Annotated in this window: 66 protein-coding genes, 6 tRNA genes, 2 rRNA genes and 1 pseudogene (1 of these 75 running past the window's edge); 57 read left to right on the top strand and 18 right to left on the bottom strand. The window is 39.4% G+C overall.

The genetic code is table 11. The annotated features are described in order from the left end of the window. The 6 genes from topA to P256_RS09200 all read left to right on the top strand — a co-directional run. Positions 1–441, top strand: the 3' portion of a protein-coding gene (topA, locus tag P256_RS09225) for a type I DNA topoisomerase (protein ID WP_023273414.1). 2205 nt of this gene lie to the left of the window's left edge; only the last 441 of its 2646 coding nucleotides appear in the window; its start codon lies off the left edge, out of view; its stop codon occupies positions 439–441. A gap of 60 nt (positions 442–501) precedes the next feature. After that, positions 502–1257: a hypothetical protein gene (locus tag P256_RS09220; protein ID WP_023273413.1), complete on the top strand. Its 756-nt coding sequence runs from the start codon at positions 502–504 to the stop codon at positions 1255–1257. Positions 1258–1328: 71 nt separating this feature from the next. Further along, positions 1329–3299 carry an ATP-dependent helicase gene (locus P256_RS09215; RefSeq protein WP_023273412.1) on the top strand — a complete coding sequence of 657 codons (1971 nt, stop codon included), beginning with the start codon at positions 1329–1331 and terminating at the stop codon, positions 3297–3299. A 60-nt stretch (positions 3300–3359) separates the two neighbouring features. Then, positions 3360–3602 carry an RNA recognition motif domain-containing protein gene (locus tag P256_RS09210; RefSeq protein WP_023273411.1) on the top strand — a complete coding sequence of 81 codons (243 nt, stop codon included), beginning with the start codon at positions 3360–3362 and terminating at the stop codon, positions 3600–3602. A gap of 77 nt (positions 3603–3679) precedes the next feature. After that, positions 3680–4186, top strand: coding sequence for a DUF6586 family protein (locus tag P256_RS09205; protein WP_023273410.1), 507 nt, complete (start codon positions 3680–3682; stop codon positions 4184–4186). Between the two features lie 121 nt (positions 4187–4307). Further along, entirely contained in the window at positions 4308–4586 is a 279-nt protein-coding gene (locus P256_RS09200; protein WP_023273409.1) for a hypothetical protein, read from the top strand. Between the two features lie 52 nt (positions 4587–4638). On the opposite strand, the gene P256_RS09195 is transcribed toward P256_RS09200, so the two are convergent. The 3 genes from P256_RS09195 to rpmB form a co-directional block, all read right to left on the bottom strand. Next, entirely contained in the window at positions 4639–6345 is a 1707-nt protein-coding gene (locus P256_RS09195) for a cation:proton antiporter (protein ID WP_023273408.1), read from the bottom strand. A 109-nt stretch (positions 6346–6454) separates the two neighbouring features. Beyond that, on the bottom strand, positions 6455–6610 hold the full coding sequence (gene rpmG / locus P256_RS09190; RefSeq protein ID WP_001205031.1) for a 50S ribosomal protein L33: 156 nt from the start codon (positions 6608–6610) through the stop codon (positions 6455–6457). Positions 6611–6622: 12 nt separating this feature from the next. Further along, entirely contained in the window at positions 6623–6859 is a 237-nt protein-coding gene (gene rpmB, locus P256_RS09185; protein WP_000048256.1) for a 50S ribosomal protein L28, read from the bottom strand. Positions 6860–7447: 588 nt separating this feature from the next. On the opposite strand from rpmB, the gene P256_RS09180 reads away from it, so the two are divergent. Further along, positions 7448–8131 carry a TetR/AcrR family transcriptional regulator gene (locus P256_RS09180; protein WP_023273407.1) on the top strand — a complete coding sequence of 228 codons (684 nt, stop codon included), beginning with the start codon at positions 7448–7450 and terminating at the stop codon, positions 8129–8131. Between the two features lie 91 nt (positions 8132–8222). Then, entirely contained in the window at positions 8223–9086 is an 864-nt protein-coding gene (gene purU, locus P256_RS09175; RefSeq protein WP_023273406.1) for a formyltetrahydrofolate deformylase, read from the top strand. Between the two features lie 54 nt (positions 9087–9140). Here the strand turns inward: purU and yihA are convergent, their stop codons facing one another. After that, the gene (yihA, locus tag P256_RS09170) at positions 9141–9920 is read right to left on the bottom strand and encodes a ribosome biogenesis GTP-binding protein YihA/YsxC (protein ID WP_023273405.1); all 780 of its coding nucleotides are present in this window, start codon (positions 9918–9920) and stop codon (positions 9141–9143) included. A gap of 215 nt (positions 9921–10135) precedes the next feature. On the opposite strand from yihA, the gene P256_RS09165 reads away from it, so the two are divergent. The 30 genes and pseudogenes from P256_RS09165 (at position 10136) to P256_RS09020 (ending at position 25036) form a co-directional block, all read left to right on the top strand. Next, positions 10136–10864 carry a type 1 glutamine amidotransferase gene (locus P256_RS09165; protein ID WP_023273404.1) on the top strand — a complete coding sequence of 243 codons (729 nt, stop codon included), beginning with the start codon at positions 10136–10138 and terminating at the stop codon, positions 10862–10864. Between the two features lie 235 nt (positions 10865–11099). Then, positions 11100–11411 carry a 30S ribosomal protein S10 gene (gene rpsJ / locus P256_RS09160; protein WP_000070912.1) on the top strand — a complete coding sequence of 104 codons (312 nt, stop codon included), beginning with the start codon at positions 11100–11102 and terminating at the stop codon, positions 11409–11411. Between the two features lie 58 nt (positions 11412–11469). Next, the gene (rplC, locus tag P256_RS09155; protein ID WP_023273403.1) at positions 11470–12108 is read left to right on the top strand and encodes a 50S ribosomal protein L3; all 639 of its coding nucleotides are present in this window, start codon (positions 11470–11472) and stop codon (positions 12106–12108) included. Between the two features lie 11 nt (positions 12109–12119). Further along, positions 12120–12722: a 50S ribosomal protein L4 gene (gene rplD, locus P256_RS09150; protein WP_023273402.1), complete on the top strand. Its 603-nt coding sequence runs from the start codon at positions 12120–12122 to the stop codon at positions 12720–12722. Beyond that, a complete protein-coding gene (gene rplW, locus P256_RS09145) occupies positions 12719–13039 on the top strand; it encodes a 50S ribosomal protein L23 (RefSeq protein ID WP_023273401.1) in 321 nt (106 codons plus the stop codon). Before rplD ends, rplW begins: the two co-directional genes overlap by 4 nt. Positions 13040–13050: 11 nt before the next feature. After that, positions 13051–13875, top strand: a complete 825-nt coding sequence (gene rplB / locus P256_RS09140) for a 50S ribosomal protein L2 (protein ID WP_023273400.1) — start codon at positions 13051–13053, stop codon at positions 13873–13875. Positions 13876–13895: 20 nt separating this feature from the next. Next, the gene (gene rpsS / locus P256_RS09135) at positions 13896–14171 is read left to right on the top strand and encodes a 30S ribosomal protein S19 (RefSeq protein ID WP_004869548.1); all 276 of its coding nucleotides are present in this window, start codon (positions 13896–13898) and stop codon (positions 14169–14171) included. Positions 14172–14182: 11 nt separating this feature from the next. Next, positions 14183–14512, top strand: coding sequence for a 50S ribosomal protein L22 (rplV, locus tag P256_RS09130; RefSeq protein WP_023273399.1), 330 nt, complete (start codon positions 14183–14185; stop codon positions 14510–14512). Between the two features lies 1 nt (position 14513). Further along, a pseudogene (gene rpsC / locus P256_RS09125) lies at positions 14514–15327 on the top strand (30S ribosomal protein S3). Continuing rightward, entirely contained in the window at positions 15267–15680 is a 414-nt protein-coding gene (rplP, locus tag P256_RS09120; protein WP_023273397.1) for a 50S ribosomal protein L16, read from the top strand. The pseudogene rpsC and the gene rplP overlap by 61 nt, the downstream one beginning before the upstream one ends. Beyond that, positions 15680–15877, top strand: a complete 198-nt coding sequence (rpmC, locus tag P256_RS09115; RefSeq protein WP_023273396.1) for a 50S ribosomal protein L29 — start codon at positions 15680–15682, stop codon at positions 15875–15877. Before rplP ends, rpmC begins: the two co-directional genes overlap by 1 nt. Continuing rightward, on the top strand, positions 15874–16131 hold the full coding sequence (gene rpsQ, locus P256_RS09110; protein ID WP_023273395.1) for a 30S ribosomal protein S17: 258 nt from the start codon (positions 15874–15876) through the stop codon (positions 16129–16131). Before rpmC ends, rpsQ begins: the two co-directional genes overlap by 4 nt. An 89-nt stretch (positions 16132–16220) precedes the next feature. Continuing rightward, positions 16221–16589, top strand: coding sequence for a 50S ribosomal protein L14 (rplN, locus tag P256_RS09105; protein WP_023273394.1), 369 nt, complete (start codon positions 16221–16223; stop codon positions 16587–16589). Between the two features lie 9 nt (positions 16590–16598). Next, the gene (gene rplX / locus P256_RS09100; protein ID WP_023273393.1) at positions 16599–16919 is read left to right on the top strand and encodes a 50S ribosomal protein L24; all 321 of its coding nucleotides are present in this window, start codon (positions 16599–16601) and stop codon (positions 16917–16919) included. Between the two features lie 15 nt (positions 16920–16934). After that, positions 16935–17471, top strand: a complete 537-nt coding sequence (gene rplE / locus P256_RS09095; protein WP_023273392.1) for a 50S ribosomal protein L5 — start codon at positions 16935–16937, stop codon at positions 17469–17471. A gap of 9 nt (positions 17472–17480) precedes the next feature. After that, positions 17481–17786 (top strand): 30S ribosomal protein S14, encoded by a 306-nt coding sequence (gene rpsN / locus P256_RS09090; protein WP_023273391.1) that lies wholly within the window; start codon positions 17481–17483, stop codon positions 17784–17786. Between the two features lie 12 nt (positions 17787–17798). Beyond that, complete coding sequence (rpsH, locus tag P256_RS09085) at positions 17799–18194, top strand: 30S ribosomal protein S8 (protein ID WP_023273390.1); 396 nt, start codon at positions 17799–17801, stop codon at positions 18192–18194. Positions 18195–18207: 13 nt separating this feature from the next. After that, entirely contained in the window at positions 18208–18741 is a 534-nt protein-coding gene (gene rplF, locus P256_RS09080; protein WP_023273389.1) for a 50S ribosomal protein L6, read from the top strand. Positions 18742–18755: 14 nt separating this feature from the next. Next, positions 18756–19106, top strand: coding sequence for a 50S ribosomal protein L18 (gene rplR / locus P256_RS09075; RefSeq protein ID WP_023273388.1), 351 nt, complete (start codon positions 18756–18758; stop codon positions 19104–19106). A gap of 2 nt (positions 19107–19108) precedes the next feature. Beyond that, positions 19109–19606 carry a 30S ribosomal protein S5 gene (rpsE, locus tag P256_RS09070; RefSeq protein WP_023273387.1) on the top strand — a complete coding sequence of 166 codons (498 nt, stop codon included), beginning with the start codon at positions 19109–19111 and terminating at the stop codon, positions 19604–19606. Between the two features lie 6 nt (positions 19607–19612). Continuing rightward, complete coding sequence (gene rpmD, locus P256_RS09065) at positions 19613–19789, top strand: 50S ribosomal protein L30 (protein WP_023273386.1); 177 nt, start codon at positions 19613–19615, stop codon at positions 19787–19789. 3 nt (positions 19790–19792) lie between these two features. Continuing rightward, on the top strand, positions 19793–20233 hold the full coding sequence (gene rplO, locus P256_RS09060) for a 50S ribosomal protein L15 (protein WP_023273385.1): 441 nt from the start codon (positions 19793–19795) through the stop codon (positions 20231–20233). 45 nt (positions 20234–20278) lie between these two features. Then, positions 20279–21598 carry a preprotein translocase subunit SecY gene (gene secY / locus P256_RS09055; RefSeq protein WP_171068521.1) on the top strand — a complete coding sequence of 440 codons (1320 nt, stop codon included), beginning with the start codon at positions 20279–20281 and terminating at the stop codon, positions 21596–21598. Between the two features lie 21 nt (positions 21599–21619). Next, positions 21620–21736, top strand: a complete 117-nt coding sequence (rpmJ, locus tag P256_RS09050) for a 50S ribosomal protein L36 (RefSeq protein ID WP_000867907.1) — start codon at positions 21620–21622, stop codon at positions 21734–21736. Between the two features lie 108 nt (positions 21737–21844). Next, the gene (gene rpsM / locus P256_RS09045; RefSeq protein ID WP_023273383.1) at positions 21845–22201 is read left to right on the top strand and encodes a 30S ribosomal protein S13; all 357 of its coding nucleotides are present in this window, start codon (positions 21845–21847) and stop codon (positions 22199–22201) included. A gap of 19 nt (positions 22202–22220) precedes the next feature. Then, a complete protein-coding gene (gene rpsK, locus P256_RS09040) occupies positions 22221–22607 on the top strand; it encodes a 30S ribosomal protein S11 (RefSeq protein WP_023273382.1) in 387 nt (128 codons plus the stop codon). Positions 22608–22619: 12 nt separating this feature from the next. Continuing rightward, positions 22620–23243: a 30S ribosomal protein S4 gene (gene rpsD, locus P256_RS09035; protein WP_023273381.1), complete on the top strand. Its 624-nt coding sequence runs from the start codon at positions 22620–22622 to the stop codon at positions 23241–23243. 18 nt (positions 23244–23261) lie between these two features. Next, complete coding sequence (locus tag P256_RS09030; RefSeq protein ID WP_023273380.1) at positions 23262–24269, top strand: DNA-directed RNA polymerase subunit alpha; 1008 nt, start codon at positions 23262–23264, stop codon at positions 24267–24269. An 18-nt stretch (positions 24270–24287) separates the two neighbouring features. Next, the gene (gene rplQ / locus P256_RS09025; protein ID WP_023273379.1) at positions 24288–24665 is read left to right on the top strand and encodes a 50S ribosomal protein L17; all 378 of its coding nucleotides are present in this window, start codon (positions 24288–24290) and stop codon (positions 24663–24665) included. 113 nt (positions 24666–24778) lie between these two features. Beyond that, entirely contained in the window at positions 24779–25036 is a 258-nt protein-coding gene (locus tag P256_RS09020; RefSeq protein ID WP_023273378.1) for an FAD assembly factor SdhE, read from the top strand. A gap of 524 nt (positions 25037–25560) precedes the next feature. Here P256_RS09020 and P256_RS09010 read toward each other — a convergent pair. The 4 genes from P256_RS09010 to P256_RS08995 form a co-directional block, all read right to left on the bottom strand. Then, positions 25561–25827, bottom strand: a complete 267-nt coding sequence (locus P256_RS09010) for a hypothetical protein (protein ID WP_023273376.1) — start codon at positions 25825–25827, stop codon at positions 25561–25563. Between the two features lie 17 nt (positions 25828–25844). Continuing rightward, positions 25845–26051, bottom strand: coding sequence for a YheV family putative zinc ribbon protein (locus P256_RS09005; RefSeq protein WP_023273375.1), 207 nt, complete (start codon positions 26049–26051; stop codon positions 25845–25847). Between the two features lie 37 nt (positions 26052–26088). Beyond that, entirely contained in the window at positions 26089–28128 is a 2040-nt protein-coding gene (locus P256_RS09000; protein WP_040332081.1) for a M3 family metallopeptidase, read from the bottom strand. Between the two features lie 97 nt (positions 28129–28225). Further along, positions 28226–28762, bottom strand: coding sequence for an HPP family protein (locus tag P256_RS08995; protein WP_023273373.1), 537 nt, complete (start codon positions 28760–28762; stop codon positions 28226–28228). Between the two features lie 96 nt (positions 28763–28858). Between P256_RS08995 and P256_RS08990 the strand changes: the two genes are divergently transcribed. After that, positions 28859–29410, top strand: a complete 552-nt coding sequence (locus P256_RS08990; protein ID WP_023273372.1) for a TetR/AcrR family transcriptional regulator — start codon at positions 28859–28861, stop codon at positions 29408–29410. A 43-nt stretch (positions 29411–29453) separates the two neighbouring features. Here the strand turns inward: P256_RS08990 and rnr are convergent, their stop codons facing one another. Beyond that, positions 29454–31892, bottom strand: a complete 2439-nt coding sequence (rnr, locus tag P256_RS08985; RefSeq protein ID WP_023273371.1) for a ribonuclease R — start codon at positions 31890–31892, stop codon at positions 29454–29456. Between the two features lie 253 nt (positions 31893–32145). Between rnr and P256_RS08980 the strand changes: the two genes are divergently transcribed. The 6 genes from P256_RS08980 (at position 32146) to P256_RS08955 (ending at position 33993) form a co-directional block, all read left to right on the top strand. Then, a tRNA-Ser gene (locus P256_RS08980) sits at positions 32146–32235 on the top strand. Between the two features lie 12 nt (positions 32236–32247). Beyond that, positions 32248–32324 (top strand) — tRNA-Arg (locus tag P256_RS08975). 39 nt (positions 32325–32363) lie between these two features. Further along, positions 32364–32440, top strand: a tRNA-Arg gene (locus P256_RS08970). 163 nt (positions 32441–32603) lie between these two features. Further along, positions 32604–32680 (top strand) — tRNA-Arg (locus P256_RS08965). A gap of 123 nt (positions 32681–32803) precedes the next feature. After that, a complete protein-coding gene (locus P256_RS08960; RefSeq protein WP_023273370.1) occupies positions 32804–33307 on the top strand; it encodes a YcxB family protein in 504 nt (167 codons plus the stop codon). Between the two features lie 50 nt (positions 33308–33357). Then, positions 33358–33993: a fumarylacetoacetate hydrolase family protein gene (locus P256_RS08955; RefSeq protein WP_023273369.1), complete on the top strand. Its 636-nt coding sequence runs from the start codon at positions 33358–33360 to the stop codon at positions 33991–33993. Positions 33994–34037: 44 nt separating this feature from the next. On the opposite strand, the gene P256_RS08950 is transcribed toward P256_RS08955, so the two are convergent. Beyond that, positions 34038–35285, bottom strand: coding sequence for a YihY family inner membrane protein (locus P256_RS08950; protein WP_023273368.1), 1248 nt, complete (start codon positions 35283–35285; stop codon positions 34038–34040). Positions 35286–35396: 111 nt separating this feature from the next. On the opposite strand from P256_RS08950, the gene wrbA reads away from it, so the two are divergent. After that, positions 35397–35987 carry an NAD(P)H:quinone oxidoreductase gene (gene wrbA, locus P256_RS08945; RefSeq protein ID WP_040332128.1) on the top strand — a complete coding sequence of 197 codons (591 nt, stop codon included), beginning with the start codon at positions 35397–35399 and terminating at the stop codon, positions 35985–35987. A gap of 48 nt (positions 35988–36035) precedes the next feature. Here the strand turns inward: wrbA and P256_RS08940 are convergent, their stop codons facing one another. The 3 genes from P256_RS08940 to P256_RS08930 all read right to left on the bottom strand — a co-directional run bounded on the left by P256_RS08940 (position 36036) and on the right by P256_RS08930 (position 38128). Continuing rightward, a complete protein-coding gene (locus tag P256_RS08940; RefSeq protein ID WP_023273366.1) occupies positions 36036–36611 on the bottom strand; it encodes a xanthine phosphoribosyltransferase in 576 nt (191 codons plus the stop codon). A gap of 96 nt (positions 36612–36707) precedes the next feature. Continuing rightward, positions 36708–37400: a DUF3108 domain-containing protein gene (locus P256_RS08935; RefSeq protein ID WP_023273365.1), complete on the bottom strand. Its 693-nt coding sequence runs from the start codon at positions 37398–37400 to the stop codon at positions 36708–36710. Positions 37401–37495: 95 nt separating this feature from the next. Next, complete coding sequence (locus tag P256_RS08930) at positions 37496–38128, bottom strand: hypothetical protein (protein WP_023273364.1); 633 nt, start codon at positions 38126–38128, stop codon at positions 37496–37498. A 207-nt stretch (positions 38129–38335) separates the two neighbouring features. Between P256_RS08930 and P256_RS08925 the strand changes: the two genes are divergently transcribed. Then, entirely contained in the window at positions 38336–39202 is an 867-nt protein-coding gene (locus tag P256_RS08925) for an energy transducer TonB (RefSeq protein WP_040332078.1), read from the top strand. Between the two features lie 9 nt (positions 39203–39211). On the opposite strand, the gene ybeY is transcribed toward P256_RS08925, so the two are convergent. From ybeY to miaB, 3 genes are read right to left on the bottom strand one after another with little or no spacing between them, the layout of a single operon-like run. After that, entirely contained in the window at positions 39212–39697 is a 486-nt protein-coding gene (ybeY, locus tag P256_RS08920) for an rRNA maturation RNase YbeY (protein WP_023273362.1), read from the bottom strand. 9 nt (positions 39698–39706) lie between these two features. Next, positions 39707–40786 carry a PhoH family protein gene (locus P256_RS08915; RefSeq protein ID WP_023273361.1) on the bottom strand — a complete coding sequence of 360 codons (1080 nt, stop codon included), beginning with the start codon at positions 40784–40786 and terminating at the stop codon, positions 39707–39709. Positions 40787–40824: 38 nt separating this feature from the next. Continuing rightward, complete coding sequence (gene miaB / locus P256_RS08910; protein ID WP_023273360.1) at positions 40825–42279, bottom strand: tRNA (N6-isopentenyl adenosine(37)-C2)-methylthiotransferase MiaB; 1455 nt, start codon at positions 42277–42279, stop codon at positions 40825–40827. Between the two features lie 236 nt (positions 42280–42515). Between miaB and P256_RS08905 the strand changes: the two genes are divergently transcribed. The 3 genes from P256_RS08905 (at position 42516) to P256_RS08895 (ending at position 46364) form a co-directional block, all read left to right on the top strand. After that, entirely contained in the window at positions 42516–44486 is a 1971-nt protein-coding gene (locus tag P256_RS08905) for a lytic transglycosylase domain-containing protein (protein ID WP_023273359.1), read from the top strand. A gap of 56 nt (positions 44487–44542) precedes the next feature. Further along, a complete protein-coding gene (locus P256_RS08900; RefSeq protein ID WP_023273358.1) occupies positions 44543–45220 on the top strand; it encodes a ribonuclease T2 family protein in 678 nt (225 codons plus the stop codon). Between the two features lie 157 nt (positions 45221–45377). Further along, complete coding sequence (locus tag P256_RS08895) at positions 45378–46364, top strand: malate dehydrogenase (protein ID WP_023273357.1); 987 nt, start codon at positions 45378–45380, stop codon at positions 46362–46364. A 54-nt stretch (positions 46365–46418) separates the two neighbouring features. On the opposite strand, the gene P256_RS08890 is transcribed toward P256_RS08895, so the two are convergent. Continuing rightward, positions 46419–46940, bottom strand: a complete 522-nt coding sequence (locus P256_RS08890; protein WP_023273356.1) for a hypothetical protein — start codon at positions 46938–46940, stop codon at positions 46419–46421. A 61-nt stretch (positions 46941–47001) separates the two neighbouring features. Continuing rightward, entirely contained in the window at positions 47002–47601 is a 600-nt protein-coding gene (locus P256_RS08885; RefSeq protein ID WP_023273355.1) for a 2OG-Fe(II) oxygenase, read from the bottom strand. A gap of 111 nt (positions 47602–47712) precedes the next feature. Here P256_RS08885 and P256_RS08880 point away from each other — a divergent pair, with 111 nt between their 5' ends. From P256_RS08880 to P256_RS08850, 7 genes are all read left to right on the top strand, one after another. Continuing rightward, a complete protein-coding gene (locus P256_RS08880; protein ID WP_023273354.1) occupies positions 47713–48570 on the top strand; it encodes a 23S rRNA (adenine(2030)-N(6))-methyltransferase RlmJ in 858 nt (285 codons plus the stop codon). Between the two features lie 34 nt (positions 48571–48604). Continuing rightward, on the top strand, positions 48605–49429 hold the full coding sequence (gene pssA / locus P256_RS08875; RefSeq protein WP_023273353.1) for a CDP-diacylglycerol--serine O-phosphatidyltransferase: 825 nt from the start codon (positions 48605–48607) through the stop codon (positions 49427–49429). 20 nt (positions 49430–49449) lie between these two features. Next, the gene (locus P256_RS08870) at positions 49450–50523 is read left to right on the top strand and encodes a hypothetical protein (protein ID WP_023273352.1); all 1074 of its coding nucleotides are present in this window, start codon (positions 49450–49452) and stop codon (positions 50521–50523) included. Between the two features lie 450 nt (positions 50524–50973). Next, a 16S ribosomal RNA gene (locus tag P256_RS08865) occupies positions 50974–52510 on the top strand. 59 nt (positions 52511–52569) lie between these two features. Then, positions 52570–52646: transfer RNA gene (locus tag P256_RS08860), tRNA-Ile, on the top strand. Between the two features lie 41 nt (positions 52647–52687). Then, positions 52688–52763, top strand: a tRNA-Ala gene (locus P256_RS08855). Positions 52764–53134: 371 nt separating this feature from the next. Next, positions 53135–55979 (top strand): 23S ribosomal RNA (locus P256_RS08850); the annotation flags it as partial.

Here is a 55979-nt window from a genome sequence, read left to right as displayed (position 1 = left end):
GAAATGCAACTGAAAACGGGACGTTTTGGACCATACTTTGCGTGTACTTCATGTGAAAATACCCGTAAGGTCTTGAAGAATGGACAACCTGCGCCACCACGTGTCGATCCAATTAAAATGGAACATGTACGTTCAACCAAAAATGATGATTATTTTGTGTTGAGAGATGGTGCAGCAGGATTATTCTTGGCAGCCAGTAAATTTCCAAAAATTCGTGAAACACGTGCTCCAAAAGTTGCAGAACTTCGTACTGTGGCAGATCAGCTCGATGAGAAGTATCAATTCTTATTGAAAGCACCTGATCAAGATCCTGAAGGTAATGCAACGATTGTGCGTTTTAGCCGAAAAAATCAAAGCCAATACATCGGTTCTGAAAATGCGGAAGGCAAAACAACAAAATGGGGACTTGTCTATACAGATGGACAATGGACTGAACAGTAAATGATTTAAAGCCGATCTTAGATCGGCTTTTTTCTGTATTCATAGGTGTGAGCAAAATCTATGTGGAAAAAGGTCAGAGTATTTATTCTACTTTTGGTGCTAGGGTATGTTGCTATAAAAGCATGGAAAGATTTAAATCAAAATTGGGATCAAACCATTGTTGTGTTACTTCATCCCATCAATGCAGATGGCTCACACAATACTGAAAACTATATTCAGCAACTGAATGCACAGTCTTTTGCAGAGGCAAGTGAATACTTAACAGCAAGTGCAAAAAATTATCATAAAAATACAAGTTTTATATTTAAAATAGGGCGTGAAATAAAGACATTACCACCCGAACTACCTGAACATGGCAGTATTTTAAGTGCGATTCTGTGGAGTTTAAAATTCCGTTACTATGCATGGAAGGAAACACAGTCTACAGATGGCTATGCGACGGTCACATTGTATTTAAATTACTATGACTCAAATAAATATAAAGTACTGAAGCACTCTACGGCGTTAGAGCGCGGGCGTATAGGTGTGGTGAATTTATTTGCAGATATTAGACAAGACCAACAAAACCAAGTGGTAATGGCACATGAGTTATTACATGCATTTGGTGCCACTGATAAATATGATTTAAGCACAGGGCAACCGATTTACCCACAAGGATATGTAAATCCAAATCAGCAGCCAAGATTACCACAACATCAAGCAGAGCTCATGGCAGGTTATATTCCTATTACTGAAACAAAAAGTAAAATTCCACTGAATTTGCAGCAAACGGTAATTGGTAATTTAACAGCACATGAAATTGGTTGGAGTCAGTAAACGATTGGAGATTGTGGTGTGAAAGGTATAATCTATGCGGTGTAATACTAAAATTTTGGGGTAGGGCAACAATGAGTTTTGAGTCTTTTATGGCTGAGCTGAATGATCAGCAGCATAAGGCAGCCACCACAACAGCACAAAACTGTCTTGTATTGGCAGGTGCAGGTTGTGGAAAAACAAAGACCATTGTTGCAAGAGCGGCATATCTTATTTCGCAGGGAATACCTGCAAATCAAATTCAGATTTTGACTTTTACTCGCCGTGCCGCAAGCGAAATTGTAACACGTGTAGAGCAATGTCTAGGTGAATCTGCACAGGGGTTACGTGCCTCAACATTTCATACATTTTGTATGTATTTACTGCGCCGTAATCGTCAGGCATTTGGCTTAGAAAATTTTAGTATTATTGATCGTGATGACCAAGTCATGATGTTTCGTTTGATTCGAGGCAAGGGTAAAGACAATGTATTGCCTAAGGCTGCTGAACTTTGTGATATATATTCATTTGCAAGAAATACGCAGTGTAAGCTGTCTGTGGCTATAGAAAAAGTCTTGCCTGAAGCACTCGAATTCAAAACTGAAATTGCAGAAGTGATGAAGGCATATGAGCAGCGTAAGCAAGAACGATCATTTTTAGATTATGATGATATTTTGAGTATCGTTGCAGTTAACTTGCAATCTTCACCTGCACTTGTGCATTGGGTTAGCCAGTTTTGCACGGCATTTTTGGTCGATGAAATGCAAGATACCAATCCATTGCAATGGGCATTGCTGTCACCTCTGATTGGCAAAAGTCAATTATTCTGTGTGGGGGATGATGCACAATCTATTTATGGTTTTCGTGGTGCAGATTTTGAAAACATTCACCATTTTAAAGACAATGTACCCGATGCGACGGTATATACGCTTGAAAAGAACTATCGCTCTACCCAAGGGATTTTAGATTTATCAAATTGGTTATTGGATGTGAGCCCAATACAATACGATAAACATTTAATTGCTGCAAAATCTCAGTATAGTCAGCCAAAGTTTCATATTTTTCCGAATGAGTTTGAAGAAGCAAATTGGATTGCTCAAGATCTTATTGTTCGTGAAAAAGAAAATGATGTCACTTGGAGTGATCATATGGTGCTTGTTCGGTCTGCCTATGCAGCAAGGCATATCGAGCGTGCATTTATTAACATGTCAGTTCCTTATCGATTTATTGGTGGTACGAAACTGTTAGAATCGGCACATGTGAAAGATCTACTAAGTATGTTGCGTGTATTATCAAATACTCAAGATGATATTGCATGGATGCGGTTTCTTACGCTTTGGGATGGCATTGGCGATGTCGGTGCAAGTAAGCTCACGGTTGATTTAATTAAGTATGAAACATTAAATGAGTGTTGTGATCGTTTAGAACGTCATGGCAAAGTACCTCAACACGTATTGCTTATTTTAAAACAAATGTCTGTGTTACAGCATGAGGTTGTAGCATGTATTGAACTCGCTTTTGAGGCATTAAAAGAGCAACTTGCTGAAAAATATCAAAAGCAAGATTGGTCACGTCGGGAAAAAGATTTCAAACTGGTTAAACAGTTGGCACAAAAGCATGCGCAGGTTGGCGAGTTCTTAGAAGCCTATGTTTTAGAACCAATATCAACCTCAGAAGTTGAAAAAGCATCTGATGATGATATTGTTACCCTCATTACGATTCATTCTGCAAAAGGCACAGAAAGAAAAGTGTGTTATGTACCACACCTTACGGTAAATCAGTATCCACATGCGAGAGCACAAGGTGACTTTGATGCGGTAGAGGAAGAGCGTCGAGTTTTATATGTTGCTTTAACACGTGCACAAAATGAATTGATTCTTACAAAACAAGATTTAACCACATGGGCAATAGATCAGGTGGATGAACAAGGAAGAAATATGAGTAGTTACTTCTTTAATCAAGTGCCTTCCCATTTATTTGATGTGACTGTGCATAAAAGAGAAGAATTCTTCGAAAATAAGAAGAAACCCATAAAAAAGATCTCTTTTGGTATAGATTTAGATTAAACTCGGCAACCCTAGAAAAGAAGAGATACACTACTTCTTTACATGATATAAGGTAAATAGATGAAAATTTTAGTCCGTAATTTAGAAAGATCGATTGATGAGCAAGAGCTTAAAGAACTATTTGCGCCATATGGTGAAGTAGAAAGCTGCACAATCGTTTTAGATCAGACGACTGGAAAATCTAAAGGTTTTGGTTTTGTTGAAATGCCACATGGCCGTGAAGCTGTTAAAGCAATTAAAGGTTTAAATACGTTGAAAGTAAAAGGTCTTGGTATTCGTGTAAAAGCGGCTGAAGAAAAATAAAGTAGAATCTATCTAAATCTGACAACATACGCTAATCTGTAATTGGTATGGATTGTTTGTATAGGTAGGAAAAAATTATGTCTAGAGTTGCTCGTTATCACGCAGATCGAACAAATCAGAAATTATATTTTGCACGTTTAGCCTGTGGGCAAGCAGAGCAAGCTCCTGACAATATACAAATTATACAGTCACATAGAGAGTCGGCGGTCTTCCACTTACATAGTGCATTTCTTGCATTTTTACAAGAACTTGTCCGTTATTATCGTTTAAATGACATGCAGCCAACGTTGCATTCTATAGAAATGCATATGGCAGATAAAGGACAAGTTTCTCCTGAAATTGAAATTTTAAAGAAATTGTCGATCAATGGGTTTTTATGTGAATTACAACGTGCATTTCGTGCATGCCAATATACTCCTGAGCCAATTTTACCTGAGGCTGAGAACGAAACATCATCAAATCTAATTATAAAAGTAACACAAGGTACACAGTCATGGTTGCCAAATACTGAGATTCTAAGAGAGTGGTATCAAGAACTTTTAGAACTTATAGATGGCTTTCGTGCAGAGATGGTAGAGTTTTAATGCACAGTATGATGATTTATACATTTTGTAATGACTTGAAATTTTATATGTAGCACAGATATAACAAACAAGTCGAATATTTTTATTGGGTGCATCGTTTTGATGTGCAGATGGAGGTTCCATGTCTATACAGCAGTTAAAAGAGTTATTTGGTAATCAGGATGCTGTACTTGAATTGGTACAGCTTGAAAGTGGTGAACTTGCTCTTAGAAATGCGCAGTCTGAAGAGGAACCCTTGGTCACTATTCAGTTTAATGATGAAATTAAGCAGTTGCTTGGAGAGACCACGAATACCGTGGCTCAAAATATGATTCAAGCGGCACTTATGGGATTGGTTGAAAAACAGGTGAACCAACTTGATGCAGAAATTGTAGATGAACAACCAAAGTATCTAAGTTAGCAAATCTTATTTCTTTAAAGGCGAATATCATATTCGCCTTCTTTAATTAATCCTATTTGGTGTGTGCTTTATGAATCTCGTGAAGGATATGTTGACTCATATTAATAGCCATTTGTTCTTTTGCATAAAAAACATCGCCAATATCATCAATACGTATTAGTTCTGCTTCTTCTTTATTCTCAGCACAGATAAGAACTTGAATTTCTGAATTTAATTGCTTTGCAATATCTACAATACGATGAATATCGAGAATATCCATAGGTGAAATAACTAGAAGTCGTGCATGTTGAATATGTGCTTGAATGAGAACGCTTGGTTCAGTTGCTAAACCACTTACGGCTGCAATACCTTTTTCACGCAATCCTTCTACAATTTCTCTATTTTCTTCTGCAATAACAACTTTAATATTTTGTTGCATCAAGGTTTCAGTGATACGTTTACCCACCTCACCATGACCGACAATGACGACTTGATCTCGTAAATAAGATTGATCGACTTCATCAGGTAACATTGCTAAAGGATCACTGCTTCTTTCAAGTAAACGTGCAAGAGATGATCGGGCTCGAATCCACTTTTGAACAGGTTCTATTGCATAAAACATAAAAGAATTAAGGGTAATAGAGAAGAGTGCACCTGCTAAAATAAGATTTTGCGCTTCCGTTGTTAAAAGTCCTAAAGATATTCCTAAGGCTGCTAAAATAAAAGAAAACTCACCAATTTGTGCAAGGCTTGCGCCGACTGTCAGTGCAGTATTCAATGGATAGCGAAAGAATAAAACCAATGCCATTGCAGCGAGTGTTTTACCAAGGGTAATAATGGCAATTACACTTAAAATATGTAGAGGTTGTTCAAGAATAATTTTTGGATCAAACAGCATACCAACAGAAACAAAAAATAAAATGGCAAATACTTCGCGTAAAGGCAGTAGTTCCTCTTCAGCACGATGGCAAAAGTCAGACTCTTTAACGACCATTCCTGCAAAAAATGCACCGAGTGCCATAGATACGCCAAAAACTGCATATGCACCATATGCAATAGAAACAGCACAAGCAACAACTGTTAATGTAAATAATTCTCTTGAACCTAGACGGACAACAAAGCTCATAATCATAGGGACAAGGCGTTTTCCTATAATCAACATAAAGGCAATAAAGCCCGAAACTTTTAACAGTGTAAGTGTGATTGTCCATATAAGAGAGGAAGTTGTTTCTTGTCCTGCTAAAGATTTTCCGCCAAGTAGTACAGCTACAGCAGGTAAAAGTACCAAGACTAAAACCATGACAAGGTCTTCAACTAAAAGCCATCCTACTGCAATTTTTCCATTCACCGAATCAAGTAAACCACGATCACCAAGTGCTTTTAAAAGGACAACTGTGCTTGCACAAGAGAGAGTAAGTCCAAAAACAAGTGCAGAACCAAAAGACCATCCCCAAAAAGAAGCAACGCCAACACCAAGTAGGGTTGCTACTAAAATTTGTAAAATAGCACCGGGTAATGCAATACGTCTTACTTCGAGTAGGTCTTTTAATGAAAAATGCATACCTACACCAAACATAAGAAACATTACGCCTAACTCAGCAAGTTGATTTGCTAAAGCAATTTCACCTACAGGGCCAGATGTATTGGGACTGATTGCAATACCTGCAATAAGGTAACCGACTAAAGGGGGAAGTCTAAGACGTGCAGCAATATAACCAAAGAAAAGCGCGAGGCCAAAGCCAAGTGCCAACAATACAATGAGATCGACATGATGTGGCATAGGCACTTCCTCAAAAGATATAAAATATAGTTTTGAAGAATGTTAGTTATTTTGTAAATAAAAAGCAAAAAAAACGACTCCATTTGGAGCCGAATTTTCAAAACTAAAATTACTTGATTTTAGCTTCTTTAAAAATCACATGTTGACGGATTTTTGGATCAAATTTTTTGATTTCCATTTTTTCCGGCATTGTACGTTTGTTCTTCGTAGTAGTGTAGAAATAACCTGTACCAGCAGAAGAAACTAGGCGAATTTTGTCACGCATTGCAATGACTCCTTAGATCTTTTGGCCTTGAGCACGAAGATCAGCTACAACCTTTTCAATGCCCAATTTGTCGATGATACGCATACCTTTAGTTGTCAAACGAAGACGTACAAAACGCTTTTCGCTTTCTAACCAAAAACGGTGGTGATGCAGGTTCGGCTCGAACCGGCGCTTGGTTTTGTTGTTTGCGTGTGAGACGTTGTTACCAACGACTGGACGCTTGCCGGTAACTTGGCAAACCTTAGACATGGTGGAACTCCATTGATTTAGCCAACAGCAAATCTGTGGCCAGTCATAAAACAAACAGATTGAATTTATTCAAGGGGCGTTTTATATCAAAAATGCGATTAAAAGACAAGCGAATTTGTATAAAACACGTCATGATTTGCAGTAACAGATCATGCCTTGATCATTTCGTATAGCATCAATTCTAAACCCTTAAATTTCATATGAGATCTTTAGCCAATAGGCAAAAGAGATATGTAATCTAAGGACTGCGGTTATATCTTATAAAGCATGAATAAGCTCATTTTTTATAAGTTACGGTTGCAATATCAGTTTAAAGTAATGCTAGATTGCTTTTGAAAAAGACTGCCGTGTAGTATGGATACAGAAAAAGTGCAGGTATACTAGGATCAAACTATCTATTGAGTCATTAGATAGAGAAACGTAAATTCAAAAGCAAAATTAAGAGTGGCAGTATTATAATTAAAAAAAATAAATTTGGCTAATAAAAAATATATAAATCCTTTTTTAGAGTAAAAGCTCTAGATAAAATTGTAGGAATCTATCATAATATAGTGATCTATCGGTGCAAATAGTGGGAACAGCAACTGTATGTTAAAAAGTAAAACGTCAAAAACGAAGCAAAGAATTTTAAATGTTAGTTTAATGCTTTTTAATAAGCAGGGTGAGCGAGCTATAACAACCAATCATATTGCTGCTGAATTAAATATGAGTCCTGGAAACTTGTATTACCATTATCGTAATAAGCAAGATATTATTAAAGCACTTATTCATGATTATCAATTCGAAACCTTGCAAATGTTGGAATTGCCAACGGATCGTACGGTTACTGCTGAAGATAAAATTCGATATTTTCAGCGATTAAGTGAACAATTGTGGAAGTATCGCTTTTTGCATAGAGATGTATATCATTTGGTTGAAAAAGATGATTTGTTTAATCAAGATTATGCACAATTTTCTAGCCGAGTAATGCAGCAAGTTCAAATATTGTATCAGGCATTTGTAGATGTAGGTTTGATGAAGCTTAATGCAGTAGAGATGGAGGCTTTAATTATTAATATTTGGATTATATTGACCAATTGGACTAACTTTTTATTTATGTCTGGTCATATTAATGAGACGAACCATCAACAGAAAAAATGGTCTTTACTTGCTTTAAGGCAATTAGTTTTACTTGAAACGCCTTATTTAATAGGTGAGAGTAAAGCAACTTATGCGAAGTTTTTGGCAAGTATGGAAAGTACAGACTTATTTGAGCGAGTAACTTCTGCCTAGTTTGAAAATTATAAATATATTGTGTGATACTTTGAAAAAAAGGTATGATATTCGGCTGACTTTTTTGTATGAATAAGTGATATAGATCAACATGAATATGACCACCGCAAATACAGCCCGCTTATTGATTACATGTGAAGATAAGCCGGGTATTGTGCAAGCTGTATCAAGCTTTTTATATCATCAAGGTGCAAATATTACTGCACTTGATCAATATGCGACTGAGGCTCAAGGTGGGCGTTACTTTATGCGTGTTGAATTTGAGCTTGATCACCTTGAGAGCCGTAAAGAAACACTACTGCAAATGTTTGGAACAAATGTTGCTGAGCGTTATGAAATGCAATGGCGTTTGGCATCTGTTGGTGAGCTAAAAAAAGTAGGTATTTTGGTTTCAAAAGTAGACCATGCTTTACTTGAGCTATTATGGCGTCATGCGCGTGGAACATTGCCATGTGAAATTACACATGTAGTTTCAAACCATGAAACATTACGTAATTCAGTTGAACAGTTTGGTATTCCATTTACTGTCATTAATGTTACGAAAGAAAATAAAGTAGAAGCAGAAGCAGCAATTCATGATTTGATGCAAGGAAATGATTTGTTGGTCCTTGCCCGTTATATGCAAATTCTAAGTGAAGACTTTGTGTCTAAATGGCCAATGCAAGTGATCAATATCCATCACTCATTCTTACCTGCATTTGTTGGTGCAAATCCATATAAGCAAGCACATGAAAAAGGTGTCAAACTGATTGGTGCGACGGCACATTATGTGACTGCTGACTTAGATCAAGGGCCAATTATTGAACAAGATGTAGAGCGCGTAAGCCACAAATATAATGTTGAAGAATTGCGAGAGCTTGGTCAGGATGTCGAGCGCAATGTACTTGCAAGAGCTGTACGTTGGCACTTAGAGGATCGTATTATTGTAGATGGTAATAAAACGGTTGTTTTTTAAAGAATAAAATATATTAAAAACAAAAAAGGCATGCTTTAAAGCATGCCTTTTTATTTACTCGTTGACATCATCTTCAGTGGCAAGAGGAATTTGATCAATATCAATACCGTCAAGGTTTTTATTCAGCGTGTAATTCAATCGTCCAGCCATTACAGAGGCAAGCTCTTCTAAACCTAATTTATTTAATGATGAAAAAAGTTGGATAGAGAAGGAGAGTTTCATTTTCTTGAGCTGTTGTTTTACTTCTAAAAGTGTTTTGTTGGCTGGTCCACGATTGAGCTTATCTGCTTTAGTTAAAAGAATATGTACAAATAGCTTTCTAGAATATGCCCACTCTAACATCATTAAATCGAAGTGTTGTAAAGGATGGCGAATATCCATAAGAAGAACAAGGCCCTGTAGGCTTTGTCTATGAATTAGGTAATTTTCCAACTCTTTTTGCCAAACAATTTTCATTGCTTCAGGAACAGCAGCGTAACCATATCCAGGTAAGTCAACAAGACGTTGATCTGGATTACCTAAGCTGAAAAAGTTAATCATTTGAGTTCGACCGGGCTTTTTTGATGCGCGTGCCAGCTGTCTTTGATTGGTCAGTGCATTAATTGCACTTGATTTGCCTGCATTCGAACGACCTGCAAAAGCAATTTCATAGCCACTATCTTCCACACATAAGTTGAGTTTAGGGGCACTCATGAGGAATTCAGCTTTTCTGAGCCAGTTTAAACTCTGCGTTGCATATTCAGTAATTGCAGGGTCAGATTTCTTCTCATAGCTGATTTTTTGTTTAGGGGCAAGTTTTGCTTTTGTGTCTTTCGACTTCGCATAGCGATGCATATACAATTCACGGCAAATAACAATTTGCCTATAGTATAAAGCAAATTACTAATGGCTACTAATTTCTTATTCTGCTTTATGCATATGTTTATTGCGAGTAGTTAGAAGCATCTTATTTGTTAATACTCTTTAATCATGTGCGACTTCTGTATGTTTATGTGGTTTTGGCTCTTTTTTTGCAAGAGTGATAATGATAAAAGCAAAAAGGCAAAAATATGAAACATAAACTAAGGGTGCATTATTTTCAGCATATTGCTGGCGAGGGATTTGGAAGTTGCTATGATTTTCTAAAACATAATGGTGCGATTATTACAGCAACGGAGTTTTTTGCATTGCCACCAGATACTGTTTTAGATATAGATGCATTACCCTATATAGATGATGTTGATTTACTTATAATTATGGGGGGGAGGATGAGTGTTCATGATGAACATGCGTACCCTTGGCTTAAGATTGAAAAGCGATGGTTAAGACGTTATTTGGCACAAAAGAAGCCAGCTATAGGTTTATGTTTAGGAGGGCAGTTAATTGCTAATGTGTTGGGAGGACAGGTTGCGTTATCTCACCAATATGAAGTTGGTTGGGTTGATGTCAGTAAAGTACAGAGCTTGGGAGAATCGTACTTTAAGTTTCCAGAACAAATACAAGTGATATCTTGGCATAAAGAATATTTTGAAATTCCTAAAGGTGCTATTCAGTTGGCATCAAGTCGTCATTGTTTAAATCAAGCATTTCAATTGGGAAGCAATGTTTTGGCATTTCAGTTTCATCCTGAAATTACACCAGATGTATTAAAGTTGTTTATTGATGATGAAGTTGATCTAGATAGAGGAATTTTGATGAAAAAAGATGCAGATATTTTTGAAAGAGAGGTTTCACAAGGCAATTTTTTGGCTGGGAATAAACTTGTAGAGCAGGCCATTTCTTTTGTTATGCGTGACTAAATTATATTTATTTAAATTAGAAAAAAAATTTGCTTAATCGTTAAACAGTGGTTATAATAAATCACCTTCAAAAAGAAGGGTGGCTATTTCTTAAAATTAAGTAAAATAGTCATATCGTGACAGTCATGGCATCGATCATGACCTTAGTGATTTTCACTGCCCTTGACACTTACCAATAATAGGTGAGATGCGTCATGGGTGATTCTTTACATATTTTGGCTTGGAGTTTACTGGTATGTCTAACCAGAGAATCCGTATCCGTCTTAAGTCTTTTGATCATCGCTTAATTGATCAATCTGCTCAAGAGATCGTAGAAACCGCTAAGCGTACTGGCGCACAAGTGTGTGGTCCAATCCCGATGCCTACTCGCATCGAACGCTTCAACGTTCTTACTTCACCGCACGTAAATAAAGATGCGCGTGATCAGTATGAAATCCGCACCTACAAACGTTTGATCGATATCGTTCAACCAACAGACAAAACTGTTGATGCATTGATGAAATTGGATCTTGCAGCTGGTGTTGACGTTCAGATCGCATTGGGATAAAAGGCTTGTCGGTTGATTAACTCTGTTAATTAAGCCGCATTTTAAGAGGTTTACACACATGGCTATTGGTTTAGTCGGTCGTAAGTGCGGTATGACCCGTATCTTTACGGAAGCCGGCGTTTCTGTGCCAGTTACAGTGATTGAAGTTGATCCAAATCGTATCACTCAAATCAAAACACTTGAAACTGATGGTTATCAAGCTGTTCAAGTAACAACTGGCGAACGTCGTGAATCACGCGTAACAAATGCTCAAAAAGGTCACTATGCAAAAGCTGGTGTTGCAGCTGGTCGTTTAGTGAAAGAATTCCGTGTAACGGAAGCTGAGCTTGAAGGTCGCGAAATTGGTGGAACTATCGGTGTTGATTTGTTCGCAGTTGGTCAAGTAGTTGACGTAACTGGTCAATCAAAAGGTAAAGGTTTCCAAGGTGGTGTTAAGCGTTGGAACTTCCGTACGCAAGACGCAACTCACGGTAACTCTGTATCTCACCGTGCTTTAGGTTCTACAGGTCAAAACCAAACTCCTGGACGCGTATTTAAAGGCAAAAAAATGCCTGGTCACCTAGGTGATGATCGCGTAACAGTTCAAGGTCTTGAGATTGTATCTATTGACGCTGAGCGCTCAGTACTTGTTGTTAAGGGTGCTATCCCTGGTTCAACTGGTGGTGACGTTGTAGTTCGTCCTACTATCAAGGCTTGAGGGGAAATAACGTGAATTTACAAACTGTTTCCGGCTCTGCTGTTGAGTTGTCTGAAGTTGCTTTCGGACGTGAATTTAATGAAGCGCTTGTACACCAAGTGGTTACAGCTTATTTAGCTGGTGGCCGTCAAGGTTCTCGTGCTCAAAAATCACGTGGTGAAGTTTCTGGTGGTGGTAAAAAACCATTCCGTCAAAAAGGTACTGGCCGTGCGCGTGCTGGTTCTATTCGTAGCCCAATCTGGGTTGGCGGTGGTAAAACATTTGCTGCTCGTCCACAAGACTGGTCTCAAAAAGTTAACCGTAAAATGTATCGCGGTGCTATGCAATGTATTCTTGCTGAACTTGTTCGCCAAGAACGCTTAGTATTAGTTGAAGATGTGCAGGTTACTGCGCCTAAGACTAAAGAGTTGCTAGCTAAACTAAACGAATTGAACGCTCCACGTGCATTGATCGTAACTGATGCAGTGGAAGAGAACTTATATCTTGCAGCTCGCAACTTACCACACGTTGATGTGGTAGACGCAACTGCAATCGATCCTGTTAGCTTGATTGCGTTTGATAAAGTTGTGATGTCTGTAGCTGCTGCTAAGAAAATTGAGGTAGAACTCGGATGAACAACGAACGTATCTATCAAGTCCTACGTGGACCAGTATTCTCAGAAAAAGCACAAGTTTTAGGCGAAACTGCTGGTGTTCAAGTTTTTAAAGTTGATTTAAACGCAACTAAACTTGAAGTTAAAAAAGCTGTTGAGCAACTTTTCGGTGTTGAAGTTGTTAAAGTAAATACAACGATCACTAAAGGTAAAACAAAGCGCTTTGGTAAGACATTAGGACGTCGTTCTGATGTTAAAAAAGCATACGTCACCCTGAAAGCTGGCCAAGATGTTGAAATGGCTGACTTGGGCGATACCGCTGAAAACACAGCGGAATAAGGACGAAAATTATGCCGATTCAAAAATGTAAGCCAACGTCTCCAGGACGTCGCTTTGTAGAAAAAGTGGTTCATAACCACCTTTACAAAGGTCGCCCTTTTGCTGCGTTGGTAGAAAGCAAAAAAAGATCTGGTGGTCGTAATAATAACGGTCATATTACTACTCGTCACGTTGGCGGTGGTCATAAACAGCATTACCGTATTGTTGACTTTAAACGTAACAAAGATGGTATTCCTGCTACTGTAGAGCGCATTGAATACGATCCTAACCGTACAGCACATATTGCTTTATTGAAATATGCTGATGGTGAGCGTCGTTATATCATTGCTCCTAAGGGCTTACGTGCTGGTGATAAAGTACAATCTGGAAACGATGCTCCAATTCGTCCAGGTAACTGCTTACCACTTCGTAATATGCCAATCGGTTCTACACTTCACAATATTGAGTTGAAAATTGGTAAGGGCGCGCAATTAGTTCGTTCTGCTGGTACTTCTGCACAATTACTGGGTCGTGATGGTTCTTATGCAATTATTCGTCTACGTTCAGGCGAAATGCGTAAAGTTCATGTTGAATGTCGTGCTGTTATCGGTGAAGTATCTAACCAAGAAAGCAACTTGCGCTCTCTAGGTAAAGCTGGTGCTTCTCGCTGGCGCGGTGTTCGTCCTACCGTACGTGGTATGGCAATGAACCCGGTTGATCACCCGCATGGTGGTGGTGAAGGGCGTAATAAGGGTATTCAACCTGTAAGCCCATGGGGTCAAAAAGCTAAAGGGTACAAAACACGTACCAATAAGCGTACGACTAAGATGATTATTCGCGACCGTCGCGTTAAGTAACAAGTAAAGGAATCTGACTAATGCCTCGTTCATTGAAAAAAGGCCCATTCGTCGATGCGCACTTGTTCGCTAAGGTTGAAGCGGCTGTTGCTAGTAATTCTCGCAAGCCGATCAAAACTTGGTCTCGTCGTTCGATGATCCTCCCAGACTTTGTTGGTTTAACAATTTCTGTTCACAATGGCCGTAACCATGTTCCAGTAATTGTTTCTGAACATATGGTTGGTCATAAACTCGGTGAATTCGCGCCAACTCGTACCTATCGTGGTCACGGTGTTGATAAGAAATCTAAACGTTAATAGGTGCTATGATGGAAGTTACTGCAAAACTACGCGGTGCCGCTATCTCGGCACAAAAGGCGCGTTTAGTTGCTGATCAAGTCCGTGGTAAATCAGTTGCACGTGCGCTTGATATTTTGAACTTTAGCAACAAGAAAGCAGCTACTCTAGTGAAAAAAGCACTAGAATCTGCAATCGCAAACGCTGAACATAACAATAGCTTAGATGTTGATGATCTGACAGTTACAACAATCTTTGTTGACGAAGGTATGAGCCTAAAACGTATCATGCCTCGTGCAAAAGGTCGTGCGGATCGTATCACTAAGCGTACTTGTCACATCACCGTTAAGGTAGGGGTTTGATATGGGTCAGAAGGTTCATCCAATCGGTATCCGCCTAGGTGTTGTGAAACGTCATAACGCTAACTGGTATGCGAATCCGAAACAATATTCAGAATATTTACTAAAAGACCTACAAGTTCGTGAGTTTTTAACTAAAAAACTTAAGAGCGCAATGGTAAGTAAAATTCTTATCGAGCGTCCTACAGGCGCTGCTAAAATTACAATTAGCACAGCTCGTCCTGGTATCGTTATTGGTAAAAAAGGCGAAGATATTGAGAAATTACAGCGTGAACTTACTCAGATTATGGGTGTTCCTGCGCAAGTAGTTATCAATGAAGTTGATCGCCCTGACCTTGACGCGCGTTTAGTTGCTGAAGGTATCGCTTCTCAACTAGAGAAACGTGTAATGTTCCGTCGTGCTATGAAGCGTGCGGTTCAAAATACAATGCGTGCTGGTGCTAAAGGTATCAAAGTTGAGGTTTCTGGTCGTTTAGGCGGTGCTGAAATCGCACGTACTGAGTGGTATCGTGAAGGACGTGTTCCATTGCATACACTTCGTGCAGATATTGACTATGCGACTATGCGTGCTGAAACAACTTACGGTACGATTGGCGTTAAAGTTTGGATTTTCCGCGGTGAAATCTTAGGTGGCATGAAACAAGTCATGAACCCTGCACCACAAGAAGAGCGTCCAGCTAAACGTGGTCGTGGTCGTGAAGGTCAAGAGCGTCGTGGTCGTCGCAATGATCGTTCTGCTGCTAAAGGAGAATAATTCATGTTGCAACCTAAACGTACGAAATTCCGTAAAGTGCAAAAAGGCCGTAACACTGGTCTAGCTCATCGCGGAAGTACAGTATCATTTGGTACTATCGCACTTAAATCCGTTGAACGTGGTCGTATGACTGCTCGTCAGATCGAAGCTGCACGTCGTACCATTAGCCGTCGCGTTAAGCGTGGTGGTAAAATCTACATTCGTGTATTCCCAGACAAGCCAATTACTGAAAAACCTTTAGAAGTTCGTATGGGTAAAGGTAAAGGTAGTGTTGAATACTGGGTTAGCGAGATTAAGCCAGGTAAGATCCTGTACGAAATGGAAGGTGTAAGCGAAGAATTAGCGCGTGAAGCATTTACTTTAGCTGCTGCTAAACTTCCGTTTAAAACCGCTATCGTGACTCGGACGGTAATGTAATGAAAACTAAAGATCTACGTGAAAAGTCGGTAGAAGAGTTGAAAACTTTGCTTGATGAGCAACAGTTAAATCAATTCCGTCTTCGTATGGCGCAAGCAACTGGTCAGTTGGGTAAATCACACGAAGTTGGGGTTGCTCGTAAGACAGTTGCTCGCATAAAGACACTCCTCACCGAAAAACAGGGGAACGGACAATGAGTGAAAATACAGTCCGCACGTTAACTGGCAAAGTTGTAAGTGACAAAATGGAGAAATCTATTGTTGTGCTTATTGAACGCCGAGTTCAACACCCGTTGTATGGCAAATCACTTCGCCGTTCAACAAAATTACACGCTCATGATGAGAACAATGTTGCTAAACTTGGCGATGTTGTAACCATTAAAGAAAGCCGCCCAATTTCTAAAACTAAAGCTTGGACTTTAGTGGAAGTAGTTGAAGCAGCTGCTGAGTAATTAGTTCTTGTTGCATCATTGGTCAATTTCGAGTACGCTATGCGTCTTTCGAAATTGTGACCGGTGATGCTCGGTTTTGGAGTAGGGCAATGATTCAAACCGAAACGATGCTCGACGTAGCAGACAACAGTGGTGCACGCCGCGTACAATGTATTAAAGTACTAGGTGGTTCACATCGTCGTTATGCTTCTGTTGGCGACATTATTAAAGTTACTGTAAAAGAAGCAATTCCACGTGGTCGTGTTAAAAAAGGCGACGTGATGAATGCGGTTGTAGTTCGTACAAAATTCGGTATTCGTCGTCCAGACGGCTCTTTGATCCGTTTTGATGACAACGCTGCAGTTTTGTTGAATACAAACAAAGCTCCGATTGCTACCCGTATCTTTGGACCAGTGACTCGTGAACTTCGTACTGAACAGTTCATGAAAATTATTTCATTGGCTCCTGAAGTTCTATAAGAGGCAATCATGGCTAAGATCAGAAAAGGCGATCAAATTATTGTGATCGCAGGTAAAGAAAAAGGCAAACAAGGTACTGTTTTGTCTGTTTCGAATGACCGTGTTAAGGTTGAAGGCCTTAACTTAGTGAAGAAACACCAAAAGCCAAACCGTGTAACTGGCGCTGAAGGCGGCATTGTTACTCAAGAGGCTTCTCTTCATATCTCAAACGTGGCAATTTTAAATGCTACAACCCAAAAGGCTGACCGTGTTGGTTACCAACGTGATGAAAATGGCGTGAAATCTCGCGTTTATAAATCAAATGGTGAATCAGTGGCGGTAGCGAAGTAATAGGTTGAAAAGGCAATGGCCAGACTTAAAACACGTTATAACGACGAACTTAAGGCAAAGTTGAAAGAAGAACTTGGCCTTTCGAATGTGATGGAAATTCCTCGCATTACTAAAATCACTCTAAACATGGGTGTAGGTGCTGCTGCTGCTGATAAGAAATTATTAGATGGCGCATTATCTGATATGCAAGCAATTGCTGGTCAAAAACCAGTACTTACGCTTGCACGTAAATCGATCGCAGGTTTCAAAATCCGTGATGGTTGGCCAATCGGTTGTAAAGTTACTTTACGCGGCGAACATATGTACGAATTCTTGGACCGTTTGATTTCAATCACAATTCCTCGTATCCGTGACTTCCGTGGTTTCTCAGCGAAATCATTTGATGGTCGTGGTAACTACTCAATGGGATTGAAAGAACAAATCGTTTTCCCTGAAATCGATTTTGACAAGATTGATCGTATTCGTGGTATGGATATTACTATTACTACGACTGCTCGCACCGATGACGAAGGCCGTGCGCTTATGCGTGCATTCGGCTTCCCGTTCAAATAAGAGGTCGATATGGCTAAGAAAGGTATGGTTAATCGCGAATTAAAACGCGAAAAAACAGTTGCTAAATTTGCTGCAAAACGTGCTGAATTAAAAGCAACGATTGCAAATGTAAATGCTAGCGATGAAGAGCGTTTCGAAGCAATGCTAAAATTACAAGCATTGCCGCGTAATGCATCTCCTGTACGTCTTCGCAACCGTTGTGGTTTAACTGGTCGTCCTCATGGTTACTTCCGTAAGTTTGGCTTAAGCCGTAATAAACTACGTGATACAGTAATGCAAGGTGATGTGCCGGGCGTTGTGAAAGCTAGCTGGTAAGGGGCGACTATAATGAGTATGCAAGATACCGTTGCCGACATGCTAACACGTGTTCGTAACGCACAAATGGCTAAGAAAGAAACTGTTTCTATGCCAAGCTCTAAACTAAAAGTTTCTATTGCAAACGTATTAGAGCAAGAAGGTTATGTTTCAAATGTAGAAGTTGCTGATAATGAAGGCAAAGCTACATTAACAATTACCTTAAAATATTTTGAAGGCAAACCAGTTATTGAAACTGTGAAACGTGTAAGCCGTCCAGGTTTACGCCAATATCGCGGTAAAGATAAAATTCCTAGCGTTAAGCAAGGTTTAGGTATTGCAATTGTTTCTACAAGCAAAGGCATCATGACTGATCGCGCTGCACGTGCTGCAGGTATCGGTGGTGAAGTTATTGCTTTTGTTTCTTAATAGGTGATTCCTCATGTCTCGTGTGGCTAAAGCCCCAGTAGCTCTACCAAATGGTGTAGAAGTTACTCAGAACGGCCGGCAGGTCGTAGTGAAAGGCAGTAAAGGTACGCTGTCTTTCAACCTGCATGCGCTGGTCGAGCTAAAACAGGAAGAAGGTAAACTTCACCTTGCTCCGTTAAAAGACTCGCAAGATGCTTGGATGCAAGCTGGTACTGCTCGCGCTGTATTAAATAACCTTGTAAAAGGTGTAAACGAAGGCTTCGAACGCAAACTACAATTAGTTGGTGTTGGTTACAAAGCTGTGGTTAAAGGAAACGTAGTTAATCTTAACTTAGGTTTCTCTCACCCAATCGATTACACATTGCCTGAAGGTGTAACTGCGGAAACTCCAATTCCAACTGAAGTATTGCTTAAATCAGCAGACAAACAGTTGTTGGGTCAAGTAGCTGCAAATATCCGTGCATACCGTGCTCCTGAACCATATAAAGGTAAAGGTGTTCGTTATTCGGATGAAGTTATTCTTCGTAAAGAAGCTAAGAAGAAATAGGGCGCGAGGTTCTTATGAACGAAAAGAAACAATCCCGTTTGCGTCGTGCGAAAAGCACACGCTTGCACATTCGTGCATTGGGTGCGACTCGTTTGTGTGTAAACCGCACTCCGCGTCACATCTATGCTCAAGTTATCTCAGCAGATGGTGGAAAAGTATTAGCGCAAGCTTCTACTTTAGATGCATCTTTACGTAGTAATACTACTGGTAACGTTGAAGCAGCGACTAAAGTTGGTGCTTTAATTGCGGAACGCGCAAAAGCAGCTGGTATTACAAAAGTTGCATTTGACCGTTCTGGTTTTAAATATCATGGTCGTATTAAAGCCTTGGCTGATGCTGCCCGTGAAGGCGGCTTGGAGTTCTAATCATGGCGAAAGTTGAACAAAACGAAGGTCTCGTTGAGAAGCTGGTTGCCGTTGATCGTGTAGCCAAGGTTGTTAAAGGTGGTCGTATTTTCTCTTTCACAGCATTAACTGTGGTAGGTGATGGTAACGGTCGTGTTGGTTTTGGTCGTGGTAAAGCACGTGAAGTTCCTGCTGCTATTTCTAAAGCACTTGAAGCTGCTCGTCGTAACATGATTACTGTTGACCTAGACGGAAACACTTTACAACACCCTGTGAATGCTCGTCATGGCGCAAGTCGTGTATATATGCAACCTGCTTCTGAAGGTACTGGCGTAATTGCTGGTGGTGCTATGCGCGCTGTTTTAGAGGCTGCTGGTGTACATAACGTACTTGCTAAATGTTATGGTTCTACAAATGCTGCTAACGTAGTAAACGCGACTTTTAATGGTCTGCGTGATATGACTTCTCCTGAGAAAGTCGCTGCGAAACGTGGTAAAACAGTAGAAGAAATTCAAGGGTAATCAATCATGAAAACGATTAAAGTTACCCAGATCAAATCTTCTTCGCATCGTTTGAAAAATCACAAACTTTGCCTACAAGGTTTGGGTCTGCGTCGCATCGGTCATACTGTAGAAGTACAAGATACGCCTTCTAACCGTGGTATGATCAATCAAGTCTACTATATGGTTAGTGTAGAGGAATAAGCCATGACTCTGCGTTTAAATGAATTATCACCTGCAGAAGGTGCTAAACGTGAACACCGTCGTCTTGGTCGCGGTATCGGATCTGGTGTCGGTAAGACAGGTGGTCGCGGTATTAAAGGTCAAAACTCACGTAAAAGCGGTGGCGTTCGTCCAGGTTTTGAAGGTGGTCAAACAGCGATTTATCGTCGTTTACCAAAATTTGGTTTTACAAGCCAAATGGCACTTAAAACTGCTGAAGTACGTGTTTCTGAATTAAATAAAGTTGAAGGCGACATTGTTAGCCTAGAAACTTTAAAAGCTGCAAACGTTGTACGTCATGACCAATTGCGTGCTCGTATCGTACTTTCTGGTGAAGTAACTCGTGCATTTACCGTTAAAGGTGTTGCATTGACTAAAGGCGCTAAAGCTGCTGTTGAAGCTGCTGGCGGTAAAGTCGAGGAGTAATTACGAGTGTCTATGTCTCCTAGTTCTTCAGGTCATGTCCACATGATGAAAGGCCAGCCATTTCATGTGAAATATCGTGAAATCATCCGTCGCATGGTGTTCCTTATCTGTGCACTATTGGTTTTTCGACTAGGATCGCATATTCCCGTACCAGGCATTAATAATGCAGCGCTTGAGCACTTATTTAATGCAAACCAAGGCACAATTCTTGGTTTGTTTAATATGTTCTCTGGCGGTGCATTACAACGAATGTCTATTCTTGCTTTAGGAATTATGCCGTATATTTCTGCATCTATTATTGTGCAGTTAATGTCTACGGTTATTCCTTCGCTCGAAGCTTTGAAAAAAGAAGGTGAGCAAGGTAAGCGTAAAATTAACCAGTATACGCGTCAAGGCACACTTATTTTAGGTGTTGTTCAAGCAGTAGGCATGTGCGCAGGTTTGATTAGTCAGGGTATTACCTTAACGTCAGGCTTAGAATTTTATATTCCTGCAGTTACATCTTTAATAGCTGGAACAATGTTCCTAATGTGGCTTGGAGAGCAAATTACCGAACGTGGAGTAGGTAATGGTATCTCCATGATTATTTTTGCAGGGATTGTGGCAAACTTGCCAAATATTGCATTGCAGTCTTTCTCATCAGTTGAAAATGGTCAAACAAGTCTTATTGGTGTTGCAGTTTTAGCTTTAATTGCATTGGCAGTTATGGTTGCTATTGTATTTATTGAAAAAGCCCAGCGTCGAATTGCAGTTAATTATGCGCAAAAGCAACAAGGTCGTCGTATTTTTACGGCACAGCAAACACACTTGCCATTAAAAATTAATATGGCAGGGGTGATCCCAGCTATCTTTGCCAGTTCATTGCTGTTATTTCCAGCAAGTCTTGGTCAATGGGTAGGGAGTGCTGATCCAAATGCTGGCGTAGTCAAACGCTCATTGCAAGATTTGGCACTTGTTTTATCGCCTGGACATACTTTGTATTTGGTGCTCTTTGGTGCGTTAATTATCTTTTTCTGTTATTTCTACACGGCATTAGTTTTTAGCCCTAAAGAAGTATCAGAGAACTTAAAACGCAGCGGAGCTTATGTGCCTGGTATACGCCCAGGTGAGCAAACTGCTCGTTATTTAGATCATATTCTCAATCGTTTGACATTTATTGGTGCTGTATATATTACTGCAATTTGTTTAATGCCAATGATTCTGCAAAGTTCATTTGGTATGACAATGAATGTAGGTGGTACATCACTACTAATCGTTGTAGTTGTTGTGATGGATTTTATGGCTCAATTGCAGTCACATTTAACATCTCATCAATATGACAATCAAACATTGATGAAAAAAACGACTGCTCATCCTAAGGGATAAGCGCACTTAGAGGTTTTCATCATGAAAGTACAAGCTTCTGTAAAGAAAATTTGTGGTAGCTGTAAAGTTATCCGTCGTAATGGGGTTATTCGCGTAATTTGTAGCGCTGAACCTCGTCATAAGCAGCGTCAAGGTTAATAAAATAACTTAGACTGTTGATTTCAGTAGGCGAATTGAGTTAATATCCGCCCCTTAAAGATTTTAATGGGCGGTTAGTCAACTCAACTGCCTTTTTGGAGAAAGTGAATGGCTCGTATTGCCGGTGTAAACATTCCGGATAACAAGCATGCTGTTATCTCCCTCACGTACATTTTTGGTGTTGGTCGTCACACTGCAGAAAATATTCTTGCAGCTGCTGGCATTGCAAACACTACTAAAGTTCGTGATTTGGATGATGCTCAGCTTGATGCGATTCGTGCAGAAGTTGCTAAGGTTCCAACCGAAGGTGACTTACGTCGCGAAATTTCCATGAACATTAAACGTTTAATGGATTTAGGTTGCTATCGTGGCCTTCGTCATCGTCGTAGCTTGCCTGTCCGTGGTCAACGCACAAAAACTAACGCACGTACCCGTAAAGGTCCGCGCAAACCGATTAAAAAGTAAGATTTCTGGAAGCTAAAAGATGGCTAAAGATACTCGCACACGCAAGAAGGTCACACGTACCGTCTCTGAAGGTGTTGCACACATTCACGCGTCTTTTAATAACACCATTGTTACGATTACCGATCGTCAAGGTAATGCATTGGCTTGGGCCACCTCAGGTGGACAAGGCTTCCGTGGTTCACGTAAATCAACTCCGTTTGCTGCTCAGGTAGCTGCTGAAGTTGCTGGTAAAGCAGCTTTAGATTACGGTTTGAAAAACTTGGAAGTCCTTGTAAAAGGACCTGGTCCAGGTCGTGAGTCTGCGGTTCGTGCATTAGGAGCAGTGGGTTATAAGATTAGCAGCATTACCGATGTGACACCTATTCCTCACAACGGTTGCCGTCCACCTAAAAAACGTCGCGTCTAAGGAGATACATTCATGGCTCGTTATATTGGTCCAAAATGCAAACTCTCTCGTCGCGAAGGGACTGACCTGCAACTTAAATCTGGCGTTAAACCATTTGACGTCAAAACTAAAAAACACGCGAAAGCACCAGGCCAACATGGTCAATCACGTGCTAAGCAATCAGAGTATTCACTACAATTACGTGAAAAACAAAAAGTACGTCGTATGTACGGTGTTTTAGAACGTCAGTTTAGTAATTACTATAAAGAAGCTGCTCGTGTTAAAGGCGCAACAGGTGAAAACTTGTTGAAACTGCTTGAAAGCCGTCTAGATAACGTTGTTTATCGCATGGGCTTTGGTTCTACACGTGCAGAAGCTCGTCAGCTAGTAAGTCACCGCTCTATCACTTTGAATGGTCGTCGCGTAAACATTGCGTCTATTCAAGTAAAAGCGGGCGATGTAGTTGCTGTACATCAAGGTGCTAAAGAACAATTGCGTATTAAAAATGCAGTTGAGCTAGCAAGCCAACGTGGCATTCCTGCTTGGGTTGAAGTTGATCACTCTAAGTTTGAAGGTACGTTCAAAGCTGCACCTGATCGTTCTGATCTACCTGCTGAAATCAATGAAAGCTTGATTGTAGAATTGTATTCTAAATAATCCTTGAGGTAGCAATAAATGACGCGTACTGCAAACGAGTTTCTAACTCCGCAAGCGATCAAGGTCGAAGCGGCAAGCGGGACCTCGGCAAAAGTGATTCTTGAACCTTTAGAGCGTGGTTTTGGCCATACTCTTGGTAATGCTTTACGTCGCATCCTACTTTCTTCTTTACCTGGCGCAGCTGTGGTTGAAGTGGAAATAGAAGGCGTCGAGCACGAGTACAGTACTTTAGAAGGCTTGCAGCAGGACATCGTCGAGCTCTTGCTGAACCTTAAAGGATTGTCGATTAAGCTGTTCGATCAAAATGAAGCATATTTAACATTAGAAAAACAAGGGCCAGGAGATGTAACAGCTGCTGACCTTCGTTTGCCACATAATGTTGAGTTGGTTAACCCTGAGCATTTGATCGGGACTTTAAGCGCTACAGGTTCATTAAAAATGCGCCTGAAAGTCGCACAAGGTCGTGGTTATGAAACATCTGACTCACGTTTCCCGGAAGGTGAAACACGTCCTGTTGGTCGTTTACAGTTAGATGCAAGTTATAGCCCAATCAATCGTGTTTCATACACTGTAGAAAATGCACGTGTGGAACAACGTACTGACCTTGATAAGTTGGTCATCGATCTTGAAACAAATGGTACTGTTGATCCTGAAGAAGCTATCCGCAAAGCGGCAACAATCTTGCAACAACAAATTGCAATTTTTGTTGACCTTCAGAAAGATCAAGCACCAGTTGCTCAAGAACCTCGCGAAGAAGTTGATCCAATATTGCTTCGTCCAGTAGATGATCTAGAGCTTACTGTTCGTTCTGCGAATTGTTTAAAAGCAGAAAATATTTACTACATTGGTGATCTCGTTCAACGTACTGAAGTTGAGTTGTTAAAAACTCCAAACTTAGGTAAAAAATCGTTAACTGAGATTAAAGATGTTTTGGCATCGAAAGGTTTACAACTCGGTATGCGTCTAGAAAACTGGCCACCTGCTAGTCTTCGTATGGACGACCGTTTTGCCTATCGTAGCCGTTAATTAAGTAGGACTATCACCATGCGTCATCGTAATAGTGGTGTGAAATTAGGCCGTACAAGCAGCCATCGTAAGGCGTTGTTCCAAAATTTAGCAAATGCTTTAGTTGAGCATGAGCTAATTAAAACAACTTTGCCTAAAGCGAAAGAGCTTCGTCGTGTTGCTGAGCCTTTAATCACTTTAGCTAAAAACGATACAGTAGCAAACCGCAGAATAGCGTTTGCTCGTACTCGTAATGCAGCAACTGTTGGTAAATTATTTACCGTTCTAGGCCCTCGTTACAAAGAACGTAACGGCGGTTATCTACGTGTACTTAAAGCAGGTCACCGTGCTGGAGATGCAGCACCAATGGCTTACGTTGAGTTAGTAGACCGTGAAGTTAATACTTCAGCAGAATAATTTTTTATTCTGACAAAAGGCCGGATTTTCCGGCCTTTTTTATTGCTCTAGAGAAAATTTTAGACTAGTTATGTGAAATAATAATATGAGCTTATTGCTATAAGGATGTAACAGTGACGGAAAATATGACATTAATACAGAGAAAAACAATTTATAGAGCAAGAAGGGGCTTAAAAGAAATAGATGTATATTTTGATCTGTATGTTAAAAACTACTATTTGAAAGCACCTTTGGATGAACAAGTATTATTTGAAACACTCATTACGTATGAAGACCCTGATATCTTAGATTGGCTAATGGAAACTTCAGAAGCTCCTACACAAGAGATGCAGAATTTAATTATAAAGCTCAAAAATTATGTACATGGCTAGCTTATATTGTTCTATTAAGCCTAGAAGTAAACTTGCCATTTCTATTCAAGTTTGTTGTATGGTCGGGATAAGCTATATGTTGTATCAAGTACTTCTTATAGAGTACTGGGTTGCTTGTATTTTTTTATTGTGTCTTAGCTATAGTATTTTTATGAGAACATTGCCAAGATTGTCGTCCATAGCAATGTTGGATGAAAGTATTTGGACTTTTGAGTTCGATAATAGGTCAGTTTCACATCTAGAGAATATTTATGTTTTAGATCACTACTTATATTTTGTGATCTATAGTAATGCTTCGAAAGCAACATATATTATTTGGAGAGATCAGCTCTCTTATGAGAATTTTAAAAAATTAAAAATTGTTTCTAAATTATATCAAGGTTCTAATTCATATGACTTAAATGACATGAAATAGTAACAAGTAGGCAAATGATTTTATCTAGGTTGTTTATTATTCTTATAAGTATGGGTTAAGCGATATATTTTGAATACTCAGTTTACAGTAGCATGGACAAAACCGTCGTTCATGCTACTTTTTTTATGTTTAACTCTTTTTCTAACTGTTTTAGCTGAATTTCTTTAAGGTGTATCATCTTATCGACTGTTTTTTGTTGTTTAAATAACTCTTTTTTCCTTTCTTTGAGTCTTTGAATCTCATCATTAAATTTATCATGTTGTTCTTTGTGTAAAGAAGATTCAGTATTTGAAAGTGGATGAGCATAAGAAATATGCATAGGTACATTTATAGACAAACTTATAAAAATAAAAGAAAGTATTTTTTTATACTTCATGATGGTTTTCCAATAGTTTAATGATTTCTCGGTTTAAATTGTATGACACCAATATCATCTTTAGGATGTTGTTGTATTTCTTCTGGTGTAGGGCGGTTATCAGAGTAATCGCATTCAATACATTCAATCCATTCACGCTGTTCATGAGTCAGCATAATAATTCGATCGAGACTATTACATTTTGGGCATCTAACCCCTGCAATAAATCGTTTTTTTATCTTCATATTAAGCATGACTCATTAACCAGTGTGTGCTGTCAGTTTAAGCGCTTTGTATTGTTGGTGTCCAACCTTGATGACGAAGTAATGCATCAATTTTTGGTGCTCTACCACGGAAATTGCTAAAAGCAGTTAATGCATCATGTTTACCACCAACAGCAAGAATGGATGATCTAAAGTCTTGTCCTGTTTTTGTATTGAATACACCTTCTTGTTCAAAGCGATCAAAGGCATCACTTGCTAAAACTTCAGCCCATTTATATGAGTAATAGCCAGCAGCGTAACCGCCTGCAAAAATATGGCTAAACCCATGCTGGAAACGATTTTCTACTGTTGTTGGCAAAACAGCAATTTGCTTACGAATATCATCAAGTGTTTTTTGAATAGATTCTGCATTTAATGCAGGAGACTTTTGATGAATTGTGAAGTCAAAAAGCGCAAATTCAAGCTGACGTAAGGTTTGCATACCTGATTGGAAAAAGCGTGCGTTAAGTAGAGCATCTAATAGCTCTTGTGGGAGTGTTTCTTTGCTCTCTACATGCTCGGTCAGTTGGTCTAACGATTCTTTATCCCAAGCCCAAAACTCCATAAATTGGCTTGGTAGTTCAACAGCATCCCAAGCAACACCATTTACACCTGAAACAGCAATATTATCTACTTCTGTGAGCATGTGATGTAAGCCATGTCCAAATTCATGGAATAGGGTAATAACTTCATCATGTGTAAGTAGCGCAGGTTGGCTGCCAACTGGTGGAGTGAAATTACATACCATATAGCAAATAGGTTTTTGTAAGCTTTCCTTAGTTTGCATACGTGCTCTGAAGCCATTCATCCATGCGCCACCACGTTTACCGCTACGTGCATATAAGTCTAAATAAAAGCCCGCAATAACTTGACCATGGTCTTCTATTTCATAGTATTTCACATCGGATTGCCATACAGGAGCAATTCTTTCCATAATGTCTAGGTTGTAAAGCTTTTTAACAATACTAAAGAGTCCATTGACCACTTTCGGTGCAGGGAAGTAAGGCTTGAGTTCTTCTTGAGAAAGATTGAACTGTTGTTGCTTTAATTTTTCAGAGTAATACGTTGCATCCCACGGTTGTAAGTCTTCAATACCATCTTGTAAGGCAATCGCTTTAAGCTCACTGACTTCCTGTTGAGCAGGTTGTTTGGCATGTTCAGCAAGATCGAATAAGAATTTTTCTACAGTATTTGCATCAGGTGCCATTTTACTTGCTAAAGAAAGGTCTGCGTAATGTTCAAAACCGAGTAGTTTTGCTTTTTCTTGACGCAATTTTAAAATTTCTTCCATGACTTGCGTATTGTCTAACTCAGGTTGCTCTGCTTGGTCAGAGGCTCTTGTGGTATAAGCATGGTAAAGCGTTTCGCGCAGTTTACGATCTTTTGCGTAGGTCATAATTGCAAGATAAGAAGGAAAGTCGAGTGTAGCAACAGGTTGTTCTAATTCTCGCTGTGCTCCATATTGCTTAAGCAGTTCAACACTACTTTCAGGTAATCCTGCTAATTCATCATGATTAAGGGGCTTAAAGTAGGCTTGTGTTGCATCAAGTACATGGTTTAAAAAGTCAGACGAAAGTTGTGAGAGTCGTGCTGAAATTTCTGCATAACGTTTTTTCTGTTCGCCTTCTAATGCAACACCTGAAAGTTTGAAATCACGTAATGCAAGACGAATTGCACTTTGCTGTGCTTCAGAACATGTTGAGAAAAGTTGACTGTCATGGAATTGTTGATAGGTTTGATATAGAACGGTATGTTGTCCCATATTTGTATAGTATTGACTGAGTTGTGGTAAAACTGCCTGATATATTTCACGAGTCTCAGCATTGTTCATCACAGCATTAAGGTGAGACAGTAATCCAAATACTTCATCTAACCCATTACTGAGTTCATCTAGTTCATTAATGACATCTCGTTGAGCCAAATTGGTCTCAGGGACAGCTTGTAATTGATCTAAAAAAGTTTGTCCTTGATGAATCGCATTTTCAATCTGAGTTTTTAATACTGGCAATTCAATATTAGAAAAGTCAGGGGTAGGAAGTATTGCTTGTTGTAATGTCATTGAATTCACCAAAAATGATCTCTATTTATTAGATGTATGTCTGATCGCTTGAAAAATCAAGGTTAAGTATTGGATTATTTTAGAAAAGCCAAGTTTATTATTTTTTCGGTGGTGTTTTAAGCAACCCTAGTTGATATATAGGCCATTTAGTTTGACTTATTTGATGTACAGCATAGGCAATAGCAACTAATGTAACTGAGCCGAGTAATACAGGAAAAAATAAAAAACTCCAATGATATGTGACTTCATGTGCTGTAAGTAAAATAACCAATGGATTTGCACCTGCGGGAGGATGTACACATTGAAAGAATTGCATGCACGCAATAGCTAGACCAACAGCGCAGGCAATGCTAAAGGCTAAAGTCCCTAAAATATTTAGAAAAATTAGACCAATTGCTGCTGAAATAAAGTGTCCAAATATAATATTACGTGGTTGAGCCAAAGGCGATTGCGGCGCAGCGTAAAGTAAAACACAGCTTGCACCAAATGGTGCCATAATGAGTAAATGACCTGAAAGTTGAGTAATAAATAAAAGGCTGAAAATACTGATCATGCCACCCATAAATCCATAAAAAATCTCTTTATTTGATGCTCTTGCAGGAACTTTCTCTTTACCATGAAAAATAGACTTCATATGGAATATCTCTATGTTGGAGTACAGATTTGTACTATTATGTGCAGTATAGCAGTGGTTTTTTGATAAGTACAGATCTGTACTATTGGAGAGGGTATGTCTAAGTCAGCTTTAAAAATACTAGATACAGCAGAAAAACTTTTTAATGAACAAAGTTTTACAGGTGTTGGGGTCGACTTAATACGTGATATCTCGGGCTGTTCAAAAACAACACTTTATACGCATTTTAAAAATAAAAATGAACTAATAAAACAGGTGCTTAGTGTAAGAGATACACAGTATCGTCATAGCTTAATGACGTATGTTGAAAGTCATACAAGTGAAGAAAAAGTAAATAGTATTTTAAAGTGGCATTTTGAATGGTTTCAGTCTGAATCTTTTAAAGGCTGTATGTTTGTGCGTGTTGTGGGTGAATCGGGTAAAACACAGGATGACTTAATTGAATATGCAAGAATACATAAAATATGGTTAAGGGATTATGTCTATCAAGCATGTGAGTCATTGAAAAACTATATTGTGATTGCAGACTTGGTTTATCACATTTTAGAAGGACTCATAAGTCGATTTTTAGTAGAAGGATACGATGATACTGTTGCACAGCAAGCATATAGAAATATAAATACAATGATTGCATCATTAGAGTCATAAAAATTCCGAGTACGAAATATCTTTCATACTCGGAATACACTAATTATTCAGCTATTTTAGGCTTCGCATTAGATTTCTTTTTTTTCTTTTTCACCTTTTCTTTTTTCTCAGCTTTGACATCTTGTTTAGCAGATGGTTTGGCTTTTTTACTGTAAGAGCTCGGTTTATTCGATTTTTTCTTTTTCTTCGGCTTATGCTCTTTTACAGGTGTTTGTTGTGGTTCATCTTCTGTTTTGGCCTTTGTTGTTGGTATGAAAACTTCTTCTTTAACAGCAGCAACAGTCGATCTTGCAGCACGTGGTGCACGCTCACGTACGGTACGTCCTGCATGTGTCACTTGTTTCAATAACTCAAAATCAATTTTACGTTCGTCTAAGTTTACGCCCGCAACTTTAATTTTAACTTCATCACCTAGTCCAAATATTTGACCTCTGTTTTGACCGATCAGTGTTTGGCTCGCGATGTCATAAACAAAGAAGTCATCACCGAGTTGGCTAATATGAATCATGCCATCAACATATAAGTCTTTCAGTGTAATAAATAAACCAAACTCAGTGACTGCACTGACATGACCAATGAACTCATCACCAAGGTGCTGTTTCATGTAGTGGCACTTTAACCACGAAGTTACACTGCGTGATGCTTCATCTGCACGGCGTTCAGTTTGAGAGAAGTGCTCTCCTGCATCATCTAATTCTGCACCTGAAATAGGGTATGGTTTCTTTTGTAGATTTGCTTTGATCGCACGGTGTAATAACAAGTCAGGATAGCGACGAATTGGTGAAGTAAAGTGTGTATAAGCATCGTAAGCAAGACCAAAGTGCCCTGCATTTTTTGCGCCATAGTAGGCTTGCATCATAGAGCGAAGGAGTACGGCATGGATGCTTTGAGCATCTATACGGTCTTTGGTCGCCTCAATAACGCGTTGATAGTCTTCTTGAGTTGGTTGTTCTGGGAAATGCAGACCAAGCATTTTCACAAAATCGCGTACTTTTTGGATCTTTGTATGTTCAGGTGCTTCATGTACACGATAAAGCATTGGAATATCATTTTTCAGTGAGAAATCAGCTGCAGCGACATTGGCTAGCAACATACATTCTTCAATGAGCTTGTGTGCATCATTTCTATGGCGAGGTAATATTTCTTTAATACCCCCAAGTTCATCAAACGTCATGTAAGTTTCAGTCGTTTCAAACTCCATTGCATGACGTTTTTCACGTAGAGATTTCAGTACCGAATACATTTGGAACAATGTATTGAGTGACTTTTGAATTGTACGATCTTGCGGTACAGCATTAGAATCGCCGTTAAAGTATGAACCAACCTGAGTATATGTAAGACGTGCTTTTGAGTGCATCACAGCAGGGTAGAATTCATATCCTGTCACACGACCTAAGCGTGAAAGAGTCAGGTCACACACCATGCATAGTCGATCTACATGAGGGTTTAACGAACACAATCCATTCGAAAGTGCTTCAGGCAACATAGGTAGAACAAAATGTGGGAAGTAAACTGAAGTACCACGGTCTTGTGCTTCATCATCTAAGGGCTTGTCTGTGCGAACATAGTGACTCACGTCAGCAATTGCGACAACAACACGGTAACCACCGCCCGGACGTTTTTCTGCATAGACTGCATCATCGAAGTCTCTAGCATCTTCACCATCAATAGTGACTAGTGGTAAATCACGGAGGTCTACACGCCCTTTGCGATCAGTTGCTGTTGGTTCTTTAAAGCTTTCTGCATCTTCAACAACTTCTTGAGGGAACTCGTAAGGTAATCCGAATTCTAAAATAGTCTGAGGAATGATGATTTCAGTATCGGCTTTATCTGCCATAGATTGAACGATATGTCCTGTTGCAAAAGTATCTCTTGTTGGATAGTCATCGATGGCAACACGCAGTGCGTCACCGATATTTGCTTTGGCATGTTCAATCAGTTCTTTTTCTAAAGTAATAGGTTGATGCTGATTGGGTGTAGCAGGTTGAATAAAATATTCATTGTCATGAACTGACAGTTTACCAATGACTTGTTTAACACGATGCTGAGTAACTTCTTCGATATAACCCCAAGCTTTACCTTTACGGTCAACTGAAGTTTGACGAACTTTGATGCGATCGCCGTTAAAGACCAGTCGTAACTCTCTTTCAGGGAGTAGTAGGTCATTTTTGCCATCAATATTGGCAGAGCCTAAACCCTTATTGTTAATATAAATTGTGGCATCGTGTGCAGGTTGTTCAGGTAATATAAAGTATTTCATACCTTCTTTACCTAATTGACCATCACGAATCATTGCACTGAGTCGGTGGCTGAGTGCTTCTATACTTTTTTCATCTTTAATGTCGAAATGATCTACAAGTTCGGCATGTGACAGCTGTTTGTCTAAGGTTGTAAGTGTTTTTAAAATGAGAATACGGCTTGGAATTGGATTATCGTAGCGTTCAGCTTCAGCTTTTGCTTCAGGATCGACCCAGTTTTTCATATATATTTAGCTTCTTATCACAGTTAGGTTTAGCATAAGTCATACAGGGAAAGACTGCACGTGATAGATTGCAAATTTGTATGATATCTTTGCTATTGTTTAGTTATCTTTTTAAAAAGACAAGAACTTGTTTATAAATGCAACAAAAAAGGTAAAATTGTTTAAAAAGTAATTAACCGGTCATTATTTTTATAAAAAAATGAAGACTTCGCTTGCGTATCTAGCATTTCCTTTGTATTATTCGTGTCGTTCCGGTGAGATGGGTGAGTGGCTGAAACCACGTCCCTGCTAAGGACGCATACGGGTAACTGTATCGAGGGTTCGAATCCCTCTCTCACCGCCAACTTTACTTAACGCGCTCATAGCTCAGCTGGATAGAGCACTTGGCTACGAACTAAGGGGTCGGGAGTTCGAATCTCTCTGAGCGCACCAAGTAAAGAAATGAACAAGCCTTAAGGCAAACAAATTAATGCGCTCATAGCTCAGCTGGATAGAGCACTTGGCTACGAACTAAGGGGTCGGGAGTTCGAATCTCTCTGAGCGCACCAATTTGAAAAATACCGCTTAATTGCGGTTTTTTTGTGCCTGCACTTTGGGTATTTTAACTAAATACATGACTTTTGTTTAATAAAAGTACATACAGTTGAAAAATTTAAAAAATTACTTACGCATCTTGAAAAAGTGCGTATAATGCGACTCCATTAAGACGATGCGCTCATAGCTCAGCTGGATAGAGCACTTGGCTACGAACTAAGGGGTCGGGAGTTCGAATCTCTCTGAGCGCACCAACTTAAAGAAGAAACCGCTAAATAAAGAGCGGTTTTTTTGTGCCTATAAAAACTATCTAGATTCTAAAATACTCACCTTTGTGGTCTAATAAAACAGTTGTATTTAAATGAAATGACTTTGTTATGACCACGCAAAAACCTGCTTTATCTTTGCAATATGTATTAAATTTAGAGGAGTCACAAGATGGCTTCAAACTAATTACACTTGGCAAGAAACAGTTTACCCAATTTATTACACCATTAATTAGTATAGGTCTTATTGTTTTTGGATTCTATGTTGGCTTTAATGGAGCAGGTCGCTACTACGTAGGCTTGGGTGCACTCTTTCTATTTATTCAACTGGCTGTACGTTATTGGTTGTTACCAATGATTTTTAAACGCCAGTTTGTACGTTATCAACTCGGAAAGAATGAACAAAAGCTTGCACTTTATCAGGACTATGCGGTCATGAGCTCAAATGGTCGAGATAGAGAGTTTAGCTACAAAGAAGTAAAGCATTTTGCTCAGGGTAAATTAACATATGTTATTGAACTGAAGACGCGTGCTGTACTTATTATTCCAAAGCGTGCATTAGATATAAATGACCAAGCATTGTTTGAGAATACATTTAATAAACTACGTGGGTAATAGGTCGCTTGTGTCTTTAGTGATAGCAGAATAATAAATAGGGAAAGAATATGCAAAGACCATCAAAAATTGTGTGTGTAGGGCGAAGCTATGCGGCACATGCAAAAGAATTGGGTAATGCTGTACCTACGGTACCTGTGCTCTTTATTAAGCCACCAAGCAGTTTGGTCACTTTGAAAGATGGTATTCAATGGAATACGAATCTAGGAAGTTGTCATCATGAGTGTGAGCTGACACTGCGTATAGATAAAAAGCTTTCTAAAGAAACCGATCCTACAGTGGCTCTACAAGCAATTGGTGCAGTGACATTGGGTCTAGATCTAACTTTGAGAGACTTGCAAGCAGAGCTTAAAGGAAAAGGGCAACCTTGGGAGAGAGCTAAAGCTTTTGATGGCTCTTGTGTTCTTGGTGAATGGATAAATATCAGTGAAGTCAATGAGTGGGATAATATTTCTTATGAGTTGCTTATAAATGATGAAGTACGTCAGCAAGGGAATACCAGTTTATTACTTTTCCCAATAGCAGAAATGTTATGTGATATGAGTCAGGCATTTACTCTTGAAGAAGGGGATGTAGTTATGACAGGTACACCTGAAGGTGTTGCAGCATTAAAATCTGGTGATCAAATAAAAATGGTACTTCAAGGTAAACAGCAAGCATTTACATGGAATACCTTCGTAAAATAAGTTTTCAATAAATAAAAAGACCGCATAAAGCGGTCTTTTTATTTTTATCTTTCGTCAAAGAGTGATGAAAGTGGAATAGAAAGTTTTGCAGATAGGTACTCATCTGTATCGATGAGTATTGGACTTAATCGATTCATCCATTCATCGTCAGGGTGAACATTCCCAATATCTTTTTTTAATGGGAGGTTAAATGGTAACTCTGTATAGAACTCCCAAAAATCGATATGTGCTAGATTTCTAGCTAATACATATTCATCTGTATCGGTTCTACGAATAATTTGCTGTGTTTCTAAAATTTCAATATAAGTTGGCCAACGACCAACCTCACCACGACCAAGAACTTTTAGACCTTCTTTTTCGGTTACTGCATCACCTGTAAGTTGCTTTTTATAAAAGAGCTCTAGGATATCAAGCATCATAACCATTGGGTGGCGTTTTTGCGTTTTACCTGTACTAAAAGAAGTCAGTGCAAAGCTAACTTCAACGCCAAGTAAAACGATATTCCAAGAAAGGAAAATCCATAGTAGAAAGATAGGAACAGCAGCAAAAGCACCATATACAAGCTCGTAACTTGTAAAGTTTGACATGATGTAGCCAAAAAAGGTTTTAAGTAGCTGAAAGATTGTTCCACTGAAAATAGCCGCAACAATTGCTGAACGTAAAGGAACTTCTCTATTTGGAATAGTCCAGTAAATAAAGAAAAAGCCTAAAACTGTGAGTGCGTAGGAAAGAAGTCCAAGAAAATACGTACTGTCGAGCTCATACCCTGTAAAATTGTTATGCAATACATTTAAAGATGCAACAGCAGATGAAAGTGCAAATGCACTTCCTAGAAGAATTGGGCCTAATGAAATAATGGTCCAATAGCGCATAAAGCCAATAATACCGCTACGTTTGTCTTTAATGCGCCAAATACGATTAAATACATCTTCAATACTATTTAACATCATCACTGATGTAATAAATAAGAAAAGAATACCAATCGCTGTTAAGTTACTCGACTTTTCTGTAAATGAATTGAGTGTCTGGTCAAAGGCGATTGAACTCTTTGGAAGGAAGTTACTGTAAATAAGTTCTTGTAACTGTTGGCGTGCTGGCTCTAGTGCTTTAATAGATGAAATGATCACTAAGAATACTGTCAGCATAGGAACGACAGCAAATAGTGTTGTATATGTCAGTGAGGCAGCTTTGTCGCGGCAACGGTCTGACTCGAAGCGAAATATGACAAATAGAAGAAATTGAAACCATGTCTTTTCGTAAAAGGGCAGTTTCTTTAAATATTGCAGTAGCATATATCTTTGCCTAGATTTTTTTAATACGAATTTCTAAATAGTGTATAGCCTTTAACAAAAATAGTAAAAAATACCGTATAGTTTATTTTTATAAAAATGAATCTGAATATGATGCAACCCTATATTTTAGTACTTTATTACAGTAAATATGGCACAACAAAAGAAATGGCTCATCTTATTGCAGATGGTATTGAACGAACAGGTATGGCTACTAAAATTCGTACAGTGCCACAAATATCTACTGTTGTGAAAGTTGCTGAAGCCAGTGTACCTGATGATGGTGATATTTATTGTACGTTGGAAGAATTAGAACATTGTTCAGGCTTGGCACTTGGCTCTCCAACACGGTTTGGAAATATGGCAAGTGAAATGAAGTACTTTTGGGATCAGAGTACCAGCTTATGGTTAAGTGGTGCATTACATGACAAACCTGCATGTGTATTTACGGCTTCAGGCGCTATGCATGGTGGGCAGGAAAGCACTTTATTGAGTATGTATATTCCACTTTTACATCATGGCATGATGATGTTAGGGCTAACCAATGCAACGCCTGCTTTATCAAGTACTAAAACAGGTGGTACGCCGTATGGTGCAACGCATGTAAGTGGATCACGTCATGATCAATCTATTTCGGAAGATGAAAAAGTCTTGTGTATTGCTCAAGGTGAGCGACTTGCAAAGGTTGCATTAAAACTACAGTAGTACCCATAAAAAAGACCGCTTTAAAAGCGGTCTCTTAAGAAGCTAGAATTACTCTTGTACGAAAGTAACTTTACCATCGTTTAGAGATTGGATACGTGCAAGCGATTCGACACGGTATCCTTTTTCAATAAGAAATTCTCTTCCAGTTTGGAATGATTTTTCAATTACAATGCCAATACCTACGATATTTGCATTTGCTTGGTGAATAAGATCTGCCAAGCCTAAAGCCGCCTGACCATTTGCAAGAAAGTCATCAATAATAAGCACATTGTCAGTGCTATGAATATGCTTATTTGAAATGGCAATAGTGCTTTCTGTCTGTTTTGTAAAAGAGTAAACCTTCGCGCGATATAAATCATCTTTCAATGTTAAAGATTGGTATTTACGTGCAAAAATGACAGGTACACCAAGTTCTAAACCTGCCATAACAGCAGGAGCAATTCCTGATGCTTCAATGGTAATGATTTTAGTAATACCTTGATCTTTAAATCGTGCTGCAAACTCTTTACCAATTTTCTGCATGAGAACAGGGTCAATTTGGTGATTTAAGAAAGCGTCGACTTTGAGAACGTTATCAGATAGAACGATACCTTCAGTTAAGATTTTCTGTTCTAGTGCTTGCACTGGCGGAACCTCTACAAATTGGATGCTTTTTAAGCAAAAGCGTATTTTAAAAAGCATCCTAGAAATTGCAAGCCAAAAGTTTAAAAATTGATTATTTTATTGCCATTTATAGTTAATTAGTGAAATAGAGTATGAATTAGCGCCGTCATTATGTGCAACTTTGACAGGTAAGTAGTCAAGTTGAGGTGCAAGCCAAAAGAGAGTATTACGCTCTGGTTTGTTGTGCTCAAGCTTAAACTTCATCGTTTTAAAGTCACCATATTGAGTTTTTACCGTTTCCTCTCCAAGGTTCACAAATTTTCTAGCATCTATTCCTTTAGCATCAGTAATGTAATAGACAGGTTTAAGGCGATTGTTTTTTAGATCTTCTCTAATTTGTATTTCTGCATTTAGTTCATCTAATGGATTATTCTCGAGAGGGAAACTACGTACAGTACCATCTTTGTTTGTCGTAACTTTTTTATCTGCATGGTTAAAATTAATATTTAAGGCATCTGAAATACCAATATATTTCGTAGCGCGAGAAAATTTATCTGAAATGACTTTATCATTGTTAAATGTAAATTGGCTCGTTTCTGTTGCAGAGGCAAGGACGCCTGCTTTTGCAGCAAATTTATATGTCCAGTGATTGTTTTCAGTTGCTTGTAGTGTGCGCGTTGCAGTACTGATATTATGTCCATTGTAAGCAAACTGATAAGTGGCTTGAAATGGTGTAAGCGCGAAGCTATGTACAGAAAACATAACTGCGCTTGTCAGTAGAGCACCTTGTAAAAATTTTTTTATTTGCATGCTTATCTTGTTCCTATAGAGAAGACTTCAACAAATGATGCTCTATATTTTAGTGAATCAAGATATTGCGTCTGTGCAAGATATGTATTTAGTTTTTAGGAAGTTGGTGTTTCTTTTGCCATATGCTTAATTCGCATAAGTGCTTCTAAATTAACTCTTCCCATAATAACTAGTTCTGTTTCTTGCAAGCGTGCATGGTTCACATTTACTTTGCCAAGCGTATCAATGACAGAGCGGTTTTTTCCTAACCACTTATTTAAATCTAAGTGAAGTAGTCCATCTTTCACTTCAAGTACATTAAAGTGTTGCAGAATTTTGCCTAAAGGGTCTTTTTTGAGGACTTTTTGATAAAAGAAAAGTGCTGAGTGAATTGCCCACTTTTGAAATTTATTCTTAAACTTTGCACTAACAATTTGAGTGTTACTAATTTGTTCAAACACAATGAGCTGAATATTATTGTTTAATTCCATTTTTAGAAGTTTTAAGTCGACTGAGAGCGTTGTATGCAACCCTTGTACATTAATCGTTGCATATAAGCGTAACCAATCGTCATGAACATCTGCATGCAAATCTTTAAGTAACCCTACATTGTCTGTGACAAAACGTTTTAATGTAGCATTTAAAAATACTTGAGATAGCGCAAATTCTCGCTCTTCCTCAATGAATCCTCCAGCCTTCTGATATACGTTTTGTATATAGTTGGAAATGTTGGTAATGAGCGTCTGCATAAGATGTTCCAAAGTCATATGATGTGATAAGCAACAATATGGATCAGTTCGATCAAAAATCGTATTTTGCTAGCGTTAAGGCGCTGAAATTATCATTCGATAGCGAGTAAGGTAGCATAAATAAACATTTTTATCGCATTCTGTAAAGATTTTGTTGTAGTCTATGTTTTTCTCTTTTAGTTTTAAATGGATATAGAAAAACGGAATATGGGACACCTTCGATACTTTTTTATATGGAAAGATAAAGTTCTCAGTTTTTCTATCTTAGTTGCCATAGTATTGCATATAGGGCTACTACTTATTTCATTTAAAATGCCTGAATATCATAATAATATTTCACAAGATATTACGGTAGTACTTACACCTAGCCATGAATCATTGAATAATGCTGATTTTTTAGCAGAGCAAGATCAGAGAGGTGGTGGTCAACTCAAAGATAAGAAAAAGATTTCGACAATTTTACTTCCTATTGAGCGTACGGAGAGTCAAGGTGCACACGCTCAAACAAAAAAAGATCGCTTTTTACAGCAGACTGCTGTTGAGCAAACTCAAGAGCATATGCTAGTTACTACGCTAAGTTGGAAAAAAGAAGTTGAAAACCATGAGCAGATGAATGCTAGGGATGCCTTTGAAAGCAGCTATTCTGAAAAAGAAATGATGATAAAGAGTTTAGAGGCACAGTATTTAAAGCAACAGCAAATTTATGCAAAGTTAAAAAATACAGAAACGATTGACTCGGTAGAAGCAAAAAAAGACAGTACAGCAAAGTATTTAGAGCAGTTTAGAGAAAAAGTCGAGTTATTTGGAAATAGAGATTATCCTTTGGCTGCAAAGCAACAAGGTTTATCTGGTGATGTGCGATTGATGGTTGTCTTAGAGCCTGATGGCAGTGTGAAAGCAATTCATTTATTGGAAAGTTCAGGACATAGTATACTTGATGAGGCTGCGAAACGTTCTGTACGTCGTGGCGCACCGTTTGGCAAGTTTTCACAAAGTATGAACTTACTGTCTGAGTTAAGAGTTATAAGAACATGGCGTTTCCATACAGGAGAAACTCAAGTGAAAACGCCATAACACAGTAAATTAATGATCGATTGAAAGATAAGGATTATCTAAACCAAGCTTTGCTAAAATCTCAATTTCAATAGCTTCCATTTCCTCAGCATCTTCTGTACTTGTTTCATGGTCATACCCAATAAGATGGAGTGTGCCATGCACAAGCATATGTGTGAAATGCTCAAGAGGAGCTTTATTTTGTTCTTTTGCCTCTTGTAATACTACAGGAATGCAAATGACAAGATCACCTAGTGGAAGTATATCAATGACTTTGAGTACATCTTCAGGTAAGTCGCTTGGAAAAGAAAGAACATTGGTTGGTTTGTCTTTATGACGATACTCCGCGTTAAGTGTTTGGCTTGCATCTGAGTCGACACAGGCAATACCTATTTCAGAGTCTTGCGCAAGTTGAATGTAACGCAGTGTTGTTTCAATAACTTTTTTGATATAAGCACGTTTTAACACCAATTCAGGTGTTAAAACGTCTTGTTGTAGTGAAAGGCTAATTTTCAAAACAAATCCTTAGGCATGTTGGTGCTGCTGGTCGGCAGCAGAATCATTTTCAGCAATGAGGGCTTCTTGGAGTGCTTTGCGCTCGGCACGTGCTTTTGCACCGATACGTTGTTGTTCGCTGTCCCAGCCATCATAAGCTTCAACAATTTTCTGTACAAGTTGATGGCGCACTACATCACGAGAGTGAAAGTGGGTAATGTGTATTTCTTTCACAGGCTCAAGTACACGCAGTGCATGTGCAAGCCCTGATTGTTGCCCTCGTGGTAAGTCAACTTGGGTAATATCACCTGTGATGACTGCGCGAGAACCAAAACCAAGGCGTGTAAGGAACATCTTCATTTGTTCTGGCGTTGTATTTTGTGCTTCATCCAAAATAACAAATGAATGGTTGAGTGTACGACCTCGCATATAAGCAAGAGGTGCAACTTCAATGACTTGACGTTCAATGAGTTTAGCAACTTTCTCAAAACCTAGCATTTCATACAATGCGTCGTATAGCGGACGAAGGTATGGATCAATTTTTTGAGTTAAGTCACCAGGTAAGAAACCTAATTTTTCTCCTGCTTCTACCGCAGGGCGGACTAATAAGATTCTTTGAATTTCATTACGTTCAAGCATATCTACCGCAGCAGCAACTGCAAGATATGTTTTTCCTGTACCTGCAGGGCCAACACCAAAAGAAATATCGCTTTGCAAAATACGCTGTACATAACGTTTTTGGTTGGCGCCTCTTGGGTTAATACGACCTTTTCGGGTTTGTAACCAAACATCATCAAGACCTGTATGTTCTTGTGTAGATTGGTCTACGATTTCACGGTCAGTTTGACTGCCTTGAATAATTAAGTGAAGAGCATCTGCACTTACTTGTGCAGATGCTGCTTCTTCATATAGTTTTTGTAAGAGTGACTCAGTCCTCTCGACTGCATCAAGTTCACCATCAATATAAAAAACATCGCCACGATGATTAATGTTTACATCTAGGCGCTGTTCTATTTGTTTTAAGTGTCCGTTATAAGCGCCGAGCATATTTTTTGTATGCTCCATTGAAATACCAGGAAAAGCTACTGTACGTCGAATAGATGCGGTCAAGAGAGTTCCTCTTTTTTGGTTTTGGTTGTCCCCTTACATTACGCTACGTCAGGTTCAAGATTCAAGAGCTCGCCGTAAACTAAATTCAATGTTTTAATTTCAGTAATTTCGATCTCTGCAAATCGACCAACCCATGAAGCATCCCCAACAAAAGTGACATAACGAGTATTGTCTGCTGTTCCAACCAAAAGATGAGGGTCTCTATCCGAAACTTTTTCAATAAGAACACGTTGAATGGTATTTTTCATTGCATCTGTTTTATCAATACTTGAACGTTTGATAATTTTTTGTACTTGAGCAAGGCGTTCTTTTTTCACTGTTTCAGGAATGGTATCTTCAAGCTCGGATGCAGGTGTGCCCGGACGTTTTGAATAGATAAAACTATAAGAGTGATCGAAATCTAAATCTTTAATGAATTGTAATGTCTCGGCAAAATTTTCATCAGTTTCACCCGGGAACCCGATGATAAAGTCACTTGATAAATGCATATCTGGACGAATTTTACGAAGTTTTTCCATTTTATTAATATAAACATCAATAGTATGGTTACGCTTCATGGCTTGTAATACATCATTTGAGCCGCTTTGTACGGGTAAATGTAGGTGTGAAACCATTTGTGGTAAGTCGCGATAACATTCAATGAGAGCTTCAGAGAACTCTAATGGGTGTGATGTCGTGTAACGAATACGACCAATTCCCGGAATTTCAGCAACTAAGCGAAGTAACTCTGCAAAAGTACAAACATCACCTTCAAAAGTTTCACCACGATAGCCATTTACATTTTGACCAAGTAAAGAGACTTCACGTACCCCACGTTCTGCAAGGCTAGCAATTTCAGCCAATACGTCATCAAGTGGACGAGATACTTCTTCACCACGTGTATAGGGTACAACACAGAAAGAGCAGTATTTCGAGCAGCCTTCCATAATTGAAACAAATGCTTTGTGTCCTTCTACACGCGGTTCAGGTAAGAAGTCAAACTTTTCAATGTCTGGAAACGAAATATCAACCAGCTTAATTTTCTCTTTTTTAGGCTTTTTATGTTGATCTTCGTGTTGGTCAAGCAGTTGAGGTAAACGGTGTAGTGTTTGAGGGCCAAAGACCATATCTACATACGGTGCTCTTTTTTGAATATTGTCGCCTTCTTGCGAAGCAACACAACCACCTACACCAATCACTAAATCTGGGTTTTGTTGTTTTAGCTTTCTCCATCTACCGAGTTCGCTAAATACTTTTTCTTGAGCTTTTTCACGGATTGAGCAGGTATTCATCAACAGAATATCGGCTTCTTTTGGGTCTTGTGTAAGAATATACCCGTGAGAGTCACCTAAAAGGTCTGCCATACGATGACTGTCATACTCATTCATTTGACACCCTTGTGTTTCAATGTATAGTTTTTTCACTGAAGACAGGTCTGAGGTGTTTAAAGGCTGGTGAACAGTATTTTCTGAGGCAGCTTCGTCACGCGAAGGAATGAAAGTTTGGACCGTCATGTAGGCTCCTGATACAAAGGTTAAGCATGAAAGCTAAATTTGGCTTCACACAACAGTAAAAAGTGGAGCGATATTTTAGCATTTTTCTACATAAACGAGTAGTAAATGACTTCTACAATTAAATCACATGAAAAATCGCCAATAATTACACAACATAACAAGAATAAGAGAGGTGTTCACATTAAAATAAGATTAAAAAGTTTAGCATTGAGTGATGTGATTTTTATGTGCAATCTATGGGTGGGTGTGTGAGTCATAAAAAAAATAAACGCTATTTAGGAGTTGTTTTATTTCATTTGTCTTTGGGATGTACTGTATCTATCGCAAATGCTGCAAATGAACAATTTAATGATGCACTCGCAGCTGCAAATTCAGGCAATTTGACTCGACTCGATCAAGATGCGATTGCAATGCAAAATGATGTTTTAGGGTATTATCCTGAATATTTTAAATTAAATACAAACTTAGCCCTGCAACCTGCATCAAGTATTATTCAATTTGCACAAAAATATCCAAATTCGGCAATGGCAGAAAAATTGGCTGCTGACTATGTTGAAGAAAAAGTAAAAGAAACCAATTACGCAGATGCACAACCTGTTTTATCTTATATTACGAATCCCGACAATGCTGAAAACTGTGCAATTGCGCAAGTGCGTGCTAAATCGGGTGATCCTTTAGTCTTTGCTGAATATAAGGATTTGTGGTTAAGTACAAATAATAATATGCCTGATTCTTGTATGGGCTTAAATAGAATGATGTCATCTAGTCCCTTGATGACAACAGAAGATAAACAACAGCGATTATGGACACAACTTCGAGCAGGTCAAATTGGTCTTGCAGCATCTACAGCACAGTCATTGGGTTTAAATGTTTCTATTGCACAGCTCACACAAATTCAAACAAATCCATTGGGCTATCTTTGGTCTGCACCAAAAGCAAATGATACAGACTATGCTTATTTAATTTTTGCTTTAGGACGTTTGGCAGATAGCGATTTAACCGCAGGTTTAACCGCAGCCAATCGTGCAGCAGAAGGTGTACCACCTGCTGTACAAAAGTATCTTTATAGAACAGTTGCTTATATTGGTGGTACAACGGTACTTAAAAATAATTTTAACCGTATTGTACTAAATTATTTTGACGCGAGTTATGGCATTCCATTTAGTGCAGAAGAGGCTGAGATTTATGCGCGGCAAGCCATTCGTTTTGGTGCATGGGATAGCTTAATTCGTGCAATTTCTGTGATGGGTGTGACACAGCAGCAAGAAAGCCGTTGGCAATATTGGCTTGCCCGTGCAGATGAGCAACAAGCAGATAAAAGTTATAAGAAGCAGGCAAGTACACTGTATAGTGATTTAGCAAACAATGGCGATGATTACTATAATTTGCTAGCTCAGGAAAAAATTGGTCAAAAGTACAATAGAGTAGACCAAGCAGAGCCAAGTGCTGATGATATGCAACGTGTAAATCAAGATATTAATTTTAATCGTGCTTTTGCTTTGCGTACTATAGCCGCGCCTGCTAGCTATGCAAATAGAGAGTGGAACTGGGCTGTGAGACAAGCATATCTGAAAAAAGATGATGGCTTACTTCTTGCTGCTGCTCAAAAAGCTGCAAATATGGCATGGTACGACCGTGCAATTTATGCAGCGGAGCGAACTGTAAGTCGACATAACTATAATTTGCGTTACTTAACACCTCATCAAAATGCAGTTGTTTTACATAGTGGTAATGTTGGCTTAGATCCTGCATGGGCTTATGGTCTAATGCGTCAGGAAAGTCGTTTTGTAGCAAATGCTCGTTCTAATGTTGGAGCAGGAGGATTAATGCAAATTATGCCAAATACTGCCAAATTGGTTGCGAGACAAATGGGTGAGACATATAATCCAGCAGCACTGAGCGATATGAATACCAATGTCCGCTATGGGACGTATTACTTGTCCATGATACAAGGACAGCTAAATGGTAATGCTGTACTTGCAACTGCTGGTTATAATGCAGGGCCAAATAGGGCTTTGCGCTGGCAACCTACAGATCAGCCAATTGCCGCTGACCAATATGTAGAAAGCATTCCTTTAGATGAAACAAGAAACTATGTTAAAAATGTTATGACGAATACAATTCATTATGGTGCAATTCTGGGGCAAGGACAGCAATACATAAGTAAATGGATGAAAATAATTCCTTTACGTAGTAGCAGTGAATAATCAGAAGTATAAGTACAGTATGTGGAATAGGGTTATGGAAGAGATTGGTATATTTTATGTCTAAAGGTAAGTATTTACAGTATTTTACGACATATGCCTTAATGTTTATTGTTGGCACGTTTGGGTGTTACTTTATCTCATCTTCTAGTCAGGCAGCAAAACTAGATATTTCAGAGGGCTATGTGCTCAATATTCAAATGACGCCTGCGGTATGTGCATTTGATCAGAACCAAAGAAAGCAACGAAAGTGTTTGGAAGGTTATGCACTGACGATAGGTAGTCTTGTGCCTGAAAACTTCACAAGAAATAATGAGGCATGTGCAACAGATACATCTGCTGTGCTTTCACCGTTGCAAGCTAAAGTTGTTGCGCGTGTGATTCCTGATGAATCATACAGAGTACAGTTGTGGCACGCCGTTGGTGGCTGTGTTCCAATGAATGCACCTCAGTACTTTAGAACAATTATTAATTATGCACAAAATTTAAAAATTCCTGCTGTATTAACAGATACCATCTCACATGCGATGTCTAAACAATCTCTTGAGGAACAGTTTCTCTCTTTAAATAAAGGATTACCTGCAAAGGGCATACAACTTAACTGTCAAAAAGATAGTCATAATGCTGTTTTAACCCATATTAGTATTTGTTATAAAAATAATGGTCAATTTAAAACATGTCCTACGAATATAACATCAAATTGTCCAGCCCAGTTTAATATACAGGGAACTTACTAGTTTGAAATTAAAATGATTTTTATCACAGATGAAAAGCACATATTTACCATGCAACAATAAAAAGATTGGAGTACAATGTTGGTCGTTTATGATTAAAAAGATTAAATAGAACCTCGCTGTTTAATCATATTAACGCACCTCAAATGGAGATAATTACATGAAGCAACCCATTCGTGTTGCCGTAACTGGCGCTGCAGGTCAAATTGGATATAGCTTACTATTCCGTATTGCAAGTGGTGAAATGTTAGGGAAAGATCAACCAGTTATTTTACAACTTCTAGAAATTCCAGTTGAAAAAGCTCAACAAGCGTTACAAGGCGTAAAAATGGAGTTGGATGACTGCGCTTTTCCTTTGTTGAATGAAATTATTTGCACAGATGACCCAAATGTTGCGTTTAAAGATGCAGATTATGCGTTGTTGGTTGGTGCGCGCCCACGCGGTCCGGGTATGGAACGTGCAGATTTATTACAAGAAAATGCAAAAATATTTACAGTACAAGGTAAAGCATTAAATGATCATGCAAGCCGTGATGTAAAAGTTCTTGTGGTTGGTAATCCTGCAAATACAAATGCATATATTGCAATGAAATCTGCACCAGACCTTCCTGCAAAAAACTTTACAGCAATGCTACGTTTAGACCATAACCGTGCGCTTACGCAACTTGCTCAAAAAGCAAATGTTGCTGTTGCAGATATTGAAAAACTTACGGTATGGGGTAACCATTCACCAACAATGTATGCAGATTATCGTTTTGCAACAGTAAACGGTGAGCGCCTAAAAGATAAAATTAATGATGATGCTTGGAATAAAGATGATTTCTTACCAACAGTAGGTAAGCGTGGCGCAGCAATTATTAATGCGCGTGGTCTTTCTTCTGCTGCATCTGCTGCAAATGCAGCAATTGATCATATTCATGATTGGGCACTAGGTACTCAAGGAAAATGGGTGACAATGGGTATTCCATCCGATGGCTCTTATGGTATTCCTGAAGGCGTTATTTATGGTGTGCCAGTAATTTGTGAAAATGGTGAATATACACGTGTTGAAGGTCTAGAAATTGATGAGTTCAGCCGTGAGCGTATGAATCTTACATTACAAGAGTTGGAAGAAGAGCGTAGCGCAATTGCTCACCTACTTAACTAAAGTGATATAGCGTAAAAAAGCACCTTCAAAGGTGCTTTTTTATTGTTTGCAAAATTAGTTTAATTTCCTAGTGAGTATCTCTTTCAACCATGGCAGTTGTTGTATATTTACAAAAGCATGATGTTGCTTGATTAGATGTAAATCAAACTGATCTGTGCTTGCATATTTTTTTAGCCAATGTTGAGTCATTGCTACTTCACCTTTTATAACTGAAGCATATGCAAGATAAAAGTAGACATTCCCATCGTGTAAATGTGCAAGCGGCTTTAAAATTTGTTGGGTAATTAGCGCAAATTTTGTATCTTTCGTGAGTTCATAATAGATCATATATGCTTTAACTAAGAGGAGCGAAAGCTCCGTGTATTCAGCAATAGAAATATTTTCTTCAAACTCAAGACGTGACTGTTCTAATAAAGCAATGGCCTCATGTAAGAAATGTACTTGCTCTTGTTTATTACGGCTAAGTGTAACAAGCTGAAGGCGTAAATCAGCACGCTCTAAAGCAAGGCTTGCAGAGTTTTGCTCTAAATACAATTGATCTGTTTCACCAATTCTTTCGATGATATTCTTGCTCATAAGAGTACCTTAATCTGTTTATTCTAATAATATGAGGGACTTTTTTAGAAATTAAAGCTTATCACAATGTTAGATCATTTCTAAGCCAAGCAGTAATTGAAAGTCGTTTCTGTTTAGAGGTGATTACTTCATGCAACAAATTGCTTTCAAAAATAACAATGCTATTTGCAGTGGGTTCAATCATATGCCAGTTCATTTTTTTGTCTTGTAAGCGTAATTGTCCTCCCCAACTTTCTTGCCATGTTTTATGAATATAGAAAACGCTCGAAATAACACGATGATTTTTTTGTTGTGGGTTATCTCGGTGTAGTGCATAAAATTCACCAACATTGTAGCAAGCAAAGTGAGCCTCTACATTTTTAATACCAAGAAAAAAAGCTTGATTTAAAGATTGTGAAAGATTTTCTAAAGCTAAGATATGTTTGTGTGCAAGTGATTGGGTTTCATTAATCCATAAAATATGATCACTACGAATTTTACTAATTACGCCATCTTGAATTGCCGCAGCACGAAACTTATCCATTTTAGAGAGGCATTCTGTATTTAATGCAGTAAAGAAAACGTCATCGTATGCTTGTTTAATGATACTAAAACCAAATTCATCAAGCTGATTTACGATCTGATCAACATCCCAAGGCATAGGGAGAGAGGCTGTTGTCATTTTAAAAATAACAATAAAATAAAGGGAACTTATTCTAGAGCAAATCGTGATTCAGCATGTAAGTTTTTTTTCATGTTAATATATTTGCAGAAATGAGGAACATACATATATATGAACTACCGTCACCACTTTCATGCAGGTAACTTTGCAGATGTAATGAAGCACGTTTTATTACTTCAACTTCTTACACGCTTAAATTTGAAAGACAAACCTTACCGCTATATTGATACACATGGTGGTGCAGGAAAGTATGACCTGTCTGAAGCGCCTGCGCAAAAGTCAGGTGAGTTTTTGTCAGGTATTCACCGTCTTATGCAGTTACAGCCGGGTCAGATTAAAAAATCTCCTGAAGGTGTGCAAAAATACTTACAGCTTGTAGAGCAACTACGTGAGCAAGAAGGTAAAGGTGCTTATCCAGGTTCACCATGGGTGGCACTACAAGGTTTGCGTGAAATAGATAAGGCAACAGTTTTTGAAATGCAGAGTGATGTATTTGAACAACTACGCCATAATATTCGCGATAAAAAAATGGGATTGCATGAACGTGATGCCTATGAGGGATTACTTGGTGTAATTCCACCACGTGAAAAGCGTGGTTTGGTTATGATTGACCCTCCTTATGAAGTGGAAAGAAAAGATTTTCCACAATTGGTAGAGTTAATTCAAAATGCATACAATAAATGGCCGACTGGAGTGTTTGCTGTTTGGTATCCAATTAAAGATCGTGCCATGATCCAGCGTTTTGAAAAGAAAATGATAAAAACGGGTATTCGCCGTCAATTGGTTTGTGAAATATGTGTTTGGCCAGATGATACACCGATTGGTTTAAATGGATGTGGTTTGCTTGTGATTAATCCACCATGGAAGTTTGCTCAAGAAGCTGAAGAAGCATTAAAGTGGTTACTTCCGCACTTGAAAATGCATGAAACGGGTGGATCATTTGCAGTAAAGTGGCTTGTTGGTGAATAATGACCCCCACTCTGGATAGCTAGGAACAAAATATATGACCAAGACACCAAAGCGCAATGGCGAGTATTCAGATGATGTTCATGATGGATTAACATTTGAAGTGATTGAAGAAGAAGACACAAATGAAGGTCAACGTGTAAAAAAACGCGGTATCTATTTGTGGCCAAACTTAATTACGACAGCCGCTTTACTGTCAGGTTTTTATTCCATTGTTGCGAGTATGGATGGCCATTATATACAAGCGATTTATGCTATATTTTTGGCGGCATTATTAGATGGGCTAGATGGGCGTGTTGCGCGTGCAATTGGTGCACAAAGCCCATTTGGTGAACAACTCGACTCACTATCCGACTTAATTGCCTTCGGTATATCTCCTGCAATACTGATGTATAGTTGGAGTGTGCATGGTTTAGGGCGTATAGGGTTGGCATGTTGCTTTGTGTATGCAGCATGTGCAGCATTCCGATTGGCACGTTTTAATGTGCAAATAGGCGTGGTAGATAAACGTTATTTTATCGGTATTGCGAGTCCATTAGCGGCAATCTTAGTGGTTTGTCTTGTTTGGGTAAGTAGAGATTATTCATCTGTATTTCAGGTTAAAGATAAAGCAGTACAAATAGGCTATGCTGTATTTATGGTTGTGACAGGCCTGCTTATGATTTCAAATATGAAATACTACTCATTTAAGCAGATGGATAAAAAGCGTGTTCCTTTTATTGTCATGCTTCCTGTTGTACTTATTCTTGCAGCAATGACTTATAATATTCCTGTAGGTATACTCGTTGTATCTATATTGTATGTACTATCTGGATTCATAACGACCTTTTTTGCAAGCAAAGAAGACGCTTCTGATGAATAGTCAATAGTAGAGGAGGGGGTATGAGTAGACTTAAAGATGGTCATATACCCCCAAAATCTAAAAAGAATTTTCTTACGTTAGAGTATCAGCCGCTATTTACCAAGCATTGGAATTTTCTTTTTCTAAACCTACCAGCACCTATTCACTATTGCTCATTCCACGTATTTATTGGAGTCTCACATCACCCAATTTACAATAAACTCCAGCATCAAAAGCAAAAACTACACTTATTTCTGAGTGTAAATGGTCAGCTCAATCAACATTATCAATGTATAGATCTTCAGAGTAATCTTATTCAATCTGAGCCTGAAACAACTTTTATCTTATCTCAACTATTTAACCTATTTCAGATACAACAACAAATCAATTTAAATAAAAATGATAAAGACCTTATATTTGATCTATTCCTGAATTTAAAACCTAAAACTTATACATTTCCATCATCTAATTTCTTTTCTAAGCAAGATGTGACTCATGTAAATTTTGAAGGAACAATACAGTATCAAAATGAAACTATAAGCTTAGAACGATTTGGATATTTATTTTCAAATAAATTTTTACAACAGCCCTTTTTAAAAATATATTTTTATATGCGAATGGTTATAGAAATAGATGGTTTATGCATTTGTTTTCAGCAACATCAATATAACAGGAATTTAATAACACATAGAAAAGTGATAATTTGTGAAACTAAAAAAAATAAGGGTAGGATCTATACAAGTGAGATTAGTTATAACTTATACAGTGTATTTCCGCGAATTGAATTATCTGACAAAAAAAGTTTATTTATTCCTAAAGAACATGAGTGGCAATTGAAATCAAAACAATATCAAATCGAAGTAAGAGCTAAATCACGAAAAGACTTTAAATTTGGATTTGCTAATGGTGTGATTGATAGCTTTACAGCAGATATTACAATTAACCAAAAGACATACTCTGAAAAAGCTATTGGTTATATGGAGTATATTGATAGTCGTTCCTTTATTTTGAGTGAAAATAAGTTAGACAATATGCAGGAGATACTCACAGGTAATTTAAAACCTTTCTATTCTGCTGTAAAAAAATTCAAATTTATTGAAAAAACTCTTATTTAGTACACATTTTATTCTATTGATAAATAAAATAGAAATAAATTGGATTAGGGGGTTGCGTTTGAAATGTATTGGTCTATAATGCGTATCCATCGGCGGTGATGTTGAAAGAAACTTCTTAGTAAACAGTAACTTAGTTGATTGGTTTAGGATTTAGTTCTTAGATTGATTAAAGTTAGGTTTGATTAAGAAGATAAAAAAACTTTCAGATTACAGTTGACTTTCTTTAAAAAGAGAGTAATATAGCCGACCTAGCTTGCTGATGACGAATCAGTGATGCGAATCATTAATAGAATTGAAGAACAACTTGTGTGGATTTTTACTGAGTGATCACTGAATATATTTAAGATTCATTGATTAAAAGTAGAAATTTACTCGAAAATTTATTTGAGGGCGAATATTTTTGCTAGTGATTAATGAGCCAGATTGATTCCCTTAAGGAATTAATGATTTTAACTGAAGAGTTTGATCATGGCTCAGATTGAACGCTGGCGGCAGGCTTAACACATGCAAGTCGAGCGGGGGATTGTAGCTTGCTACATGACCTAGCGGCGGACGGGTGAGTAATACTTAGGAATCTGCCTATTAGTGGGGGACAACGTTCCGAAAGGAGCGCTAATACCGCATACGCCCTACGGGGGAAAGCAGGGGATCTTCGGACCTTGCGCTAATAGATGAGCCTAAGTCGGATTAGCTAGTTGGTAGGGTAAAGGCCTACCAAGGCGACGATCTGTAGCGGGTTTGAGAGGATGATCCGCCACACTGGGACTGAGACACGGCCCAGACTCCTACGGGAGGCAGCAGTGGGGAATATTGGACAATGGGCGCAAGCCTGATCCAGCCATGCCGCGTGTGTGAAGAAGGCCTTATGGTTGTAAAGCACTTTAAGCGAGGAGGAGGCTTACCTGGATAATACCTAGGATAAGTGGACGTTACTCGCAGAATAAGCACCGGCTAACTCTGTGCCAGCAGCCGCGGTAATACAGAGGGTGCAAGCGTTAATCGGAATTACTGGGCGTAAAGCGCGCGTAGGTGGCCATTTAAGTCAAATGTGAAATCCCCGAGCTTAACTTGGGAATTGCATTCGATACTGGGTGGCTAGAGTATAGGAGAGGAAGGTAGAATTCCAGGTGTAGCGGTGAAATGCGTAGAGATCTGGAGGAATACCGATGGCGAAGGCAGCCTTCTGGCCTAATACTGACACTGAGGTGCGAAAGCATGGGGAGCAAACAGGATTAGATACCCTGGTAGTCCATGCCGTAAACGATGTCTACTAGCCGTTGGGTCCTTTGAGGACTTAGTGGCGCAGCTAACGCGATAAGTAGACCGCCTGGGGAGTACGGTCGCAAGACTAAAACTCAAATGAATTGACGGGGGCCCGCACAAGCGGTGGAGCATGTGGTTTAATTCGATGCAACGCGAAGAACCTTACCTGGCCTTGACATACTAAGAACTTTCTAGAGATAGATTGGTGCCTTCGGGAACTTAGATACAGGTGCTGCATGGCTGTCGTCAGCTCGTGTCGTGAGATGTTGGGTTAAGTCCCGCAACGAGCGCAACCCTTTTCCTTACTTGCCAGCATTTCGGATGGGAACTTTAAGGATACTGCCAGTGACAAACTGGAGGAAGGCGGGGACGACGTCAAGTCATCATGGCCCTTACGGCCAGGGCTACACACGTGCTACAATGGTCGGTACAGAGGGTTGCTACACAGCGATGTGATGCTAATCTCAAAAAGCCGATCGTAGTCCGGATTGGAGTCTGCAACTCGACTCCATGAAGTCGGAATCGCTAGTAATCGCGGATCAGAATGCCGCGGTGAATACGTTCCCGGGCCTTGTACACACCGCCCGTCACACCATGGGAGTTTGTTGCACCAGAAGTAGATAGTCTAACCCTCGGGAGGACGTTTACCACGGTGTGGCCAATGACTGGGGTGAAGTCGTAACAAGGTAGCCGTAGGGGAACCTGCGGCTGGATCACCTCCTTAACGAAAAGGTGAGACTTGGTAAGAATCCACAACAAGTTGTTCTTCGGTATATTATCTGAGGGTCTGTAGCTCAGTTGGTTAGAGCACACGCTTGATAAGCGTGGGGTCACAAGTTCAAGTCTTGTCAGACCCACCAAAGACTAGAAGATAATGTACAATTCGAAATGATTTTAAGCTGGGGACTTAGCTTAGTTGGTAGAGCGCCTGCTTTGCACGCAGGAGGTCAGGAGTTCGACTCTCCTAGTCTCCACCATGATTTTAATCAGATTGATATTTCAATTTAATTAAAGTTAAGCTAATAAATAAGCAAACAGCTTATTTGCTTATAGAGTTTAGTAGAAAGATTGCGTATACTACGCCACCTTGATATTAACCTCTGTGAGTAATCACAGTACATGACCTGACGAAGGCATGTTAAATCATTAACAGATTATTCAATTTGAGTCTGAAATAAAATTGTTCACTCATACATTTTGAAGCGTTTTAATTGAAATTTTAATTAATTTCACATTAAAGCAACTTGAAATGAGATGAGAACTAGCAAATTAACTGAATCAAGCGTTTTGGTATGAGATTGAAGCTGTACACCTTGAAGTTCGCGTAAGCGACTGTTTGGGGTTGTATAGTCAAGTAATTAAGTGCATGTGGTGGATGCCTTGGCAGTCAGAGGCGATGAAAGACGTAATAGCCTGCGATAAGCTCCGGGGAGGCGGCAAATATCCTATGATCCGGAGATTTCTGAATGGGGGAACCCACTTACCATAAGGTAGGTATCAATAACTGAATACATAGGTTGTTGAGGCGAACGAGGGGAAGTGAAACATCTCAGTACCCTTAGGAAAAGAAATCAATTGAGATTCCGTCAGTAGCGGCGAGCGAACGCGGATCAGCCCATTAAGTTATCTAAGTTTTAGTGGAACACTCTGGGAAGTGTGACTATAAAGGGTGATAGTCCCGTACACGAAAGGGCTTAGATAATGATATCGAGTAGGGCGAGGCACGTGAAACCTTGTCTGAATATGGGGGGACCATCCTCCAAGGCTAAATACTCCTGACTGACCGATAGTGAACCAGTACCGTGAGGGAAAGGCGAAAAGAACCCCTGTGAGGGGAGTGAAATAGATCCTGAAACCGCATGCATACAAGCAGTGGGAGCATATTTATTATGTGACTGCGTACCTTTTGTATAATGGGTCAGCGACTTATATTCAGTAGCGAGGTTAACCGTATAGGGGAGCCGTAGAGAAATCGAGTCTTAATAGGGCGTTTAGTTGCTGGGTATAGACCCGAAACCAGGCGATCTATCCATGAGCAGGTTGAAGGTTGGGTAACACTAACTGGAGGACCGAACCCACTGTCGTTGAAAAGCCAGGGGATGACTTGTGGATAGGGGTGAAAGGCTAATCAAGCCTGGTGATAGCTGGTTCTCCCCGAAAGCTATTTAGGTAGCGCCTCGGACGAATACCATAGGGGGTAGAGCACTGTTTCGGCTAGGGGGTCATCCCGACTTACCAAACCGATGCAAACTCCGAATACCTATGAGTACTATCCGGGAGACAGACTGCGGGTGCTAACGTCCGTAGTCAAGAGGAAAACAATCCAGACCGCCAGCTAAGGCCCCAAAATCATAGTTAAGTGGGAAACGATGTGGGAAGGCATAGACAGCTAGGAGGTTGGCTTAGAAGCAGCCATCCTTTAAAGAAAGCGTAATAGCTCACTAGTCGAGTCGGCCTGCGCGGAAGATGTAACGGGGCTAAAACTATGTGCCGAAGCTGCGGATTTACGCATTAGCGTAAGTGGTAGGGGAGCGTTCTGTAAGCCGATGAAGGTGTGTTGAGAAGCATGCTGGAGGTATCAGAAGTGCGAATGCTGACGTGAGTAACGATAAAACGGGTGAAAAACCCGTTCGCCGAAAGACCAAGGGTTCCAGTCCAACGTTAATCGGGGCTGGGTGAGTCGACCCCTAAGGCGAGGCCGAAAGGCGTAGTCGATGGGAAAATGGTTAATATTCCATTACTTCTGTGTAATGCGATGAGAGGACGGAGAAGGTTAAGTCAGCCTGGCGTTGGTTGTCCAGGTGGAAGACAGTAGGCATGCATCTTAGGCAAATCCGGGGTGCTCTATGCTGAGAGTCGATAGCAAGTAGGTTTACCTACGAAGTGGCTGATACCATACTTCCAAGAAAAGTCTCTAAGCTTCAGTTACACAGGAATCGTACCCGAAACCGACACAGGTGGTCAGGTCGAGTAGACCAAGGCGCTTGAGAGAACTCTGCTGAAGGAACTAGGCAAAATGGTACCGTAACTTCGGGAGAAGGTACGCTGCTGATGGTGATGGAACTTGCTTCCTGAGCTGTCGGCAGCCTCAGAAACCAGGCCGCTGCAACTGTTTATTAAAAACATAGCACTCTGCAAACACGAAAGTGGACGTATAGGGTGTGATGCCTGCCCGGTGCTGGAAGGTTAATTGATGGGGTTAGCGTAAGCGAAGCTCTTGATCGAAGCCCCAGTAAACGGCGGCCGTAACTATAACGGTCCTAAGGTAGCGAAATTCCTTGTCGGGTAAGTTCCGACCTGCACGAATGGCATAATGATGGCGGCGCTGTCTCCAGCAGAGGCTCAGTGAAATCGAAATCGCGGTGAAGATGCCGTGTACCCGTGGCTAGACGGAAAGACCCCGTGAACCTTTACTGCAGCTTGACATTGAACTTTGACCTTACTTGTGTAGGATAGGTGGGAGGCTTTGAAGTAGTGACGCCAGTTACTATGGAGCCATCCTTGAAATACCACCCTGGTAATGTTGAGGTTCTAACTCTGATCCATAATCTGGATCGAGGACCATGTCTGGTGGGTAGTTTGACTGGGGCGGTCTCCTCCTAAAGAGTAACGGAGGAGTACGAAGGTGCGCTCAGCGTGGTCGGAAATCACGCGTAGAGTATAAAGGCAAAAGCGCGCTTAACTGCGAGACCAACAAGTCGAGCAGGTACGAAAGTAGGTCTTAGTGATCCGGTGGTTCTGTATGGAAGGGCCATCGCTCAACGGATAAAAGGTACTCTGGGGATAACAGGCTGATACCGCCCAAGAGTTCATATCGACGGCGGTGTTTGGCACCTCGATGTCGGCTCATCTCATCCTGGGGCTGAAGCAGGTCCCAAGGGTATGGCTGTTCGCCATTTAAAGAGGTACGCGAGCTGGGTTTAGAACGTCGTGAGACAGTTCGGTCCCTATCTACCATGGGCGTTGGAAATTTGAGAGGATCTGCTCCTAGTACGAGAGGACCAGAGTGGACGAACCTCTGGTGTACCGGTTGTGACGCCAGTCGCATCGCCGGGTAGCTATGTTCGGAAGGGATAACCGCTGAAAGCATCTAAGCGGGAAGCCTACCTCAAGATTAGATTTCCCTGTGACTTTATGTCACCTAAAGAGCCGTTCAAGACTAGGACGTTGATAGGTTGGATGTGGAAGTGTAG

Origin of the sequence: Acinetobacter nectaris CIP 110549 (genome assembly GCF_000488215.1) — a bacterium.
Classification (GTDB): Bacteria; Pseudomonadota; Gammaproteobacteria; order Pseudomonadales; family Moraxellaceae; genus Acinetobacter; species Acinetobacter nectaris.
This window is presented reverse-complemented; position numbering and strand designations above follow the sequence as displayed.

Bases quoted from the DNA above. Each gene is read 5' to 3' on its own strand.
- rplN (WP_023273394.1), top strand. From the start codon at position 16,221: ATGATTCAAACCGAAACGATGCTCGACGTAGCAGACAACAGTGGTGCA.
- P256_RS08935 (WP_023273365.1), bottom strand. From the start codon at position 37,400: ATGCAAATAAAAAAATTTTTACAAGGTGCTCTACTGACAAGCGCAGTT.
- rplW (WP_023273401.1), top strand. From the start codon at position 12,719: ATGAACAACGAACGTATCTATCAAGTCCTACGTGGACCAGTATTCTCA.
- secY (WP_171068521.1), top strand. From the start codon at position 20,279: ATGAAAGGCCAGCCATTTCATGTGAAATATCGTGAAATCATCCGTCGC.
- rplX (WP_023273393.1), top strand. From the start codon at position 16,599: ATGGCTAAGATCAGAAAAGGCGATCAAATTATTGTGATCGCAGGTAAA.
- P256_RS08885 (WP_023273355.1), bottom strand. From the start codon at position 47,601: ATGACAACAGCCTCTCTCCCTATGCCTTGGGATGTTGATCAGATCGTA.
- P256_RS08895 (WP_023273357.1), top strand. From the start codon at position 45,378: ATGAAGCAACCCATTCGTGTTGCCGTAACTGGCGCTGCAGGTCAAATT.
- wrbA (WP_040332128.1), top strand. From the start codon at position 35,397: ATGCAACCCTATATTTTAGTACTTTATTACAGTAAATATGGCACAACA.
- P256_RS09195 (WP_023273408.1), bottom strand. From the start codon at position 6,345: ATGCCACATCATGTCGATCTCATTGTATTGTTGGCACTTGGCTTTGGC.
- P256_RS08870 (WP_023273352.1), top strand. From the start codon at position 49,450: ATGAGTAGACTTAAAGATGGTCATATACCCCCAAAATCTAAAAAGAAT.
- P256_RS09205 (WP_023273410.1), top strand. From the start codon at position 3,680: ATGTCTAGAGTTGCTCGTTATCACGCAGATCGAACAAATCAGAAATTA.
- rplE (WP_023273392.1), top strand. From the start codon at position 16,935: ATGGCCAGACTTAAAACACGTTATAACGACGAACTTAAGGCAAAGTTG.
- P256_RS08880 (WP_023273354.1), top strand. From the start codon at position 47,713: ATGAACTACCGTCACCACTTTCATGCAGGTAACTTTGCAGATGTAATG.
- P256_RS09165 (WP_023273404.1), top strand. From the start codon at position 10,136: ATGAAACATAAACTAAGGGTGCATTATTTTCAGCATATTGCTGGCGAG.
- rpmB (WP_000048256.1), bottom strand. From the start codon at position 6,859: ATGTCTAAGGTTTGCCAAGTTACCGGCAAGCGTCCAGTCGTTGGTAAC.
- rplC (WP_023273403.1), top strand. From the start codon at position 11,470: ATGGCTATTGGTTTAGTCGGTCGTAAGTGCGGTATGACCCGTATCTTT.
- rplF (WP_023273389.1), top strand. From the start codon at position 18,208: ATGTCTCGTGTGGCTAAAGCCCCAGTAGCTCTACCAAATGGTGTAGAA.
- rpsE (WP_023273387.1), top strand. From the start codon at position 19,109: ATGGCGAAAGTTGAACAAAACGAAGGTCTCGTTGAGAAGCTGGTTGCC.
- P256_RS08930 (WP_023273364.1), bottom strand. From the start codon at position 38,128: ATGCAGACGCTCATTACCAACATTTCCAACTATATACAAAACGTATAT.
- P256_RS08955 (WP_023273369.1), top strand. From the start codon at position 33,358: ATGCAAAGACCATCAAAAATTGTGTGTGTAGGGCGAAGCTATGCGGCA.
- P256_RS09220 (WP_023273413.1), top strand. From the start codon at position 502: ATGTGGAAAAAGGTCAGAGTATTTATTCTACTTTTGGTGCTAGGGTAT.
- rplP (WP_023273397.1), top strand. From the start codon at position 15,267: ATGTTGCAACCTAAACGTACGAAATTCCGTAAAGTGCAAAAAGGCCGT.
- P256_RS09215 (WP_023273412.1), top strand. From the start codon at position 1,329: ATGAGTTTTGAGTCTTTTATGGCTGAGCTGAATGATCAGCAGCATAAG.
- P256_RS09200 (WP_023273409.1), top strand. From the start codon at position 4,308: ATGTCTATACAGCAGTTAAAAGAGTTATTTGGTAATCAGGATGCTGTA.
- rplO (WP_023273385.1), top strand. From the start codon at position 19,793: ATGACTCTGCGTTTAAATGAATTATCACCTGCAGAAGGTGCTAAACGT.
- miaB (WP_023273360.1), bottom strand. From the start codon at position 42,279: ATGACGGTCCAAACTTTCATTCCTTCGCGTGACGAAGCTGCCTCAGAA.
- P256_RS09030 (WP_023273380.1), top strand. From the start codon at position 23,262: ATGACGCGTACTGCAAACGAGTTTCTAACTCCGCAAGCGATCAAGGTC.
- P256_RS08900 (WP_023273358.1), top strand. From the start codon at position 44,543: ATGTCTAAAGGTAAGTATTTACAGTATTTTACGACATATGCCTTAATG.
- rpmG (WP_001205031.1), bottom strand. From the start codon at position 6,610: ATGCGTGACAAAATTCGCCTAGTTTCTTCTGCTGGTACAGGTTATTTC.
- rpsJ (WP_000070912.1), top strand. From the start codon at position 11,100: ATGTCTAACCAGAGAATCCGTATCCGTCTTAAGTCTTTTGATCATCGC.
- P256_RS08995 (WP_023273373.1), bottom strand. From the start codon at position 28,762: ATGAAGTCTATTTTTCATGGTAAAGAGAAAGTTCCTGCAAGAGCATCA.
- rpmJ (WP_000867907.1), top strand. From the start codon at position 21,620: ATGAAAGTACAAGCTTCTGTAAAGAAAATTTGTGGTAGCTGTAAAGTT.
- P256_RS08960 (WP_023273370.1), top strand. From the start codon at position 32,804: ATGACCACGCAAAAACCTGCTTTATCTTTGCAATATGTATTAAATTTA.
- P256_RS08890 (WP_023273356.1), bottom strand. From the start codon at position 46,940: ATGAGCAAGAATATCATCGAAAGAATTGGTGAAACAGATCAATTGTAT.
- rpsK (WP_023273382.1), top strand. From the start codon at position 22,221: ATGGCTAAAGATACTCGCACACGCAAGAAGGTCACACGTACCGTCTCT.
- rplQ (WP_023273379.1), top strand. From the start codon at position 24,288: ATGCGTCATCGTAATAGTGGTGTGAAATTAGGCCGTACAAGCAGCCAT.
- purU (WP_023273406.1), top strand. From the start codon at position 8,223: ATGAATATGACCACCGCAAATACAGCCCGCTTATTGATTACATGTGAA.
- rpsQ (WP_023273395.1), top strand. From the start codon at position 15,874: ATGAGTGAAAATACAGTCCGCACGTTAACTGGCAAAGTTGTAAGTGAC.
- rplR (WP_023273388.1), top strand. From the start codon at position 18,756: ATGAACGAAAAGAAACAATCCCGTTTGCGTCGTGCGAAAAGCACACGC.
- P256_RS09000 (WP_040332081.1), bottom strand. From the start codon at position 28,128: ATGACATTACAACAAGCAATACTTCCTACCCCTGACTTTTCTAATATT.
- P256_RS08990 (WP_023273372.1), top strand. From the start codon at position 28,859: ATGTCTAAGTCAGCTTTAAAAATACTAGATACAGCAGAAAAACTTTTT.
- rpmD (WP_023273386.1), top strand. From the start codon at position 19,613: ATGAAAACGATTAAAGTTACCCAGATCAAATCTTCTTCGCATCGTTTG.
- rpsS (WP_004869548.1), top strand. From the start codon at position 13,896: ATGCCTCGTTCATTGAAAAAAGGCCCATTCGTCGATGCGCACTTGTTC.
- yihA (WP_023273405.1), bottom strand. From the start codon at position 9,920: ATGCATCGCTATGCGAAGTCGAAAGACACAAAAGCAAAACTTGCCCCT.
- P256_RS09210 (WP_023273411.1), top strand. From the start codon at position 3,360: ATGAAAATTTTAGTCCGTAATTTAGAAAGATCGATTGATGAGCAAGAG.
- rpsH (WP_023273390.1), top strand. From the start codon at position 17,799: ATGAGTATGCAAGATACCGTTGCCGACATGCTAACACGTGTTCGTAAC.
- P256_RS08905 (WP_023273359.1), top strand. From the start codon at position 42,516: ATGGGTGGGTGTGTGAGTCATAAAAAAAATAAACGCTATTTAGGAGTT.
- P256_RS08925 (WP_040332078.1), top strand. From the start codon at position 38,336: ATGGGACACCTTCGATACTTTTTTATATGGAAAGATAAAGTTCTCAGT.
- rpsN (WP_023273391.1), top strand. From the start codon at position 17,481: ATGGCTAAGAAAGGTATGGTTAATCGCGAATTAAAACGCGAAAAAACA.
- rnr (WP_023273371.1), bottom strand. From the start codon at position 31,892: ATGAAAAACTGGGTCGATCCTGAAGCAAAAGCTGAAGCTGAACGCTAC.
- rpsD (WP_023273381.1), top strand. From the start codon at position 22,620: ATGGCTCGTTATATTGGTCCAAAATGCAAACTCTCTCGTCGCGAAGGG.
- pssA (WP_023273353.1), top strand. From the start codon at position 48,605: ATGACCAAGACACCAAAGCGCAATGGCGAGTATTCAGATGATGTTCAT.
- P256_RS09005 (WP_023273375.1), bottom strand. From the start codon at position 26,051: ATGAAGATAAAAAAACGATTTATTGCAGGGGTTAGATGCCCAAAATGT.
- rpsM (WP_023273383.1), top strand. From the start codon at position 21,845: ATGGCTCGTATTGCCGGTGTAAACATTCCGGATAACAAGCATGCTGTT.
- rplV (WP_023273399.1), top strand. From the start codon at position 14,183: ATGGAAGTTACTGCAAAACTACGCGGTGCCGCTATCTCGGCACAAAAG.
- rpmC (WP_023273396.1), top strand. From the start codon at position 15,680: ATGAAAACTAAAGATCTACGTGAAAAGTCGGTAGAAGAGTTGAAAACT.
- rplB (WP_023273400.1), top strand. From the start codon at position 13,051: ATGCCGATTCAAAAATGTAAGCCAACGTCTCCAGGACGTCGCTTTGTA.
- P256_RS09010 (WP_023273376.1), bottom strand. From the start codon at position 25,827: ATGAAGTATAAAAAAATACTTTCTTTTATTTTTATAAGTTTGTCTATA.
- P256_RS09180 (WP_023273407.1), top strand. From the start codon at position 7,448: ATGTTAAAAAGTAAAACGTCAAAAACGAAGCAAAGAATTTTAAATGTT.
- P256_RS08950 (WP_023273368.1), bottom strand. From the start codon at position 35,285: ATGCTACTGCAATATTTAAAGAAACTGCCCTTTTACGAAAAGACATGG.